This is a genomic window from Ruegeria sp. HKCCA5929 (assembly GCF_013034525.1).
Classification (GTDB): Bacteria; Pseudomonadota; Alphaproteobacteria; order Rhodobacterales; family Rhodobacteraceae; genus Ruegeria.
In genome coordinates, this window is record NZ_WQGE01000006.1 from 57,672 (window position 1) to 113,709 (window position 56,038).

The 56,038-nt window shown below is 56.9% G+C and carries 55 protein-coding genes and 1 tRNA gene (1 of these 56 running past the window's edge); 22 read left to right on the forward strand and 34 right to left on the reverse strand.

Annotated elements, in window-relative coordinates; translation table 11 throughout:
• Window positions 1-76 precede the first annotated feature (76 nt).
• Window positions 77-1,393, reverse strand: coding sequence for a sn-glycerol-3-phosphate ABC transporter substrate-binding protein UgpB (gene ugpB / locus GOV90_RS14905; protein ID WP_171093458.1), 1,317 nt, complete (start codon window positions 1,391-1,393; stop codon window positions 77-79).
• Between the two features lie 473 nt (window positions 1,394-1,866).
• On the opposite strand from ugpB, the gene GOV90_RS14910 reads away from it, so the two are divergent.
• The gene (locus tag GOV90_RS14910) at window positions 1,867-2,865 is read left to right on the forward strand and encodes a LacI family DNA-binding transcriptional regulator (RefSeq protein ID WP_171093460.1); all 999 of its coding nucleotides are present in this window, start codon (window positions 1,867-1,869) and stop codon (window positions 2,863-2,865) included.
• Here the strand turns inward: GOV90_RS14910 and GOV90_RS14915 are convergent, their stop codons facing one another.
• On the reverse strand, window positions 2,866-3,999 hold the full coding sequence (locus GOV90_RS14915) for a Gfo/Idh/MocA family protein (protein WP_171093462.1): 1,134 nt from the start codon (window positions 3,997-3,999) through the stop codon (window positions 2,866-2,868).
• 38 nt (window positions 4,000-4,037) lie between these two features.
• Window positions 4,038-5,141 (reverse strand): Gfo/Idh/MocA family protein, encoded by a 1,104-nt coding sequence (locus GOV90_RS14920; RefSeq protein ID WP_171093464.1) that lies wholly within the window; start codon window positions 5,139-5,141, stop codon window positions 4,038-4,040.
• Between the two features lie 112 nt (window positions 5,142-5,253).
• Between GOV90_RS14920 and iolC the strand changes: the two genes are divergently transcribed.
• From iolC to GOV90_RS14935, 3 genes are read left to right on the forward strand one after another with little or no spacing between them, the layout of a single operon-like run.
• Window positions 5,254-6,234, forward strand: coding sequence for a 5-dehydro-2-deoxygluconokinase (gene iolC / locus GOV90_RS14925; RefSeq protein ID WP_171093466.1), 981 nt, complete (start codon window positions 5,254-5,256; stop codon window positions 6,232-6,234).
• Window positions 6,235-6,243: 9 nt separating this feature from the next.
• Entirely contained in the window at window positions 6,244-7,080 is an 837-nt protein-coding gene (locus GOV90_RS14930) for a 5-deoxy-glucuronate isomerase (protein WP_171093468.1), read from the forward strand.
• Window positions 7,077-7,916, forward strand: a complete 840-nt coding sequence (locus GOV90_RS14935) for a class II fructose-bisphosphate aldolase (RefSeq protein ID WP_171093471.1) — start codon at window positions 7,077-7,079, stop codon at window positions 7,914-7,916. Before GOV90_RS14930 ends, GOV90_RS14935 begins: the two co-directional genes overlap by 4 nt.
• Before the next feature lie 15 nt (window positions 7,917-7,931).
• Here the strand turns inward: GOV90_RS14935 and GOV90_RS14940 are convergent, their stop codons facing one another.
• The 13 genes from GOV90_RS14940 to GOV90_RS15000 all read right to left on the reverse strand — a co-directional run bounded on the left by GOV90_RS14940 (window position 7,932) and on the right by GOV90_RS15000 (window position 19,847).
• Entirely contained in the window at window positions 7,932-8,711 is a 780-nt protein-coding gene (locus tag GOV90_RS14940) for a TIM barrel protein (protein ID WP_171093473.1), read from the reverse strand.
• A gap of 27 nt (window positions 8,712-8,738) precedes the next feature.
• Window positions 8,739-9,497 (reverse strand): SDR family NAD(P)-dependent oxidoreductase, encoded by a 759-nt coding sequence (locus GOV90_RS14945; RefSeq protein WP_171093475.1) that lies wholly within the window; start codon window positions 9,495-9,497, stop codon window positions 8,739-8,741.
• Window positions 9,494-10,300: a 5-deoxy-glucuronate isomerase gene (iolB, locus tag GOV90_RS14950; protein ID WP_171093477.1), complete on the reverse strand. Its 807-nt coding sequence runs from the start codon at window positions 10,298-10,300 to the stop codon at window positions 9,494-9,496. The genes GOV90_RS14945 and iolB overlap by 4 nt, the downstream gene beginning before the upstream one ends.
• A gap of 47 nt (window positions 10,301-10,347) precedes the next feature.
• The gene (locus GOV90_RS14955; protein WP_171093479.1) at window positions 10,348-11,529 is read right to left on the reverse strand and encodes a phytanoyl-CoA dioxygenase family protein; all 1,182 of its coding nucleotides are present in this window, start codon (window positions 11,527-11,529) and stop codon (window positions 10,348-10,350) included.
• Between the two features lie 48 nt (window positions 11,530-11,577).
• Window positions 11,578-12,477: a myo-inosose-2 dehydratase gene (gene iolE / locus GOV90_RS14960; protein WP_171093480.1), complete on the reverse strand. Its 900-nt coding sequence runs from the start codon at window positions 12,475-12,477 to the stop codon at window positions 11,578-11,580.
• Window positions 12,474-14,306 carry a 3D-(3,5/4)-trihydroxycyclohexane-1,2-dione acylhydrolase (decyclizing) gene (iolD, locus tag GOV90_RS14965; protein WP_171093482.1) on the reverse strand — a complete coding sequence of 611 codons (1,833 nt, stop codon included), beginning with the start codon at window positions 14,304-14,306 and terminating at the stop codon, window positions 12,474-12,476. The genes iolE and iolD overlap by 4 nt, the downstream gene beginning before the upstream one ends.
• 153 nt (window positions 14,307-14,459) lie before the next feature.
• Window positions 14,460-15,281, reverse strand: coding sequence for an ATP-binding cassette domain-containing protein (locus tag GOV90_RS14970; protein ID WP_171093484.1), 822 nt, complete (start codon window positions 15,279-15,281; stop codon window positions 14,460-14,462).
• Between the two features lies 1 nt (window position 15,282).
• A complete protein-coding gene (locus tag GOV90_RS14975) occupies window positions 15,283-16,389 on the reverse strand; it encodes an ABC transporter permease (protein WP_171093486.1) in 1,107 nt (368 codons plus the stop codon).
• 68 nt (window positions 16,390-16,457) lie between these two features.
• Window positions 16,458-17,378 (reverse strand): sugar ABC transporter substrate-binding protein, encoded by a 921-nt coding sequence (locus GOV90_RS14980; RefSeq protein ID WP_171093488.1) that lies wholly within the window; start codon window positions 17,376-17,378, stop codon window positions 16,458-16,460.
• Window positions 17,379-17,503: 125 nt separating this feature from the next.
• On the reverse strand, window positions 17,504-18,517 hold the full coding sequence (gene iolG, locus GOV90_RS14985; protein ID WP_171093490.1) for an inositol 2-dehydrogenase: 1,014 nt from the start codon (window positions 18,515-18,517) through the stop codon (window positions 17,504-17,506).
• 443 nt (window positions 18,518-18,960) lie between these two features.
• Window positions 18,961-19,037, reverse strand: a tRNA-Arg gene (locus GOV90_RS14990).
• Between the two features lie 21 nt (window positions 19,038-19,058).
• Complete coding sequence (locus GOV90_RS14995; protein ID WP_171093492.1) at window positions 19,059-19,535, reverse strand: GNAT family N-acetyltransferase; 477 nt, start codon at window positions 19,533-19,535, stop codon at window positions 19,059-19,061.
• Complete coding sequence (locus GOV90_RS15000) at window positions 19,536-19,847, reverse strand: ETC complex I subunit (RefSeq protein WP_171093494.1); 312 nt, start codon at window positions 19,845-19,847, stop codon at window positions 19,536-19,538.
• A 269-nt stretch (window positions 19,848-20,116) separates the two neighbouring features.
• On the opposite strand from GOV90_RS15000, the gene uvrB reads away from it, so the two are divergent.
• The 3 genes from uvrB (at window position 20,117) to GOV90_RS15015 (ending at window position 23,209) form a co-directional block, all read left to right on the forward strand.
• Window positions 20,117-22,303 (forward strand): excinuclease ABC subunit UvrB, encoded by a 2,187-nt coding sequence (gene uvrB / locus GOV90_RS15005; RefSeq protein WP_171093496.1) that lies wholly within the window; start codon window positions 20,117-20,119, stop codon window positions 22,301-22,303.
• A gap of 62 nt (window positions 22,304-22,365) precedes the next feature.
• Window positions 22,366-22,836: a Panacea domain-containing protein gene (locus GOV90_RS15010; RefSeq protein ID WP_171172867.1), complete on the forward strand. Its 471-nt coding sequence runs from the start codon at window positions 22,366-22,368 to the stop codon at window positions 22,834-22,836.
• Window positions 22,808-23,209, forward strand: coding sequence for a hypothetical protein (locus GOV90_RS15015; protein WP_171093499.1), 402 nt, complete (start codon window positions 22,808-22,810; stop codon window positions 23,207-23,209). The genes GOV90_RS15010 and GOV90_RS15015 overlap by 29 nt, the downstream gene beginning before the upstream one ends.
• 237 nt (window positions 23,210-23,446) lie before the next feature.
• On the opposite strand, the gene GOV90_RS15020 is transcribed toward GOV90_RS15015, so the two are convergent.
• Window positions 23,447-23,737 (reverse strand): hypothetical protein, encoded by a 291-nt coding sequence (locus GOV90_RS15020; RefSeq protein ID WP_171093500.1) that lies wholly within the window; start codon window positions 23,735-23,737, stop codon window positions 23,447-23,449.
• 221 nt (window positions 23,738-23,958) lie between these two features.
• Between GOV90_RS15020 and GOV90_RS15025 the strand changes: the two genes are divergently transcribed.
• Window positions 23,959-24,387: an excinuclease ABC subunit B gene (locus tag GOV90_RS15025; protein ID WP_171093502.1), complete on the forward strand. Its 429-nt coding sequence runs from the start codon at window positions 23,959-23,961 to the stop codon at window positions 24,385-24,387.
• Between the two features lie 18 nt (window positions 24,388-24,405).
• Here the strand turns inward: GOV90_RS15025 and GOV90_RS15030 are convergent, their stop codons facing one another.
• Entirely contained in the window at window positions 24,406-24,828 is a 423-nt protein-coding gene (locus GOV90_RS15030) for an excalibur calcium-binding domain-containing protein (RefSeq protein WP_253284749.1), read from the reverse strand.
• Between the two features lie 119 nt (window positions 24,829-24,947).
• Between GOV90_RS15030 and GOV90_RS15035 the strand changes: the two genes are divergently transcribed.
• Window positions 24,948-25,424, forward strand: a complete 477-nt coding sequence (locus GOV90_RS15035) for a pyridoxamine 5'-phosphate oxidase family protein (protein WP_171093504.1) — start codon at window positions 24,948-24,950, stop codon at window positions 25,422-25,424.
• 3 nt (window positions 25,425-25,427) lie between these two features.
• Here the strand turns inward: GOV90_RS15035 and GOV90_RS15040 are convergent, their stop codons facing one another.
• From GOV90_RS15040 to GOV90_RS15060, 5 genes are all read right to left on the reverse strand, one after another.
• Window positions 25,428-25,835, reverse strand: a complete 408-nt coding sequence (locus GOV90_RS15040; RefSeq protein ID WP_171093507.1) for a universal stress protein — start codon at window positions 25,833-25,835, stop codon at window positions 25,428-25,430.
• A gap of 73 nt (window positions 25,836-25,908) precedes the next feature.
• Window positions 25,909-26,226, reverse strand: coding sequence for an antibiotic biosynthesis monooxygenase (locus GOV90_RS15045; RefSeq protein ID WP_171093509.1), 318 nt, complete (start codon window positions 26,224-26,226; stop codon window positions 25,909-25,911).
• 143 nt (window positions 26,227-26,369) lie between these two features.
• The gene (locus GOV90_RS15050; RefSeq protein WP_171093511.1) at window positions 26,370-28,655 is read right to left on the reverse strand and encodes a glycosyl hydrolase family 28-related protein; all 2,286 of its coding nucleotides are present in this window, start codon (window positions 28,653-28,655) and stop codon (window positions 26,370-26,372) included.
• Window positions 28,656-28,793: 138 nt separating this feature from the next.
• Window positions 28,794-29,195: a DUF4864 domain-containing protein gene (locus GOV90_RS15055; RefSeq protein WP_171093513.1), complete on the reverse strand. Its 402-nt coding sequence runs from the start codon at window positions 29,193-29,195 to the stop codon at window positions 28,794-28,796.
• Between the two features lie 48 nt (window positions 29,196-29,243).
• Window positions 29,244-30,818, reverse strand: coding sequence for a lysine--tRNA ligase (locus GOV90_RS15060; protein WP_171093515.1), 1,575 nt, complete (start codon window positions 30,816-30,818; stop codon window positions 29,244-29,246).
• A 380-nt stretch (window positions 30,819-31,198) separates the two neighbouring features.
• Here GOV90_RS15060 and GOV90_RS15065 point away from each other — a divergent pair, with 380 nt between their 5' ends.
• The 3 genes from GOV90_RS15065 to GOV90_RS15075 all read left to right on the forward strand — a co-directional run bounded on the left by GOV90_RS15065 (window position 31,199) and on the right by GOV90_RS15075 (window position 32,832).
• Window positions 31,199-31,936 (forward strand): class I SAM-dependent methyltransferase, encoded by a 738-nt coding sequence (locus GOV90_RS15065; protein WP_171093517.1) that lies wholly within the window; start codon window positions 31,199-31,201, stop codon window positions 31,934-31,936.
• On the forward strand, window positions 31,933-32,307 hold the full coding sequence (locus GOV90_RS15070) for an EamA family transporter (RefSeq protein WP_171093518.1): 375 nt from the start codon (window positions 31,933-31,935) through the stop codon (window positions 32,305-32,307). Before GOV90_RS15065 ends, GOV90_RS15070 begins: the two co-directional genes overlap by 4 nt.
• A 102-nt stretch (window positions 32,308-32,409) precedes the next feature.
• Complete coding sequence (locus GOV90_RS15075) at window positions 32,410-32,832, forward strand: tellurite resistance TerB family protein (RefSeq protein ID WP_171093520.1); 423 nt, start codon at window positions 32,410-32,412, stop codon at window positions 32,830-32,832.
• Between the two features lie 26 nt (window positions 32,833-32,858).
• On the opposite strand, the gene dacB is transcribed toward GOV90_RS15075, so the two are convergent.
• From dacB to GOV90_RS15090, 3 genes are all read right to left on the reverse strand, one after another.
• Window positions 32,859-34,337 (reverse strand): D-alanyl-D-alanine carboxypeptidase/D-alanyl-D-alanine-endopeptidase, encoded by a 1,479-nt coding sequence (gene dacB, locus GOV90_RS15080; RefSeq protein ID WP_171093522.1) that lies wholly within the window; start codon window positions 34,335-34,337, stop codon window positions 32,859-32,861.
• A gap of 81 nt (window positions 34,338-34,418) precedes the next feature.
• Window positions 34,419-35,024 carry a nicotinate-nucleotide adenylyltransferase gene (locus GOV90_RS15085; protein WP_171093523.1) on the reverse strand — a complete coding sequence of 202 codons (606 nt, stop codon included), beginning with the start codon at window positions 35,022-35,024 and terminating at the stop codon, window positions 34,419-34,421.
• A 32-nt stretch (window positions 35,025-35,056) separates the two neighbouring features.
• Window positions 35,057-35,524 (reverse strand): MOSC domain-containing protein, encoded by a 468-nt coding sequence (locus GOV90_RS15090; RefSeq protein ID WP_171093525.1) that lies wholly within the window; start codon window positions 35,522-35,524, stop codon window positions 35,057-35,059.
• Between the two features lie 109 nt (window positions 35,525-35,633).
• Between GOV90_RS15090 and GOV90_RS15095 the strand changes: the two genes are divergently transcribed.
• On the forward strand, window positions 35,634-36,455 hold the full coding sequence (locus GOV90_RS15095) for a hypothetical protein (protein ID WP_171105515.1): 822 nt from the start codon (window positions 35,634-35,636) through the stop codon (window positions 36,453-36,455).
• A gap of 21 nt (window positions 36,456-36,476) precedes the next feature.
• Complete coding sequence (gene ettA, locus GOV90_RS15100) at window positions 36,477-38,144, forward strand: energy-dependent translational throttle protein EttA (RefSeq protein WP_010442471.1); 1,668 nt, start codon at window positions 36,477-36,479, stop codon at window positions 38,142-38,144.
• A gap of 898 nt (window positions 38,145-39,042) precedes the next feature.
• On the opposite strand, the gene GOV90_RS15105 is transcribed toward ettA, so the two are convergent.
• Complete coding sequence (locus GOV90_RS15105; RefSeq protein ID WP_171093534.1) at window positions 39,043-39,429, reverse strand: hypothetical protein; 387 nt, start codon at window positions 39,427-39,429, stop codon at window positions 39,043-39,045.
• A gap of 462 nt (window positions 39,430-39,891) precedes the next feature.
• Here GOV90_RS15105 and GOV90_RS15110 point away from each other — a divergent pair, with 462 nt between their 5' ends.
• Both GOV90_RS15110 and GOV90_RS15115 read left to right on the forward strand, forming a co-directional pair.
• Complete coding sequence (locus GOV90_RS15110) at window positions 39,892-40,098, forward strand: cold-shock protein (protein ID WP_171093536.1); 207 nt, start codon at window positions 39,892-39,894, stop codon at window positions 40,096-40,098.
• 163 nt (window positions 40,099-40,261) lie between these two features.
• Window positions 40,262-40,816 (forward strand): L,D-transpeptidase, encoded by a 555-nt coding sequence (locus tag GOV90_RS15115; RefSeq protein WP_171093538.1) that lies wholly within the window; start codon window positions 40,262-40,264, stop codon window positions 40,814-40,816.
• A 6-nt stretch (window positions 40,817-40,822) separates the two neighbouring features.
• On the opposite strand, the gene GOV90_RS15120 is transcribed toward GOV90_RS15115, so the two are convergent.
• Complete coding sequence (locus tag GOV90_RS15120; protein WP_371732500.1) at window positions 40,823-41,485, reverse strand: arylesterase; 663 nt, start codon at window positions 41,483-41,485, stop codon at window positions 40,823-40,825.
• Window positions 41,486-41,512: 27 nt separating this feature from the next.
• On the opposite strand from GOV90_RS15120, the gene GOV90_RS15125 reads away from it, so the two are divergent.
• Both GOV90_RS15125 and GOV90_RS15130 read left to right on the forward strand, forming a co-directional pair.
• Window positions 41,513-42,208 (forward strand): ABC transporter ATP-binding protein, encoded by a 696-nt coding sequence (locus GOV90_RS15125; RefSeq protein WP_171093540.1) that lies wholly within the window; start codon window positions 41,513-41,515, stop codon window positions 42,206-42,208.
• Entirely contained in the window at window positions 42,205-44,733 is a 2,529-nt protein-coding gene (locus GOV90_RS15130; RefSeq protein WP_171093541.1) for an ABC transporter permease, read from the forward strand. Before GOV90_RS15125 ends, GOV90_RS15130 begins: the two co-directional genes overlap by 4 nt.
• Window positions 44,734-44,735: 2 nt before the next feature.
• On the opposite strand, the gene GOV90_RS15135 is transcribed toward GOV90_RS15130, so the two are convergent.
• On the reverse strand, window positions 44,736-45,182 hold the full coding sequence (locus tag GOV90_RS15135; protein WP_171093544.1) for an Rrf2 family transcriptional regulator: 447 nt from the start codon (window positions 45,180-45,182) through the stop codon (window positions 44,736-44,738).
• 93 nt (window positions 45,183-45,275) lie between these two features.
• On the opposite strand from GOV90_RS15135, the gene GOV90_RS15140 reads away from it, so the two are divergent.
• Window positions 45,276-45,887, forward strand: coding sequence for a gamma-glutamylcyclotransferase family protein (locus tag GOV90_RS15140; RefSeq protein WP_171093546.1), 612 nt, complete (start codon window positions 45,276-45,278; stop codon window positions 45,885-45,887).
• A 26-nt stretch (window positions 45,888-45,913) separates the two neighbouring features.
• On the opposite strand, the gene gltX is transcribed toward GOV90_RS15140, so the two are convergent.
• Window positions 45,914-47,239: a glutamate--tRNA ligase gene (gene gltX / locus GOV90_RS15145; protein ID WP_171093548.1), complete on the reverse strand. Its 1,326-nt coding sequence runs from the start codon at window positions 47,237-47,239 to the stop codon at window positions 45,914-45,916.
• A 141-nt stretch (window positions 47,240-47,380) separates the two neighbouring features.
• On the opposite strand from gltX, the gene GOV90_RS15150 reads away from it, so the two are divergent.
• Window positions 47,381-48,313, forward strand: coding sequence for an MBL fold metallo-hydrolase (locus GOV90_RS15150; protein ID WP_171093550.1), 933 nt, complete (start codon window positions 47,381-47,383; stop codon window positions 48,311-48,313).
• 4 nt (window positions 48,314-48,317) lie between these two features.
• Here the strand turns inward: GOV90_RS15150 and GOV90_RS15155 are convergent, their stop codons facing one another.
• The 3 genes from GOV90_RS15155 to GOV90_RS15165 all read right to left on the reverse strand — a co-directional run bounded on the left by GOV90_RS15155 (window position 48,318) and on the right by GOV90_RS15165 (window position 51,985).
• A complete protein-coding gene (locus tag GOV90_RS15155; protein WP_171093552.1) occupies window positions 48,318-49,649 on the reverse strand; it encodes an FAD-binding oxidoreductase in 1,332 nt (443 codons plus the stop codon).
• A 138-nt stretch (window positions 49,650-49,787) separates the two neighbouring features.
• A complete protein-coding gene (locus GOV90_RS15160) occupies window positions 49,788-50,012 on the reverse strand; it encodes a hypothetical protein (RefSeq protein WP_171093553.1) in 225 nt (74 codons plus the stop codon).
• Window positions 50,013-50,326: 314 nt separating this feature from the next.
• Window positions 50,327-51,985, reverse strand: a complete 1,659-nt coding sequence (locus GOV90_RS15165) for an NAD+ synthase (RefSeq protein WP_171093555.1) — start codon at window positions 51,983-51,985, stop codon at window positions 50,327-50,329.
• Window positions 51,986-52,139: 154 nt separating this feature from the next.
• On the opposite strand from GOV90_RS15165, the gene GOV90_RS15170 reads away from it, so the two are divergent.
• Entirely contained in the window at window positions 52,140-53,621 is a 1,482-nt protein-coding gene (locus GOV90_RS15170) for an MORN repeat-containing protein (RefSeq protein ID WP_171093557.1), read from the forward strand.
• Between the two features lie 4 nt (window positions 53,622-53,625).
• Here GOV90_RS15170 and GOV90_RS15175 read toward each other — a convergent pair whose 3' ends face one another.
• Window positions 53,626-54,291, reverse strand: a complete 666-nt coding sequence (locus tag GOV90_RS15175; protein WP_171093559.1) for an SDR family NAD(P)-dependent oxidoreductase — start codon at window positions 54,289-54,291, stop codon at window positions 53,626-53,628.
• Window positions 54,292-54,582: 291 nt separating this feature from the next.
• Between GOV90_RS15175 and GOV90_RS15180 the strand changes: the two genes are divergently transcribed.
• Window positions 54,583-56,038, forward strand: partial view of a 2-isopropylmalate synthase gene (locus tag GOV90_RS15180; RefSeq protein WP_171093561.1) — the 5' portion only. 113 nt of this gene lie beyond the right edge of the window; the window shows 1,456 of its 1,569 coding nt (coding positions 1-1,456); the start codon lies at window positions 54,583-54,585; the stop codon falls past the right edge of the window.

Consider the following 56,038-nt stretch of genomic DNA (forward strand, 5'->3'; position numbering starts at 1 on the left):
GTCAGATCTCAGTAGTCAGTAGGATCGAGAACGCGGCCCCCTCAAACCAAAGGGGACCGCGCCATGAGGGGGTATTTTAGCTGTTTGCGTCCTGGAATTTGCGCAACAGGGCGTTACCACGTTCAACAGCGTCATCCATTGCGGTCTGAGCGTCTTTTTCACCCGACCAGACAGCTTCCAGCTCTTCGTTGATCACGTCACGGATCTGAACGAAGTTGCCAAAGCGCAGACCTTTCGAAGCCGGTGTGGGCTCGTTCAGGCTCAGCTGTTTGATGGCGGTATCGGTGCCCGGATCGGTCTCATAGAAACCCTGTTCCTTTGACAGCTCATACGCAGCTGTGGTGATGGGAACGTAACCCGTGGTCTGATGCCAATTGGCTTGCTGCTCAGGCTCTGACAGGAACTGGAAGAACTCGGCCGCGCACTTGTATTCGGGCTGTTCGTGTCCGTTCAGAACCCAAAGGGTCGCGCCACCGATGATCGAGTTTTGCGGGGCGTCAGCCAGAGCGGAATCCAACGGCAACATGGCTTGACCGAACTCGAAATCCTTGATGTCGTTCTTGAAGCCGCCATAATAAGCCGACGAGTTGATCCACAGCGCGGTTTCACCGTTCACGAACTGACCGCGGCTGTCACCCCGACGACCGCCATAGACGAACAGACCCTCTTTGCCCATGTCCGCGATACGTTGGATGTGGTTTACAACCGCGTCGTTGTTGAAGGTGAATTCGGTCGACAGGCCGGCAAAGCCATTTTCTTCTGAGCCAAAGTCAATGTTATGCCAAGCCGAATAGTTTTCGAGGTTCGACCACGACTGCCAGCCGAAAGAAAACGGCTTTTCAACACCGTTGGCCTTTAGTGCGCGCGCCACCTCTTCCACTTCATCCCATGTCGTCGGAACGGCAACACCCGCCGCGTCCAGAGCGGTCTTGTTGTACCACAGAACCGGGGTCGACGAGTTGAAAGGCAGCGACAGCAGGTTGCCGTCGGTGTCCGTGTAATATGAAATCACAGCCGGCAGATATTTCGACTGATCGAATTCGATGCCCGCGTCTTCCATCAGCTTGTAGACAGGATAGATCGCACCCTTGTCGCCTGCGGCCATCATGGTTGCAGTGCCAACTTCGAAAACCTGAACGATATGCGGCTGCTCGCCCGCGCGGAAGGCGGCGATGGCGGCGGTCATGTTCTCGGTGTAGTTGCCTTTGTAGGTCGAGTTGATCACACAGCTGTCCGACTGTGCGTTAAAATCATCGGCAAACTTGTCGGTGATTTCGCCCAACTGGCCGCCCATGGCGTGCCAGAACTGAACTTCTGCCTTATCGGCGGCAAAGGCGGTAGGCGCAGCGAAAATAGCAGCGGTCGCAGCAGCGTATTTCGTCGTTGTTTTCATTGGATCCTCCAGGCTGGGTCACAAAGCAATGTTGGGGCAGGTCGTGTCAAGATTGACGCCTGACCGCCCTGTAAAGCGATTCTGTAACGTTCACATGAAGTACCACAGTGTTCAAATGAACCAAAACGAAGATTTTCTTCTGACCTTGACGGAAAATACCAAGAGTTCTGTTTCAATTGAACACACAGCGCCCATTTCCGCGAAATAGACCTTTTTGATCACTGGGTGCTGAGCGCAGTTGCATTTGCGTCCGTTTCCAGTGTGTCTTAGGCCAAGGCAACTGAACCTAAAGGCAGAGTCTTGGCGTCCGAGCTGTTTCGGAACACATAATTCACATTTCGATGAAGATTTTACGACTGAAGATCTGTCTTATGATGTTTTGCAACCGGTTGCGGGAATTGGTCGATAATGCATAATGAACTTACAATGACAATCGCCTCAATGCCCCTTCCCTTTTGCCCTTGGAGCCACCCTTGAGCGTGACACTCAAAGACGTCGCTGCCCTTGCCGGTGTTTCGCGATCTGCTGTCTCTCGCACCTTCACCGAAGGCGCTTCGGTTTCGGCAAAAACACGCAGCAAAGTCGAAAAAGCGGCGCGCGAATTGGGTTACAGCCCCAACGCACTTGCTTCGTCTTTGACGACGGGGCGGACAAAGCTGATCGGCTTGATTTCGAACAACTTCCACAACCCCATTTTCCTTGAGGTCTTCGATCAATTCACACGCGCCTTGCAGGAACGCGGCCTGCGCCCATTGATCGTGAACCTAACGGATGAGACCGAGCCCGCCAATTCCGTCCGCATGTTGCGGCAATACTCGGTGGATGCTGCCATCGTGGCGTCGTCAACGCTGCCGCCGAGCTTTGCCAAAGCTTTTCACGACGCGGGCGTGCCCGTGGTGCATACATTTGGACGTTCGGCCACTTCACCCGAAGTGCATGTCGTCGGCATCGACAACGTGGAATGCGGGCGTATGGCCGCCCGTGAACTTTTGGCACGCGGGTACACACGCGTCGGCTATCTGGGCGGGCCCAAAGACGCGACCTCGGCCCTAGATCGACATCGCGGCTTTATGGAAGAGATGGCTGAGCACCCGGAGATTGAAGTAAACCATTGTTTTGCTGGGGCTTACTCTTTCGAGGCAGGGCGGGCCGAGATGCTGGGCCTTTTGACCAACAACCCGGCCCAGGCTTATTTCTGCGGTGACGACATCCTGTCGATTGGCGCACTCTCAGCGCTTAAAGATCACGGTTTGCAGCCGGGCAAAGATGTTGGAATCATTGGATTGAACGACATGGAAATGTCGCGCTGGGAAAGCATCGATCTGACGACGATTCACCAGCCGATCAAGCAGATCATTACCTCATCCGTCGATCTAGTTGTCGAGATGTTGAAAGAGCCCCAGCGCTATCCCGAGGCCCGTATTTTCCCTTGCCGGGTGATTGAGCGGGGCACGTTGCGGCCCCGCCCCTGATCAGCGGAACATCGGTGGACGGGCATCCTGCCACGCACCTTCCGCTTTGCCCGAAGCAACAGCCGCATGGACAGCGGCGATGGAGCGGACCCCATCAGCCGCCCCCGGCAGCCCATCCCGGCTTTCACCACGAATTGCATCGGCCAGATCGCAATAGATATTAGCTACGGCCAGCGGGAACCCTTCGGGGTGCGCGATTGCGACCCGAGACAAACGCTGAACCTCGTCATGAAGTCCGCCCTCGCCCTTTTCGATGATCTGGGTACGCCCACCCACCGGGGTATAGATTAATTGGTTGGGTTGCTCGGACGCCCAGCGCAGCCCACCGGTTTCCCCAAAGACCTGAATGTCAAAGCCATGTTGCCGCCCGATTGCCACCGATGACGTCCAGAGACGCCCGACTGTGCCGCCTTCCATCCGGAAGTTGATCATTGCATCGTCTTCCAGTTCACGGCTCGCGATGGTCGAAGCCATATCGGCGGAAAGGGTCTTAACCTCGTCATCGCAGATAAAGCTAGCCATATGCAGCGCGTGGATACCGCAATCTGCAAACTGCCCCGAGACACCTGCCATCGCAGGATCATAGCGCCAACGCACACGTGGGTTGTCCGCATCTGTGGCATCGCCATGATGACCGTGGCTGAAGTTCGTCACAACCAACCGCACCTTGCCGATGTCGCCTGCACGCACCATCGCACGCGCCTGACGCACCATTGGGTACGCGGAATAGCAGTAGTTCACCGCGCAGATCTTGCCCGAAGCTTCAGCAACGCGGACGATCTCTTCGCCCTCCTCAACCGTCATGGTCATCGGCTTTTCGCACAAGACGTTAAAGCCCGCCTCAAGATACGCCTTGGCTATCTCGAAATGGGTCGAGTTTGGCGTGGCGATGGTCACCAGATCAATTCGATCATCCCGGTCCTTCTCGCCCGCCAGCATCTCTTGCCAGTTGCCATATGCACGGTCGGCAGCAACACCCAGTCGTTGCGCGTATTCGCGGCCCGCTTCGGGCCGGTGGTCCAGCGCGCCAGCAGCAAACTCAAACAGTCCGTCAGCCTGCGCGCCCAAGCGATGGGCAGGCCCAATCTGGCTGCCTTCACCGCCTCCGATCATGCCCCATCTCAACTTAGCCATGGTCATCGTCTCTCTTTAGAATTTCATAGATTGAGCGATCAGAAATCGCTGATGTCTTTCCATTGTCGCTGGTCTGAGGACGCCAAGGCGGCGGCCAGCACGCGGTTGACCTCGTGCCCGACACGGAAGGTCGGCCAGATCGCTTCTCCGGTATGTATGGCCTGCAGAAAGTCCTTGGCCTCGATGATGATCTGGTCCTGATAGCCGGTGCCGTGACCCGGGCCCTGACAGAAGGGTTCATAATCCGGGTGCGCGGGACCTGTCAGGATCTTGGTGAACCCACGCGCGGCTTCGGGCCCTTCCCGCTTATACAGCCACAGCGCGTTCTGATCCTCCTGATCGAACCGGATTGCGCCCTTTGTGCCCGATATTTCATACGCATAGCCCATTTTACGACCCGTCGCGACGCGGCTGAAATACAGGTTGCCCATAACGCCGTTTTCGAACCGGCACATCATCTGGGCATGGTCGTCATTCGTGACTTCACCTCCGGGCCGAGTTTTATGCACGGTTTCCACATCGGCCATCACCTGAGCAATCGGTCCAACCAGGGCCATCGCTCCGTTCACCATATGCGGGGCCAAGTCGCCGATTGTGCCATTGGCCATGCCCGTTGTGCGCCACGTGGCGGGGGCCTGCGGATCAGCGTAAAAGTCCTCGGTGTGCTCACCCCGGAACCACGTGATGTCGCCGATCTCTCCATCGGCGATCAGTTGGCGGGCAAACTGGCTGGCGGGCGTGCGAATATAGTTGAACCCAACCATGTTCACAGCGCCTGCGGCTTCGGCCGCTGCAACCATGGCCTGACTGTCTTCCAGCGACGCACCCAGGGGCTTTTCACACAACACGGGCTTGCCCAGACCAAAAGCTGCTTCGGCAATCTGACGATGCGTGGATTGCGGTGAGGCGATCACAATGGCTTCGACCATGGGGTCTTTAACCAGCACACGCCAATCGTCAGTCGCGCGTTCAAAACCATAGGCCAGGCGGTAACGTTCAGCGCTTTCGGGGCTGGACGCACAAATGACTTCAAGCCGGGGCCTTAATGCGGTGTTGAAAACCGCGCCAACGGCCGACATGGCAACGGAATGAGCCTTGCCCATATAGCCGCCACCCACAATTCCAATTCCGATTTCAGGCATCTGCAACGGCTCCGAACATATCATTTGCAACCGGTTGCAAAATCAGTATCGTGTGAATCGATTCAGCGCAAGGTCCAAACTTTGCACACCCCACTTTGCCGGAGGACATGACTTGAGCGCTTTGATAGACGGTATCAAAGGAAACCGCTTCGCCGTTTTCGGGCGTGCTGGCATGGATATGTATGCGGACCCGATCGGTGTCAAAAGCGAGGACGCCGACACCTTCCATGCTGATCTGGGTGGTTCTTCAGCAAATATTTGCGCCGGGTTGGTCAAATTGGGCAGTCAGGCCTCTCTGATTACGTCAGTCTCAGACGATGCGGTCGGTCGTTTCTGCCTGAACCGCCTGCGCCACTATGGCGTAGACACCACCTATATCCGCGTTTTGGGCGGTGAATACCGTATGTCGCTGGCCGTCTACGAAAGCCGGATCGAAAACTTTCAGAATGTCATCTACCGCAACGGGGCCGTCGATTTTCAGGTCACCGAAGAGGACATGGACAAGGTTGACTATTCGTCCTTTTCGGCAGTCATCTCGGCAGGCACGGTCTTTGCATCCGAACCATCACGCAGCGCCACATTCCGTGCGTTCGAAAACGCCCGAGCTGTTGGCCTGCCAATCATATTCGATATCGACTACCGCCCCTACAGCTGGCCTTCGCCCGAGGTAGCCGCCGAAGTCTTGTCGCGGGCCGGTGAAGCCAGCGACCTGATCGTCGGCAATGACGAAGAGTTCGGGTTCATGGCTGGCGGTATCGACAAGGGCTTTGCCAAGGCCAAGCAGCTGGCAGAAAAACCCGGTCGGATCGTCATCTACAAAATGGGCGAAAAAGGTGCCGTTACGCTGCTGGACGGGCAAGAGATCGAAACCGGCATCTATCCGGTCACGGCCGTCAAACCCAATGGGGCAGGAGACAGTTTCATGGCGGGTCTGTTGGCCTCAATTGCTGCGGGCCATGACTTGAGGGATGCTGTCATGCGCGGCTCGGCCTGCGCATCGATCGTTGTATCCCAGCCAGGATGCGCGCCAGCCATGCCGATAACCTCGGAATTAGACGCGTTCCTCGCCTCACACTCCGGCCCGACCACATAGGAGACACCCATGCACATCGCGCCCTATGACAATCAGAACAAGCCCATCGTCGATGCCGATGACCCAACGGTTCCGCTGAACTATTTCAACATTGTTAAGCTGAAAAAGGGTGAGGCGTTCGAATATCAGGTTCCCGGCTATGAGACCTGCATCGTTCCAGCCACCGGCAGCGTCGATGTGGACGCCGAAGGCGTTGCCTTCCCGAAACTGGGTAACCGGGGCGAAGATGTCTGGGATGGCGAACCCGAAGGCGTCTATGTGCCTGTCGGCGCGAAAGTGCAGATGATCTGCGTGTCGGATGAGACCGAAGTGTTCATTGCCGGCGCCAAATACGACAAGGTGCTGGACCCGTTTGATGTGCGCCAGCACGACCTTGTTCAATACGGCAGCGACGACACCAAAACCCATCGAAAGATCAAACATATCCTCGGGCAAAAACAGCACGACAAAGTCGGCCGCCTGTTGGTGAGCGAGCTGTTTACAGTTGGTCAGGGCGGCTGGTCGGGCTTTCCCAGCCACAAGCACGACACCAACCGCCTGCCGGACGAAACGCGCCACGACGAGACCTATAATTTCCGTTTCAAACCCAACTGGGGTTCGGGGCTACAGATGTTGCAACGCGAAGATAACGAACCCGGCGACGCCTATCACATCGTTGATGGCTCAACGATCTGCATCGACAAGGGCTATCATCCGTGCTGCGTTCTGCCGGGCTATGAGATGTATTATTTCACCATCCTCGGCGGGCTGAGCCAACGCTCGCTGGTGCAGTATTTCCAACCCACACATGCCTATCAGATCGAAACGATCCCGGGCATCAAAGACATGATCGCGAAGTTCAAATGACCCTCGTCACACTGAAAGACGTCCTGCAACCTGCCTATGAACAGGGTTACGCCGTTGGCGGGCTGGTTACACTCGGTTGGGAAGACATGCGCGCGTATGTGGCCGCTGCTGAAGCCGAGAATGCGCCTGTGATTTTGCAGGCCGGACCCAGCTGTCGCGAACACACACCACTTCCCATTTTAGGCAAGATGTTCCGTTATCTGGCTGAAAATGCCTCAGTCCCGGTCGTGGCTCATCTGGATCACGGGTACACGTTCGAAGACTGCAAGATCGCGCTGGACAGCGGGTTTACCTCTTTGATGTTCGACGGGTCCCGCAAGCCATTGCAACAGAATATTGATGAGACCGCCGCAATTGCCGAAATGGCCCACGCAGCAGGGATTTCCTGCGAAGGCGAAATCGGCTTTGTCGGGTACTCGGGCGGTGAAGGTTCAAACGGCACCGATCCCGAAGAGGCCGCACAGTTCGCACGTGAAAGCGGGGTGGACGCGATGGCGATTTCGGTTGGCAATGTTCACTTGCAGCAAAACAAAGAAGGGGGCTTGGACGAGGCGCGCATCGCCGAGATTGATGCCTTGACCGAGGTGCCTTTGGTCATTCACGGCGGGTCAGGCGTGCCGGCAGAACAGCGCATGAAACTGGCGCGAGAGACCTCGATCTGCAAGTTCAACATCGGGACGGAACTGCGTATGGCGTTTGGTCACGCCATGCGAGACGCCGTCAATCGTGATCCTGAAAGGTTTGATCGGGTCACCATACTGAAGGAAACCCACGACCTGGTCGAGGCCGCTGCCCGCACCGTAATCCGTGCCTTTGGCGCGCCACCCCAACGATAACGTCCGCGAGCGCCTTTAAATCGTAAAAGCAACCCGGAAGGCCTCAAGCGCCGTTTCCGGGTTGTCTGCTGCGAAAGCCTCCAGACCGACAGGTCCATGATACCCCATGTCATCCAGCGCCCTTGCAACGGCGGCATAATTGATCTCACCGGTTCCGGGTTCACACCGGCCGGGATTGTCAGCAACCTGAACTTCTCCGATCCATGGCAGGCATTTCTTGCACCAACGGACCAGATCCCCTTCACCGATTTGCGTGTGATAAAGATCTAGATTGATGCGCAAACGTGGATGATTGACAGACGAAACCAGAGCCAGAACGTCTTCGGTCGACCCAAAGGGACAGCCGGGATGGTCCAGCAGGTTTAGGTTTTCCAGCGTGAAAACAACATCTTCCTGTTCTGCCAGTTCACAGATTCGATGCAGCGTGTCGCGCGCTGTCAGCCACATGTCACCGGTCACGACGTCATGTTGCCAGATGGGAATTCCACCATCGCCCAAACCAGTACCGTGTAGGTTCAGACGATCCACACCCAAGCGCTTACCAATCCGCGCTGTCTCGCGCGCAGATTGCAGCAGCATGTCAGCGCCTTCTTTGTCAGCAAGGCGCCCCTGAAGATACCCGTTCATGATCGTGTAGTTCGCGCCAACGCTTTCCAGCTTGCCCAGATCCCACGAAGGCCAGTTCCAAAGGCCCACACCAAACCCCATTTCGGTCAGCCGCGCGGCACGCCAGTCCATGGGTTTGTCTAGCCAAAGCATTTCAGCGCACGCCGCAAGCTGAAAGGGTTGAGGCATGTCAGCTCTCCAGATGTTTCGACGTTCTCAGATCGAACCACCTTCGACCATGAAGTTCCCGGCGCTGCACATTGCGGCGTCGTCCGAGGCTAAGAACAGCACCATTCGGGCGACATAAACCGGTTCAATCGGGTCCGGCAGGCATTGCCGGTCCACCTGCTTGGCCAGCGCTTCGGGCGTGACCCACAGGTCTTTCTGACGGTCGGTCATGATCCAGCCGGGCACGACCGCATTCACGCGAATGCGATGATCCCCCAACTCGCGCGCCATGGTACGGGTTAGGCCGTGGACTGCGGATTTAGCGGTGGCATAAGCGGGAAAACCCGCTCCGGCCTCCCACCATGAATTCGACCCGATATTGATGATCGAACCCGCACCCTTCGCGATCATGCCGGGAGCCACCGACTGAATGGCAAAAAACATGTGGCGAATATTGGTCGCCATACGCTCATCCCAATACTCTGGCGTCACATCGCGCCAGTCGTGGCGGTCATCATGGGCGGCATTGTTGACCAACACATCCGCTTCACCCAACTCTTCAACCAACTGCCCCATTGCGGCGTTCATCGCCTCAATGTCGCGCAAATCGCATTGGGCAAACGCGTGCTCGCCTTCCAAGTCCGACAGCAGCGCAAGCCCAGCCTCAGCATTGAGGTCTAGGAACCCGACCTTGGCCCCCTGATTGGCAAAGGCCCTTACAGTTTCCGCACCAATTCCTCCGGCCCCGCCTGTAATGAAAACCGTCTTGCCTGCAAGGCATGGGTAATTGGCGAAATCTTTGCTCATCCGTCACGCTCCATGATCCATTCGACCTCCGGGGCCGGTACAAATCGCCATTTCCGCAGTGGTCCCGCCATGACGTTCAGATAGTACATCTCAAACCCATAGGGTGCGCCGCAAGGGTGATGACCCCGCGGGACAGTCACAACATCGCCATCGGATACGGCCATCGTTTCATCCAGTTGACCGTCATCGGTGTAAACCCGCTGTATCCCGAACCCATTGGCAGGGTTGAGTCGATGGTAATATGTCTCTTCCAGATAGGTGATCCGGGGGAAGTCATCCTCGTCATGGCGATGACTGGGGTATGAAGACCAGTGCCCGTTTGGTGTGAAGACCTCTGTCACCAGAAGGCTATCGGCATAGTCCTCGTTCTCCATCGCGATGTTATTGATGTATCGCGTGTTCACACCCTTGCCGCGTTCGGTGAGTGTGATGCCGTCCGGCCCGATCCGGCGCGCTTGATGACCGCCTTTGCCCGGCGCCGAACACACGGCCATTACGCAATCGGTCTCGGCGACAGCTTCCCATTCGGTGCCGTTGGGCAGGTACAAGCAATGCGGCGGCGTCTTTTCGAACACGTTCATCCGGTCGCCCAACACGCCCCAATCCTGCCCGGCATCAGTGATTTTCGCCTTGCCTTCGACCATCACCAGAATGACTTCCCGGTCTCCTGTGACTTCAGCTGCCCGGTCCCCGGCCTTTAGGTGATAAAGCCCGAACCCTACATACCGCCATCCGGCGCTGGCCGGGGTGATGTCATGCACCTTGCCACGGGTGCCAAAGGGTTTCTTGAGCAGGTCTGCCATAGTTCTTCTCCGATTGGGGCGGGCTCAACGACCCGCCCGATTGGGCCTTATGCGGCCTGTCTGTTAAGCAAGGCTGACAAAGCATCGGCCAATTCCGACTCGCTCCATCCCTCTGACACAGCGCGGCGCAGGATATCGGCCTGGCTGTCCGGCGCATTGCCACCAACCGGCGGGTCGGTGTCGAGGTTGGTTGGAAAGGGATAGCCCTCGGCGGTTGCTCCGATCGTAGCTTCGATTTCCAAGGCACTCAGATCACCACGTTGTTTCAAGGCCGCAAGTGCAGGAAACACCGCTTGAGACATGGCGGCACGGTCGACGGCTTCCATCGCGCGCCCGAAAGCTGACGACACCTGAAGCAGATTGGCCATCCTGTGAATGCCGTTGCTGCTGTTTTCCCCCGCTGCGTGGAAAAGCGCGGGGTTGAAGAACACCGCATCGCCCTTGTTCAGTGGCAACTGGATGTAGGCCTGCTCGAAATGGTCCCTGTGCGCGGGGTCGTGGAAGGCGAGGTATCCGGGCGCGTAAAGCTGCGAAAATGGTAGCAGCTTGGTTGGCCCGCTTTCGACCGGCATATCGCAATGCGCCACTGCACCTTGCAGGGTTAGCGCAGCCGTCAGGTGATGGGCATGCGCCGGATACCGCGCTGCGCTGTCCGCATTCTGGAACCCAAGATGGTAATCCCGATGCGCTTGCTGTGCTTTGCCGCCCGGACGCACCTGATTGACCTGCGCGGTCATCTGGTAATTCGGCCCCAGCCACGCCTCACACGCCGCTGCAACTGCAGCATTGCCGAAATAGAGTGCGAACCCTTCCGGATCACGCAGGCACTGTTTTTGCAGCGCATTCCAGATCCGGTCATTGGCACCCGACGCAGCAAAGTGATCGCCCTCGCCGCCAGCGCCCTCGCGCTCTTCTTCGATGATCTCGCGGAAGACGTCGCTTGCCCGGTCGATCACCGAAGTATCTGCATAGGCACCTTTTAGAACGATCACGCCAGCAGATTTGCCCAGAACCCTTGCCCATTCTGCCAGAAGGGACTTTCGCTGATCGGCATCTGTCAACGCAGTGCGCAACACGTCCATGTCGTAGACAGGCACGTTCTTTTCCACCGCTACGGCATGAGGAACCGCATCGGCTGTCAAGTTTTGCGAGGTCAGCACCTTGAATTCATCCAGATCGCAGGATTCCCGGTCGAAATAGCCGACATACCCAAGTTCTTGATGCACCATGACATACTCCTCTCTCATGGCTTCGGTGTTGCCCCGTGGGGCGGTGATTTAAGTGCTGATCTCCAAACCTGCCTTGCCGCAAACTTCGACGATGTGGTCGTAGCCCATTTTGGAGTACTCGTAGGGCGGCGCTTTGGCAGGGTCCTGTTCTGCCTCGACCACGATCCAACCGTTGTAATCCATCGCTTTCAATGCATTTGCGACGGCCTGAAAATCGATGCAGCCATCGCCAGGCACGGTGAAGGCTCCTGCGATCACTGCATCCAGGAAGCTGCGGTTGTTCTCACGCGTGTCTTGCACAACATCAGGGCGGATGTCCTTGAAGTGAACGTGATGTACGCGATCACCCCAGCGGTTCAGCGTGGCCATCACATCGCCACCACCGAACAGCAAATGGCCGGTATCGAAACACAGCTTCAGTTCGGGGCCTGACCCCTCCATCAGCCAGTTCACCTCATCCTCGCTTTCGATGATCGTGCCCATGTGATGGTGATATGCCATCGGCATACCTTGATCAGCCTTCCACTTGGCCAACTCACTCAGCTTGGCGGCATAGGCCAGAACCTCGTCTTTGGACAATTTGGGGCGGGCATTGACCGGCGTGCCGATCTGCCCCTGAACGGTGTTGGAGCATTCGGCATAAACGATGCACGGGCTGTTCAGTGCAACAAACTGCTCTACTTGCTCACGAACAGCGGCAACCTCGGCGTCAAAGTCGTTGACCAAGGTTGCGCCCGAACACCAACCGCCACAAAGCGCGATGTCGTTTGCGTCCAGATAGGCGCGCAAGCCTTCGGTGTCGCCGGGCATCCGCTGGCCACGCTCGACGCCGGTATAGCCAATCTCGCGCGCTTCTTTCAGCGCCTGTTCCATCGTATAGGCCGCAGTCAAATCCGGCAGGTCGTCATTCTGCCACGCAATCGGAGAGATACCGATCTTCACGCTCATTTCGTGTTTCTTTCCTTGATGGCGACCTCATAGGCCGCGCGTTTTTCATTCACTTCAGGTCGGATGCTGACCTCGGGCACAGCCACTTCCCACCACGTTCCGCCATACTCGGTCGAGGGGTACGGGTCGGTGTCGATCACCACAACGTAAGGGCCTTTGACGTCGCTGCGTTTGGCCAGCGCGTCCTCAAGCTCGGAAATTGAGCTGACCTTGACCGAGGTCGCCCCCATCGCTGCCGCATGGGCCGCAAAGTCGATGGCAGAAGCCGTTTCGTGGACTGTGTGGTCGAGAAGGTTGTTAAATTCGGCCCCGCCCGTGCCCATCTGCAAGCGGTTGATGCAGCCGAAACCGCGGTTGTCGGTGACAACAACGGTGAAGGATATCCCCATCATCGCTGCCGTCGCCATTTCGGAGTTCGCCATCATGTAAGTGCCGTCACCGGTAAAGCAGATCACATCTCGTTCCGGCTGGGCCATCTTGATCCCCATGGCACCCGCAATCTCATAACCCATGCAGCTGAAACCGTATTCCATGTGATAGGCCCCTGGGCGCGGTGCTTTCCACAGCTTGTGCAGCTCGCCCGGCATCGTACCTGCGGCACACATCGCCACGGTGTTTTCATTGGCGGCCCGCTGCACCGCACCGATCACTTGCATATCCGTCGGCAGCGCATTGCTGTCTTTTGGCGCATCGGTCAGCGCATCAACCTTGCCAAACCAGTCGGTTTTCAGCACCGCAGGCAGATCTGGCGCGCGGTGGTCACCCAACGCTGCGGTGAGTTCTCCCAAACCAACGCGCGCGTCGGATTGCAGCGGCATTGCGCCGTGCTTTTCGGCGTCATAAGCTGCGGTGTTCAGACTGATCAGTTCACGCTCGGGGTTGGCGAACAAGCCCCAAGACCCGGTGGTGAAATCCTGAAATCGAGTACCAACGCCCAGCACAAGATCAGCCTCGGCGCAGATGTCGTTGGCGGGTTCGCCACCCGTGACACCAATGGGCCCCAGGTTCAGCGGATGATCCCATGCCAATGCGGATTTCCCCGCCTGTGTTTCGGCCACCGGGATGTTGTGCGCCTCGGCAAAACTTTGCAGCGCGGCGGTTGCGTCCGAATAATGCACGCCGCCACCCGCGACGATCACAGGGCGTTTGGCCGCCTTGATTGCCGCCACAGCCCGCGCCAGCTCACCCTCATCCGGGCGAATGCGACGCTGATACCAGACGCGAGGCTCAAAGAAGCTTTCGGGATAATCATATGCCTCGGCCTGTACATCCTGGCAAAAGGCCAAGGTGGCCGGACCGCAGTCCGCCGGGTCCGTCATAGTACGGAAGGCGCGCGGCAAAGCCGTCAGCAGGTGTTCCGGGCGCGTGATGCGGTCGAAATAGCGGCTGACCGGTCTGAAACAGTCATTTGCACTGATGGTTCCATCCGAAAACACTTCGGGTTGCTGCAAAACCGGATCAGGACCACGCGTTGCGAACACATCTCCGGGCAGTAGCAAAACCGGAAGGCGGTTCACATGGGCCAGAGCGGCAGCGGTAACCATATTGGTGGCCCCCGGCCCGATCGACGAGGTCACAGCCATCGCTCGCTTGCGGCCCAGTTGCTTGGCATAGGCAATCGCACAATGCGCCATGGTCTGTTCGTTATGGCCACGATAGGTGGGCAGGCTGTCTTTCACACCATGCAGCGCCTCACCCAAACCGGCAACGTTGCCATGGCCGAAAATGGCCCAGACACCTGCGATAAAGGGCTCTCCGGCCTCGTTCATCTGCGCCCCAAGATAACGCACCAGAGCCTGCGCCGCGGTCAGTCGGACTGTCTTGCTCATCATGATCCCTTTCAACTTGAAACCGCTGCCAGCGGCCCACAGGTTGCTTTTTTACGAAGATGTCAGGCTAATGCCTCAAGCCTGAATTGAGTGTGAGCTCAGGTGTCACCGCCCGTTCGGATGCCCTCGAAAGGGCATCCGGGTGTTCAAAGTTTAGACTGTACCGCCCAAAGACCCTTCCAGCTCGGCCATTTCCTGACCACCGGCCATCAGGTCCTGCAACTGTTCAGGGGTAATCTCACCACGGGTCGCCGTACCCAGCGTTTTGCCGCGATTAAGCACGGTAAACCGGTCACCCACTGCCAAAGCGTGGCGCACGTTATGGCTTATGAAGACCACACCAACCCCCTGGCTGCGCACCTTGTCGATGGTTGCCAGAACATTCGAGGTTTGACGCACCCCAAGGGCCGAGGTCGGTTCGTCCAAGATCAGAATCTTGGCACCAAAATACACGGCACGAGCAATGGCGACGGTCTGCCGCTCGCCACCTGACAAAGTGCCCACGGCCTGATCCGGCCCACGCAGGTTGATGCCCATTTTGCGCATCTCTTCCATGCAGACATCATTCGCCTGTTCGACATCGAACCGCTTCATCAGGCCTTTGCCCTTGGTCGGTTCGCGCCCCATGAAAAAGTTGCGCGTGACGCTCATCAGCGGGATCATCGCCAGATCCTGGAAAACGGTCGCAATGCCCGCCTCCATCGCATCCCGAGGCGTGTCGAAATGCAGCGGTTTGCCTTCGAAGAAGATCTCGCCCTTGGTGGGTTTGTGCACGCCCGACATGGTCTTGATGAAGGTCGATTTCCCTGCACCGTTGTCGCCAAGCAGGCAATGACATTCGCCCGGTTTGACGTCAAAGCTGACGCCTGCCAAAGCGATGATGTTGCCAAAGTGCTTTTCGATGTTCTTCATTTCCACGATGGGCGCCACATCAGTCGCCGCATCGCCGTGGTGGAACTTGGTATCTTCGGTCATATCAACGCTCCCCGGTTACGCGTTTACGGATCGCGTTGTTGAACAGAACCGCAATCAACAGCATCGCGCCAAGGAAAACCTGGAACCAGTCCTGATCGAAGTCCGTATAGGTCAGTCCGATGACAACCATACCGAAGATGATCGCGCCAAAGAACGCGCCAATGGCCGAGCCATAACCGCCGGTCAGCAGACAGCCGCCGATCACGGCTGCGATGATCGCCTCAAACTCTTTCTGGAACCCACGACGTGCGTCGGTCGAACCAGCGTCGATTACGGTAATGATGGCGACCAGTGCGGCACAGCAGGCGGTCAGCATGAACAGCGAAACTTTGACCCGGTTCACCGGCACACCAGAGTTTGACGCCGCCGTGCTGTCGCCGCCCGACGCGAAAATCCAGTTCCCTGCCGGGGTACGCAACAGCACGTAAGTTGCTGCAAGCGCCAGCACGATGAACCACAGGATTTCGACCGGAATTCCGGGCACTTTAGGCGCACCGCTTTTGAAGGTTTCGATCATGCCTTTCTCGGCCAGCCAGGTAAACAGGCCGCCGAAAGCCTCGCCTGAAAAGAACGGAGCCAGCCAGTCGTTCTCAACCACGTCACGAACGCCACGCAACTGGGTCGATCCTCCGGTGGCGGCCTTCAAGCCAACCAACGACAGACCGCGCAGAATGAATAGGAAAGCCAGCGTCACGATGAAGGACGGCAGACCTGATCGGATCACGATGTTTCCGTTTATCGCCCCGACAAATGCTGCGAAAACAAAAGTCATTGGGATCGCAACGATCAGTGGCAACTGCCAAGTGACCACACAGACGCCAAAGAACAGGCCCGCAAACGCCACCATCGAGCCGATGGACAGGTCAAACTCCCCTCCGATCATCAGAAGCGCGGCACCGATGGCCAGAATTCCCAACTGCGCGGCAGGTGTCATGAAATTCATGATCCCGGCCAGGGTAAACATCGAGTCGTCTGCTGTGATAGCAAAAAAGATTACCACCAGCACGACACCGGCCATCGCACCGAGTTCGGGCCGCTTCATGAGTTTGGTCATGAAAGGTTCTTTTTTGACCCTTTCGTCCCCGGCGACTTGAGCTGAGTCACTCATCGTTTCCTCCCATTTGGGTTGGAACGGCGCTGCTGCGCCGCCCCAGTTTATTCAGGTTCCGGTATGGATCAGCGAATGCCCTGCGAGGACAGTTCGATCACCTGAGCGGCCTTCTCCTGAGTCACCAGGTTGGGACCTGAAGGAACATTACCACCAGGCATCAGGCCGTATTTGGCGTGCAGGCCCATGAAGTTCACTGCAAGATACCCTTGCAGATACTGCTGCTGGTCGATGGCAAAGGCGGCGTCACCGTCCGCGATCGACTGCAGGAAGTTCGCCGACAGGTCGAAGGAGGCAACATTCACATCACGGCCCGAGGCTTTGACTGCGGCAACGGTCGGTTCACCGGCCGAGCTTGCACCCAGCGCCATCACGGTATCGACGGCTTCGTTTGCAGCCAGAGCCGCAGCAACTTTCGACTCGATTTCCGACGGGTCGTTCGAGGTCGGCAGCACTTCGACGTCACCGCCGAAACCTTCCGCGAAACCTGCACAGCGCAGATCCAGCGCAACGTTGCCGACTTCGTGGTTCACACAAATTGCTGTTTTGCCGCCCATCGATGCCAGCTCGGAACCTGCAGCTTTGCCCGCGTCAAACTCGTCCTGACCAACGTGCAGCAAAGCACCCAGATCTTTCGAAACGTCCGAACCCGAGTTGATCGAGATCACCGGGATACCGGCAGCTACGGCACGTTCAATTGACGGGCCAAGCGCATCCGCATCCGGGATCGAGACGATCAGGCCGTCGGGCTCCTGGTTCACGGCAGCATCGATCAACTGCGACATCGCCACCATGTCAAAAGTTTCTGGTGCGCGGTATTCGACGTTCACGCCGACATCCTTACCAGCCTGCTCGACGCCGTTTTTCACAACGTTCCAGAATGCGTCGTTGGCCTGGCCGTGCGATACGACCACGATTTCCTGTGCAAACGCAGGTGTCGCTAGGGCCAAAGCCCCTGCAGCTAGCGCGCCTTTCACAAATTTCTTCATTTCAGTTTCCTCCCATGATTTCAGTCTGATCTTAAGTCGGGGGACCAACCCCGATCATCCGGCTGTGCCGAATCTGATTGGCTGCGGCACAAAAACCGAGCTGACGTAAGTTTGAAGAATTTCGATCATTTTGCAACCGGTTTCAAAATTTCTTCCATCCGAACCGGTTGTCCGGATTGCATCGACAGAGTCGCGGCCTCGGCCATGGCAAGCGCGGCAACACCGTCTTTCAACGAAACAGGAACCTCTGAACCGTTCACAACAGCGTCGACAAACGCGGCCCATTCCACCTTGTAAGCGGGCATGTAACGTTCGAGAAAGAAATAGGTTGGCTTTGCCCCGACAACGCCCTCTGCTGTCGATTTGACCACCGTATTTTCCAGCATGTTCTGCGCTTGCAGCAATCCGCCTGAACCCAGCAACTCGACCCGCTGGTCATATCCATAGGCCGCACGGCGCGAGTTCTTGATAACAGCAATACGACCATCTGCATAAGTCATTGTCACCGCAGCGGTATCCACATCACCAGCCGCGCCAATCTCGGCATCTACAAGAGACGACCCGACGGCAGTAACGACAACCGGAACCTCGCCCATAAGATAGTTTGCCATGTCGAAATCGTGGATCATCATGTCCCGAAACAGCCCACCCGACACTTTGACATAGCTGACTGGAGGCGGTGCCGGGTCAAACGAGGTAATCGACAGCAGCTCTGCTTTGCCGATTTCACCCGCCTCTAAACCTGCTTTCAACGCCGAAAAATTGGGGTCGAACCGGCGGTTAAACCCAATCATCACAGGCTTACCCCGCCCGGACACAGCATTTAGACATTGCGCAGCACGTTCCAGGCTCAGATCAACAGGCTTTTCACACAATACGGCTTTGCCTGCGGCTGTGGCAGCTTCAATCAAGTCAGAATGCGTATCGGTTGGCGTTGCGATCAGAACAGCATCAATTTGGGTGTCTGCAATGATCTCGTCCGACCCACGCGCCTGCGCCCCGTATTCGCCGGCAAGGCTTTCTGCCGCTTCTGGCACTGCGTCTGAAACAGCACAGAGCTTGCTGTTTGGGTGGGCCGAAATGGCCTGCGCATGTACCCGTCCGATGCGTCCGGCGCCCAGCAAACCAACCTTCAACATGCAGCTCTCCCGAATCTAGTTGTTGGACGTAACAATGATTCTGTTTGCAACCGGTTGCAATATCTTTTTTCAACGGATCAGAAATCTTTGCGACGCCCCTTGCGAAGAGGTCTCCAAACAAGGTCTACCGTGGTCTTCCGATGATACACCACGCGCCGAATTCCGCGCATTTGCGCGTCTACGGGAATCCCCCAATTTCCGAACGCGGTGAATCAGGGTAGGTTTCAATTAAGGAACACACACACTACCACTCTGTGACCCCTTAAAAGGGGCTGGCATGACCCCCTCGTCCAGCCCCTTAAACTTTCCGATACCTGTGCTGATCAACCCGCCGCATGGTGGCTTCAAAAACATGCCCGCACCCAACGAAACAACGAGTCGTTTTGGCGACAGAGCAAAACGAGCCTGCGCGCTTCATTGGTTTCAAGTGTTTCGTATGAAGATGGCGATCCCTGAAGGACTCGAACCCTCAACCTGCTGATTAGAAGTCAGCTGCTCTATCCAGTTGAGCTAAGGGACCGCTGCGCCCTTCTTGCGGTTTTTATTGTCCGGGTTCAAGGGCCAAGCGCATGAAGGCGCTGTTTGGGTCGTCCTGATAGCCAAAGATCGGGCCGCAATAGGAATATCCCAATGTCTCATAGAGCTTGCGGGCGGCTTCATATTCGGAAAGATGGGCTGCTCCGGTCTCCAGAACCAGGGCCTCAATCCCCTCGGCACGTGCCAAGTCTGCCAAGTGCTGCATCATCAGCCGCGCCAAACCACGGCCCCGCGCCTGCGCCAGAATATGCACTGACTTCACCTCGGCGGTTCCGTCGGGCAGCATCTTCATCGCGCCACACCCTAAAGGTTGCTGACCCTCATAAATCGCCCAGAACCGAATCCCCGGCCCGGCCAGCGACTCGGCGTCCATTGTATGGTTGCTTTCGGCAGGACCTGCCGTTTCGCTATGAGCAAAATGCGCGTCCACCACGGCGCGAAGGGCGTCCGAGGTTGGATCGGTCCTGCGAATCTCAATCATTCAGTGGGTCCAGGGGCCGCGCCGGTCGGTGGCGAAATTCTCGCCATAGCCACGGGCACGCAGGTTCGGTTTGCGCTTGTGCGGCTCGCTGACCTGCACTTCGATACCGTTGTCCTTGGCGTAGTCCAAAGCCTCTTCCTTGGTGTCGAATTTCAGGCGCACCTGTGTCTGCGTGTCATTGGACGATGTCCAGCCCATCAGCGGATCGACCTCACGCGCTGAGGTCGGGGCGTATTCCAGAACCCATTTGCGGGTTTTGGCCATCCCCGAAGTCATCGCGTTTCGCGAAGGCTGGTAAATCCGTGCGCGCATGTCGCCTCTCCGTACTCACTTGGCTGAGCCGTTTATGCGTCAGAGAGCGTCCGGGGGCAAGATTGCAATTGTCGCGGCTGTTGCCCGCGACCTAATGTCAGAAATTGTCATTGGCCCGGGATAAATCAGAGACCTATCAAACGCTGGGACATCACAATGAATCACCAACCGCATGGCATCCGACTGTGGAGAGCGCAATGAATCCGGATCAGCCCTTGCAGACGGACAAAATAAGAACAAATGTAGGGGTCTGACTGCGGAGCCTGCCGATGCCTTACGCCCATTCCCACAAGACCCAACTGACCGCCGACGACGTGCGCGCCCGCCTGAAACTGGAAGGCGGCAAGCAGTTTGTAATGCACACCGAGTTCAACCCGGCAGGTGACCAACCAACGGCTATCAGGGAACTGGCTGGCGGCGTATTGGACGGCGAGCGCGATCAGGTTCTGCTAGGTGCGACGGGAACGGGTAAAACATTCACCATGGCCAAAGTGATCGAGGAAACCCAGCGCCCAGCCATCATCCTTGCACCGAACAAAACACTGGCGGCACAGCTTTACGGAGAGTTCAAAGGCTTCTTCCCCGAAAACTCAGTGGAATACTTCGTCTCGTATTACGACTACTACCAGCCCGAAGCCTATGTTCCGCGCAGCGACACGTATATCGAGAAAGAATCCCAGATCAACGAACAGATCGACCGGATGCGCCACTCGGCCACGCGGGCGCTGCTGGAACGTGACGATGTGATCATCGTGGCGTCAGTGTCTTGCATCTACGGTATCGGCTCGGTCGAAACCTACGGGGCGATGACGCAGGATCTGAAGGTCGGCAATGAATACGACCAGCGGCAAGTGATGGCCGATCTGGTCGCCCAGCAATACCGCCGCAACGATCAGGCGTTTCAGCGCGGTTCGTTCCGGGTGCGGGGCGATTCACTGGAAATTTGGCCCGCCCACCTTGAGGATCGCGCCTGGAAACTGTCGTTCTTTGGCGAGGAACTGGAACAGATCACCGAGTTCGACCCTTTGACCGGCGAACGCGCCGCGACGATGGAGCAGGTGCGCGTCTACGCGAACTCGCACTACGTGACGCCGAAACCCACGATGCAGCAGGCGATCATCGGGATCAAAAAGGAACTACGCATCCGGCTGGACCAACTGGTGGGCGAAGGCAAATTGTTAGAGGCTCAACGGCTGGAACAGCGCACCAATTTCGATTTGGAAATGCTCGAGGCTACTGGCGTCTGCAACGGGATCGAGAACTATTCGCGCTATCTGACCGGCCGCGCTCCGGGTGAACCGCCCCCGACCCTGTTCGAATTCATCCCCGACAACGCCATTGTCTTTGCCGACGAATCCCACGTCAGCGTTCCGCAGATCGGCGGCATGTACCGGGGCGACTATCGGCGTAAATTCACGCTGGCTGAACACGGGTTCCGCCTGCCGTCCTGCATGGACAACCGCCCCCTGAAGTTCGAGGAATGGGACGCCATGCGCCCGCAATCCGTCTTCGTCTCGGCCACCCCCGCCAAGTGGGAGATCGAACAAACCGGCGGCGTCTTCACCGAACAGGTCATCCGCCCCACCGGCCTGCTGGACCCCGAGGTCGAGATCCGCCCTGTCTCCATGCAGGTCGATGACCTGCTGGACGAGGTGCGTAAGGTCGCCGCCAACGGCTTCCGCACACTTGTCACCACGCTGACCAAACGCATGGCCGAGGATCTGACCGAATATTTGCACGAACAGGGCATCAAAGTCCGCTACATGCACTCGGATATCGACACGCTGGAACGCATCGAAATCCTGCGCGATCTGCGGTTGGGGGCGTTCGATGTGCTGGTCGGCATCAACCTGCTGCGCGAAGGGCTCGACATCCCCGAATGCGGGTTGGTCGCCATTCTGGACGCGGATAAAGAGGGCTTTTTGCGGTCCGAGACCTCTCTGGTACAAACCATCGGCCGCGCCGCGCGGAATGCCGATGGCCGGGTGATCATGTATGCTGACAAGATCACCGGTTCGATGGAGCGCGCGCTGAACGAAACCAACCGCCGCCGCGCCAAACAGCTTGCCTATAACGAGGAACACGGCATCACGCCCGAAACGGTGAAAAAGAATGTCGAGGACGTTCTGGCCGGTCTCTACGAAGGCGACGTCGACATGAACCGCGTCACCGCCACCATCGACAAACCGATGCACGGCGCGAATTTGGAAGCGCACCTGGACGGGTTGCGCGAGAAGATGCGCAAGGCCGCCGAAAACCTTGAATTCGAAGAGGCTGCCAATATCCGGGATGAGATCAAACGTCTGGAAGCGGTCGATCTGGCCGTCGCCGACGACCCCATGGCGCGGCAATGGGCGGTCGAGAAAGCCTCGGAAGACGCGGTGAAGTCGCGCGGACGGTCAACGGCTGGCAGGCCGGGGCAGCGGGGTGGGAATGTGAAGAGGCGGAAAAGATAATTTGCCTGTTATCTCTATCAAAATAGCTTGACAGAAATTATATAGAAGTCAGGAGGCAACTTATGACGTATGCATCAACAGCGATCGCTCGGCGAATTCTTGAGATCGCGAACGGCGAAGACCGTTCGCTGACTCCGCTTGAGCTTTTGAAGTTGACGTATTTGTCGCACGGCTGGCACTTGGCTTTTCTTGGGCAGCCTCTGATCTCCGAAGACGTACAGGCATGGCAATATGGGCCTGCATATCCTGAGCTATACCACGCGACCAAACAGTACAGAGCAAGCCCAGTTCAGGAAGTACCTGAAAGAGGTATTGAGATGTTTGGTCGTCAGAAAGTCGATCCGCAGACCGACAAGTTGCTGCGTTCAGTTTTCAACACATACAAGAAATTCAACGGTGTCCAACTTTCAGCGCTGACACACCAACCCGGCACTCCATGGGAGGAAGCATGGAGTAAGTCGCGTAATGCTGCAATTCCCGATGAAGTAATAAAAAGGCATTTTGATGAGCTCAGGGAAAAACGGGCAGCCTGAAGAAGAATTTGTAATTCCAAAACAAAATGCACCGGTTGCTTCCGACGATGATCAGGCGGAAAGCGAAGCTGCTGCGTTTGCGTTTGGTTTGGACATCAAGAGTGAAGAAACGCAAACAAAATTTAAGAAGTTGGCTCGGCAAGATGCTGTGGATGGGTTGGCATCTTGGATACTTAGGGCGTTCATGTTTAGTGCTGCAATCTTGGTAATTGCCTCTTTCTTTGTACTGTTTTTTCACTTTTTAGCCCCGGAGAGTTGGTTGTACTTGTCCCCAGAAAGAATTTCCCGACTGAAAGAACTTCTTCTTTCTGGGGGAGTTGGAGCTGCGCTTGCAGCTATTGGAAAGTCATCTATTTTGGACAAAAACGACTAGTCCCTCCTAGCAAGCGTAGGATGGGTGCTCGCACCCATCTTCTTCAGTGGCGAACATTGATGGGTGAAATCACTCATCCTACACCCTCGAGATCGAATGCCTGAACTTCAAACTCGCAACCCAGCGCTCGCTTTTCCACCTTTGAAATCCCAAACTGCGTGTCCAAACGGTTGTACTGACGAACCCGAACATCCTGCCCAACCAAAACAAAGGGCGGGTAACTCCCCGCCCTAGCCTTTACCCCTTATCCCAATGGGCAATCACGTCGTACCCAACCGGTGAGGGCGGGCCTTCCATGAACTCGGCGAAATGGCCCCACAGCTCGGCCACTTTGGGCGCGTTTGCGTTCGAGGTCTCTTCGCTTTCCACCACCGAGATCACATAGCCCGATCCGTCCTCGTTCATCACGTTGGTAAAGCAATGCATGCCGGGCATGCCCATGATCTCGGATTTCAATTCGTTCATTTTTGCCGTGGCGGCCTCGCGCGTTCCGGGCTTCATTTTGAATTGGGTAATACGTGCAAACATTGCTTTCCTCCCTCACGTGACAGAACTGTCATGTGGCGCAGCCAGAACAGCTACGCCGCGCGCATCCTAGCACAGGGGCTTGAAATCTCAGATTGATACGCAGGATTTTCGGCCATTTTCAACCACGCGCCTCACTGCGCGCAAGCCTCTGACACTTCAGGGTTGCAGCCCAGCGTCCCCGGGGCCTTGTCTTGCCCTGTTCAGCGGCTACATCCCCTCTCATGCGTGTAATCCTGACCTCTCTGATCTTTGCCACCCCGGCCTTCGCGTGGGAGGCGACGGTGGGCGATATCTGCACGCTGTCGCATGACACAGGTGCGGCGACAATTTTTCTGACCTATGACCCGTCCGCGCCGCTTTATACGCTGACGGTCACCCGGAAAGATCAGGTCTGGGCTCAGTCCCCGTGGTTTGCAATGCGGTTCGAAGGACGAAACCCCATCGAAATCGCCACCCCACGCCATGTCTTGTCCGACGGAGGGTCCGCGTTGACGGTGACAGATACCGGCTTTGGCAATGTGCTGGATGGGTTGGAGTACAACCAAGTCGCCTATGCATTCACGCAAGATGGGATTGCAGAGTTCCCCCTGATCGATGCAGCGCCGCAGGTGCGTATCTTTCGCACCTGTGCAGGCGCGCATTTGTCCTGAACGGGTTTTCTTTGCCCGCTATGGGCGCACGAATTTGGCGTTACCGACCGCACGTTGTTGCGGCTCTGGGCGGCTTTCAGATTGCGCGGCCTGCGGTACAGGCGTCTCGGCAAACCCACAGGCAACGCCGTCTCCGTCCGGGTCATTGCGCGTGTGATACCCCGGTTGACCTTCGCGGAACGGCCCGATCCCCATGGCCTGCGTCGCGTCACACCCTGCCAGCGCGATCAGGTGGATCACGGCCTCATCCCGATTATACTCGGACACCCGAATGAAAACGCCCACCGCGATCAGCACAGTCGTGAGAGGCAGCAATAGTACCATGATCAGTATGCGTACCGGAGACAGTGCCTGCCGACGCGTGGCCTCGGCCCGCTGGTGTCGGCGGGTTGATCTTGGGTTCAGGTCAGGCGCGTCCTGCATGGGTTTCTTGAACAGCATGCCTGGGTCTTACGATGGATATGTGGCAAAGCCGAGGCAATCGGATCGAAAGGTTGGCGGGCCGCCGATTTACACTCTAGTGTCACTGCGAAACCCTGATTGCGAGGTATCGCCAAACCGTGACCAGTCCCTACCAAACCCCGGACGAAACGGTCCGCGCGCAGGCCAGAGAGCTTTTGATGCAGGCGCAGTTTGCTGCACTGGCGGTTTTGCACCCTCAGACGGGTTTGCCAACACTGTCCCGTATCGCATTGGCCACGGACACAGATGGCTGCCCTGTCACGCTGATCTCGTCACTGGCCGAACACACCCAAGCCCTGAACGCCAACCCGAATTGTGCCCTTCTGGTCGGAGAGCCTGAAGAAAAGGGCGACCCGCTGACCCATCCCCGTCTGACACTTCACGCTGTTGCGCAGTGGGTAAACCGGGACATGCCAGAGTATGCCCTGCTGCGTGAGCGGTATCTGAGCCTGCGGCCTAAGGCAAAACTGTATATCGATTTCGCCGATTTCAGTTTTGTCAGGTTCACCATCCAGGATGGTTTGCAGAACGGCGGTTTTGGCAAAGCCTATCGCCTGACAGCAAGTGATTTCTGACGTTCAGCGCACCACATGCACAGCACACCCAGCATGTCGTACGACATGTGAAGCAGTTGAACCCAGCAGCAGATCCTGCATGCCCGGTCGATGCGACGCCATGATGATCAGGTCGGGAGAGTTGGCTTCGGCCCAATCCAGAATTGTGCGGCCAGAGTGTCCTTCGATCACCAATCCACGCGCATTTGGCAACTGCGCTGCCAATTCATCCAATTCCGTCTGAATCGCCTTGCGTGCTTCGGTCAGGTATTCGGGCGGCATATACGAAATCGCATAGTTCGGAATATGCTCGACCACATGCAGCAATGTCACCTGCGCGTCTGGTGTGGCCAACAGTTGAGCCAGTTTCAAAGGCCCGGAGGTGTCTCTTTCAGCATCGAATGAGATGGGGACAAGAATGTTGTGATACATAGCGTGAGCCTCCGTTTTGCAGGCTCACTTTGAAACAAATTAATACTGCAGGCTTTGATTCAGGTCAGGAATTTCAGAATGTCTCCGCCACGTCATACATGACCGGCTCAAAGCTTTTGCATAGTTCGTTGATCTTGCGGTTGCGGTCGCGCATCTCAGGCGTCCGCAACATGGCCAGAAAATCTTCGCGCCGTTCCCATTGCGAGTAGTTGGCGATTCGGGTTTGCGCGTCGTTCACATGCAGCCCTGCGGAAACAAAACCCGGCTGCTTGGAAATGAATTCGGCATAAGCGTCGGTCAAGGCTTCCAAAAGGTCCTGACAAGTACCCGGCGTCATTTCGAAGGTTGTGATAACTGTTTGAACACTGGCATCTTTGGCGATTTTCGGCATCGGGATTCTCCATTTGCTTTCCTCAGCCTAGCACACCCAACAAAAACGTCGCCTTTTTCCTGCCAGCCCCGCAACGTGATACGAGTTGTGTCAAGCCCGATACGAAGAATTGGCCGCTCCAATCAGAGCGGCCACTCCTGTGTTCATTGGTCCATCCGAATCAATGCAGTAACTTGGCCTTTAACCTGTTCAGGCCATCTCAGGGTCAGATCAGCACCCAGAGCCCCCTGCTCGGGCAAAACGTGAGGTGCTGCAAAAACCTGATTATTGAAAATACCTGTAAGCCCCCAGAGCACGGTAATACTGTCGCAACTACGCGCTTTGCCATTGAACGGCAGTTCTCCGTTCGACGAAACTGGCCAAAAACTTGCGACTGAGTTTTGCTGACGCCGGACCCTCAGAGGGTGCGCCGCCTTTTTTGTGACGCCGTGATAGGTGTTGTTCTGGAACGTCACATTCGTGTGTCTATTGTTATTCAAATCGGCAAAGGTCTTACTCACCCTTTCCGCCCGATCTATCGAACCACTAGTGGCCCGAAACTTGTTTCCAGTTACAACCAAACCATTCAGGAAATGCCCGGCCCCATATGGACGAATAATGATAAAGCTGAACCAGGACGGCGCCTGACTTGAATAGAAGATATTGTCCGTGATGCTCATTGCGCTGAACGAGAACCCGCTGGTGAAAGCGGGTGAGGCATCCCGTTCATTGGTCCATTCGATAAAACAATTGTCGACATAGTTTTCGGCAATAGTGGAACTGTTATACGTGCCGATCATGATCAACCCAGCGGTGCGTACGCCTTGCGGAATGCCATCACCTTGGAAAAAATGATTACCGAGAACCATGTTGTTGTCACCGCCCAGAACGGCAAAGTGTTTAAAGCGCACGGCCTGGTTGTGGCGCAGTTTCACGTCGTTCGAATTGGTGTTCAGCCCGATTGACGATCGATCCGTCACAGGCAAGGATTCTTCCGCCGACAGGAACTGACAATTGTCGATCAACATCCCCTTGCACCCTGTCGCAATCGAGGTGATCCCCCGGTCTTTCGGGCGGCTGACAAAACAATCTTTCAACTGGAATGTGCCGCCCGAAGTCGCCAGCCGAATGGCGCTGCATCTGCTGTTGCACTGAAACTCGATCTGCTCCATGCCGAATTTACGCAGTGTATTGAAGCCGCTGAAATCCAGAAGGTATTTGAACGCGTGGAACGTGAACGTCTGCGTGCCCGACGCATCATAGATTGGCGCGTTCAGGATGATCTCACCAGCACCAACGTTCTTTGACCGCACATAGATTTCGCGGCCCACACCACTGCCCTGCACCAACGAACCCACAGGAATATTCGCCACATTGGCCACATTGGTCAGTCGCGTTCGGTCCGAAGGATCATAGGTTGCCACCGATGTGAAGGTCTCGGTATCCCAGGCCGTGCTGCTCTTGACATCGAACTGACCGTTGCGGATCACGCGGCGGGTGGAAAAGCCTTGTTTGTTCGGAACCGCTGCGGCCATGTCAATCGGAGCCGTTACCGAGATTTTGCGACCGCCCAGGTCAAGCGATTCATGATCCGCGTTATTCAGCAACGCCTGAAACGCCTTTTTGAAAGCAAGCTCTTCATCACCGAAGGCCGCAATGTAACTTGGCAGATGGAAGTCTTTGGTCAGCAACAGCATCTTGTCATCCGGCATCGTAACGGTGCCTTCAAACTCCATCTCAGAGGTCATACTGGTGTTTTCCCCAAGATAGTAGTTTCCCTGCGGAACATAGACGCGACGCCCGCCAGCGGCCTGATCTGCGGCCTCAAACGCGGTGGAGTCGTCCGTAACACCATCACCGACCGCGCCATAATCCCGAACATCCACCAGACTGATCATTTCACGAAGGAAGACATTGGTGACGTCGGATATCTCAAGATCATCCACGCGCACCAGGGCACCGTTGGCCCCTTCGATGTCCAAGCCGAAATGGCCATACAACGCGGCAAGACCCCAAGGCAAATCCACCCCCGGACGTTGGCCGGTGCCAACTATCGCCGTAATTTCATGCACTGAACCATAACCCGATAGCTGAGTTGCCGGACCCTGCTCCACAACGCCTGCAACATGTGCATCCCCTGCACCCCCGGCCCAAGCGGCAATCCGCACCGAAGGCAATGGCCCGCTAATCGCTTTGACACGCGCTTTGATCTGCAGGTAACAACCGGGCAATATAGGCGTCTGCCCCATATAGCGCAGCTGCTGTGTTGTGTTCACTTTCAGAATCTCAAGACAGCCACCAAAATCCGCATCCGAAGGCGCAAAAACCCCTGTGCCGGACCCGCCATAGGTCGGCGAGCCCGGAGTCCCGTCCCCGGCAGACCAGACTGTCAGGCCATTCGCGAATTGAGGTGGCATGAACACGATGCCGTCAGTGATTGCCTTGTTCATTGAAATCCCTTTCTCAATCGCGTCGCGCAGGTCATGCGACGCGTCCAAACCCCGTGTTCAGGTCCACCCCGAACGCGAAAGTCTGGATACCGAAAGGGAATTAACTACGGCTCATCTCACCGTGACGGTGGTGTTGCCTCAAGCCGCAGGGTCAGCGTTACCCAACAATTGAACGCCATTTATTTTCCAACCACCTTCCAAAGGGATCATTTGGTAGTCCAAAATGTGAACGCGCCCATCGCCGTCGGTGATCATGACTTTCTGCCACAATGACCCGGCAATCTCGCGCAGTTCCAGAAAGCGTACATAAGCAGGTCGCCAAACCATGGGATACCCATTGCGGACCATTGCTCCAAAGTTGTCCGGATTTTGAAAGAGCCGCTGAATGTTGGGGCTGGCAAAAGTAAAGGCCGTTGCGAAATCATCAGCCTTGAAGGCTTGTATCTGCGCCGCGATGTTCGCTTCGATTTCAGAACTTTGGGCATACGCCCCCGACACCAGTCCGGCACTCAAGGAAAGAGCAAGCAATAATCGACGCATGGGGCCACCTCCTGCAGATAGGGTAGCCCCAGACCTGTTCAGGTCAAATCAGACCAGCTCTCCGGCCAGTGCTTTGTCGATCAGAGCAATTGTTTCCGGCACACCATACAGCGCGATGAACCCCCCGAAACGCGGACCTTGCGACGCGCCAAGAAGCACTTCGTAAAGGGCTGTGAACCAGCCGCGCATCGGGTCAAACCGCTCGCGCCCGATCGAATAGACCACCGACTGCAGCGCCTCATCCTCGGTGGGGCCATCATAGGCTTCAAGCGCAGCCTTCAGTGCCTCCAGTGCCTCGCGTTCCTGATCCGTCGGTGCGCGGTGCTTGCGCGTCGGTTTGACGAAGTCGTTGAAATAACGCACAGCGAACCCAGCCGCCTGATCCAGGTCAGGGTGGCTCTCGGCCGTTGCGTTGGGCGCATAGCGGCGAATAAAGCCCCATAGCGTTTCTTTGTCCTCCGCCCCCGATACGGATGCGAGATTCAGCAACATCGCAAAGGGCACGATCAGCGTCGATTCAGGAACGTCACCACCATGGATATGCCAGACCGGGTTGTTCAACTGCGCCTTCAGATCCTGCCCCGGATAGGCACGCAACTGCTGATGATACTCATCGTAAGCTTTCGGGATCACATCAAAATGCATCCGCTTGGCCGTTTTGGGCTTCTGATACATGAAATACGCCAAGCTCTCGGTTGGCGCATAGGTCAGCCATTCGTCAATCGACACGCCATTGCCGGACGACTTCGAGATTTTTTGACCGTTTTCATCCAGGAACAGCTCATAGCTGAAATGCTCGGGCGCACGGCCGCCAAGCGCACGGCAGATCGAGTCATAGATCTTTTCGTTCGTCGCGTGCTCTTTGCCGTACATCTCGAAATCGACACCCAGGGCTGCCCAGCGCGCGCCGAAGTCCGGCTTCCATTGCAGCTTCACATGGCCCCCGGTGACGGGAACGGTCCATTCCTTGCCTGTCTCATCGTCAAAGGTCACGGTGTATGTTTCAGCACAGACCTTTTTCATCGGCACATACATGACCCGCCCGCTTTCAGGGTGCAGCGGCAGGAAAATCGAATAGGTCTGCTGGCGCTCTTCCCGCAAACTCTTGAGCATGATCGTCATGATCTCATCATAGCGTTCAACCGCACGCTTGAGAATTTCGTCAAACTGCCCGGACTCATAGAATTCTTTGGCCGAGTAGAATTCGTACTCAAACCCAAATGTGTCTAGGAAACGCCGCAGCATGGCGTTGTTATGCGCGCCAAAGCTGTCATATTCACCAAACGGATCCGGCACCGAGGTCAAAGGGCGCTGTAAATGCTGCTCCAGAATCTCCGGGTTCGGCACATTGCTGGGCACCTTCCGCATCCCGTCCAAATCATCCGAGAAACAGATCAGCTTGGTCGGAATGTCAGAAAGCGCTTCGAACGCACGCTTTACCATTGTGGTCCGCGCAACCTCACCGAAGGTACCGATGTGCGGCAGACCCGAAGGGCCATAGCCGGTTTCAAACAACACATACCCCTTTTCAGGCGCACCTTTCTGATAGCGTTTGAGCAACCGGCGCGCCTCTTCAAAAGGCCAGGCCTTGGACGACATCGCGGTTTCACGCAGTTCAGACATTTCAATGTGCTCCATCGGGAAAGGTGCCTTGGTTGCCCCATGCAACCGGACCGGCCCCTCCTATTGTGCCAGTGCAGCATGAGTCAATAAAGCACTGGCCCGTTTCCTGCCATAACTGACCAGAAACCGGAGTTTCCCCATATTCAAAGGGCTAAAGTCTCATGCACTACTCCGAATAGTCGAACGCTGTCTTCAGTCGGTCCGTGACTCAGGTTTCACAGCTCAGCCTTACTGAAGCCACAATGCTGGGGCGATTGTACTCTCCGAAACAAAAAAGACACGGGCCGCACGCTCTGACTTGGCCCGCATATTTCACGGGCTTCTCGGGCCATGTATGACTAGGGCAAGATCAGGAAGCTTACCGGACCACAGGACAAAAGATGCGACGCGAAACGACCAATCTGATCCGCTTTGTGCTTGAAGACATCGTACCGCCAATCTTACGCGACAGCGCCGCCTTTCACTGGCTTGCTCGTCGGGTCTGGGGTGAACATATCACCCGGCTGGCGGCGTTCCGCGAACGTGCACCGTTTCTGACAGATGAAGAATACGAAACCCTGTATCGCGACCATCCGCGCGTCCATGACGGAACCGACAATTCCGAAGCCTGCATAGATCGGATTGCCAGAGACATCGTCGGCGACAGCATCTGCGATGTCGGTTGCGGCACTGGTGTTCTTTTACAGCGTATCCGTGCCCAGCGCCCAGACATAGCCGCCATGACCGGCGTGGATTTTGTGGTCGACGACGCGGAAGCTCTGGACAACATCACCTATGTCGCCGCGCGGATCGAAGATCTGCCCTTTGACGACAACAGCTTCGACACCGTTATCTGCACCCATGTGATTGAGCACCTGCTGGATTATCGCCAAGCGATTGCGGAACTGCGGCGGGTCGCGCGCAAGCGCGTCATCATTGTGGTCCCGCGTGAGAGGGAATACCGCTACAGCTTCAATCCGCACTTTAACTTCTTCCCCTACACCCACAGCTTTTTGCGCGCTGTACATCCCAGCCCAAGCGTATATGTCTGCGAAGATATCGGGCGCGACATCTATTACTGCGAAGACCGCCCTGTGGATCAAAGCAACGAAAAGCCCGTAAAGGACCAGGCGGCATGAGCGCCACCGCGCCAACGGTATTGATCTGGACGGGCTTGCTGTTGACGCCTGTCATGATTTCCGCCGGTCAGGTGTTGTTCAAGCTCGCAGGTGGGCGGATCGACGGACGCGACGCCACAGGCTTAGTGGGCGTAGTACACACCCTTTTTGACCCTTTTTTGCTTGTCGCACTTGCGATCTACGGATCCGCTACCATCCTTTGGATTTATGTGCTTAGACATGTGCCTTTGTCGCAAGCTTATCCGTTCATGGCGCTTAGTTTTGTGCTGGTTCCCCTCGCCTCGTGGCTGTTCTTCGGCGAAACGCTGGGGCTGCGCTATTGGATCGGGGCCGGGCTTTTGCTGAGCGGAATGGCAGTGATGAATACCTGACCGGTGCAACCTTCCGCACAAACGCGGCAAAACAAGATGTTGAACCTGCCCTGCCCCCCTTCTATCCTGCGCTTTTGAAGAACCCCAAGCAGGATGCACCGAATGACCGAGCAAGTTCCCCACCCGATGTCCCCACAGGATTGCCTTGTGGCGATCATGGTTGCGATTTCGGCATCTGACGAAACAATCCGAACCGCTGAACTGGTCAAGATCGAAGTGGCGGTGAACATGCTGCCGGTCTTCGCCGGGTATGATATCGACCGGATGCGCCACGTATCACAGATCGTGTTTGATCTGTTTGAACAGGAAGACGGGCTGGATGCTCTGTTTGGCCTAATCCGCGACAACCTTCCCGAACGGCTGAACGAAACGGCTTATGCGCTGGCCTGTGATGTTGCCGCCGCAGACGGATCGCTTGCCGAGACCGAGCTGCGTTTGCTGGAAGAAATCCGGTACGAGTTGAGTATCGACCGCCTACACGCAGCCGCAATTGAACGCGGTGCCCGCGCGCGTCACGCCGTCTGACAACAGGCGTCGTCGGGTTTCACGGCTTAACTGCCATATAGCGAGCCCCAGCGTTCAAGCAGTGCGCGTTGCAGCTTTCGCGACCTTCGGTTCCAGCTGCGCGCGCCATCCGGACGTTCACGCTGAGCACGTGGTATTTGTGCGCGTTTCGCCACGTCTGCCGTGAAGATAGCAAAGGCCAGGTCGACCCCGTCTGCCGTTGTCAGGAAGCCGCCCAGCCCGGAAACAAAGTTCAGTGTCCCGGTCTTGGCGTCAACCTTAACTGGATGGTTCTTGACGACCCGACCATTTCGATCGGTCAAGGCAAAAGGCTTCATCAAGGGGCGCAATATCCCTGCCTTCTGCGCGACCACCAAGGCCGAAACCAGATCTGCGGGCACAATGCGCGAAGCATCGCCAAGACCGGAATGATCGACCATCGCGATACCGTTTACACCAAAACTCTCCATGGCCCATCGGTTCATCTCGGCCGCCGACTCTGCCAAGTTCCCAGGAGAGACTCCCCGTGCCTTTGTCGCAGCCATTCCGACCATCTCAGCCGTCAGATTGGTCGAAAATTTCAACATCCCGCGTAGAATGCTCTCCAAGGGATCACTGCGATGCACCACAAGATCCACGCCCTGCGGGCTTTGTCGTGTTACTTGCACCCGCCCCAGCACAATCCCGTTTGATCGCGCCAATGTTCGAAACACATCGCCAGCGTAAAGCGCGGGTTTGCGCACCGGTAACCAGCGAGCCCCACCATTGCCCAGCGCACCCTTCGCCACGGTCCAGCGATCCTGCCGCGCGCTTGGTTGATAAGTATAAATTGGCAGGCTTCGGCTCTCGACCCGCATCGAGGCCACGTCGACCGCAGGAACATAACGCGCACTGCGTGCGTCCATGCTGACGTCATACCCTTTGCCCGCGCGCTTCCACTCAAAGTGTACCCGGTTGAAATTCAAAGAAATCCCGCTGATGGCAGGACTGTACCCCACATGATCCGGCTGTCCAGGGTCGATGCTGAACACAAATGGCAGTGCCCCGTCATAGACCTTGAACGCACCGCGCACCTCGGTAATGCCAGCCTCGCGCAGGTTGGCCGCCATCGTGGCCAGCGCATCTGTGTCCAGCAAAGGGTCTCCACCGCCCTCTAGGATTAAGTCACCATGCAGAATACCGTTTTCGATCCGACCATCTGCCACCAAACGGGTTTCAAACCGGTGATCCGCGCCCAGAACATCCAGCGCGTAAAGTGCGGTCAACGCTTTGCCGACACTGGCGGGGGGCAAGGCGGCCCCATCGCCAAACACCTCCAGCTGCGCGCCGGTCGCTACATCCGCAACCGCAAACACAACCTCGCCCTTCAATCCAGCGGCAGCCACCAGACGCTCGGCCCCGCTTAACGGCACCCCACGGATCTGCGGCCTGAGAGAAACCAGAGGTGCCTGCGCAAGACCTGCCGCCGGGATCAGAGACGCCCCCAATCCCCCCAGAAACACACGACGTGAAAATCGATCAGCCATAGCTGAATTAAAATCCTACAGAATAAAATCACACAACCTCTCGCTGAGATTATGCGCCCATTGGGGCTATTCCGGCAACACTTACGCGCGCCACTCTCCGCGCGTCCGGATTTCGGTCGAGCTGACATCAACCATCGGCACATTGACGAAACACCAGGCCGGGGCTTGCGCGCGACCGAGCAGATGCCGCGCCTGCCCGTCGATCCGGTATTTTGCATAAAGCCGTGCCGCCGGTGACATCCGGGCCGAGATCCGATCCCCCGGCCGCGCCACCACTCCAACAGGCACACTATCCATGATCAGCCGCCAGTCTTTCCATTTGTGGAACTGCGCCAGATTGTCAGCCCCCATCAACCAGACAAACCGAACCTGCGGATACAGCCGCCGAAGCGCTGCCAGAGTATCCGCCGTCGCCCGCGTACCCGTCAGCGCCTCGATATCTGTCACGTCAACCTTCGGGTGCTGCATCACGGCTTTAGCGGCTTGCAACCGCCGCGCCATCGGGGCTGGCCCATGCTCCTTCAACGGATTGCCCGGCGAGACCAGCCACCACACCCGATCCAGCCCAAACGCCTTCATCGCCTCTCGCGTTACATGCACATGGCCTTTGTGCGGAGGATCAAAAGACCCGCCGAACAGCCCAACAACCTGTCCGGGTCGTGCATATGGAATATGGTAACGCTCCATCCCTTGCTGATGTTCAGAACTGAGAGGGGTTGTCAATCAACAGGTTGCACCGCATCACCCAGCTTGACACGCCCCGGGCGGAGGACTTCGGCACACCACCCCCCGTGCCCGCGCACGGCAGAGTAACCGCCCTGACCCAGAGCCTCCTCCATCCGACTGCAAGGTGCACAGATCACGGTAAAGCGCAAAATGGCTTCTCCCACCTGCACCTCACGCCCTTTGAGCGCCGCCAGATTGATCCCCGACACCACCAGATTGCGCCGCAGAATGTCCGGCGCCAACGGCCCCTGCCCCAAATACGAGCCAATCGCCGCCAGATGCTCCTGCTGGATCAAAGTCACTGCCCGCTTGCCCGCACGGCCTCGGTCGCCGTCGAGCCCGTCAGTGGCGATCAATACCTCGTCCGCTATAGTCATCTCTGACCGCCTCTCAGACCGAAGGCCGATCCATTCGACACGCCCCGGCTGCGCCCAACCCGCAATGAGATCTTTCAAGGGCATCAATGGCTCCAAGATTTTCCTACCTCCCCTCATCTAGCAGTCTGGCCGTTCCCGAGGCAGCCGCTAATAGTAGCGCTGATTGATTTGTGAATTCTGTCGGAGGCTCATTGTGCAAGCGGACTTAAAAGTTCGATTTGGCGAACTAATCATCTCGAAAAAGGAACTACTTAGTTTGGGGCCACAACTTGCACGAGCGGTTGTATCCACATCGTTTGTAGCACAAGAGATTCGGGAGTTCGTACGTCTTGTTGATGGGGCGATCGTCGAATACGAAACCCAACACAATGTACAGCTTATGCAAACTGCACAACGCAGTACATTACTCAGAGCATTAGCTCTGAAAGTCGACAACTTCTTGAACATTTGGGAACACTTGCTTTCAAATCCCAATACTAAGGCAGCAGACACATTCGGAATACTTGAGGATTTACATTCCAAATACTCACAATCCTTTTCGGATCTTCGGGAACATCCGGGTCAGGAAATCGCAAAACATGTTCGCGATAGAATGACTGCGCACACTGACTTAGTTGCTACTCAAAAATCTATTGAATTGTTTCAAGACGATTGGAGCGTCAGTATCCTCTATAATGCCGCCCCGGGAAATTCATTCTTCGCTCTGGGCGAAGATGTCGTTTTTGGCGCTGGTTTGATGCATCAACATGGTCGCAAGGGGAGCGAAAAACAGGAAGAACAATGTGCTTTTTCTCAACACGAAGCAACTGAGCGTTTAAAAGTTTGGAATGACTACGTGATTGATGCTGCCAGTGTATGCCTTAGCTATCACATTGAGCTGATACACGCTTTCCCAGAAAAGTGTCTGAACAAACGAGGCGCACCTTGGATTGACTTGGCCATCCCCGCAAAACGTCATAGTACGCTTGAAGACTTCCGACTTCCTGTCTACAGCCGTAACCCAGATATTGAATGACTCACCGGAAGAGGACGCGACATGGCCGCCTATCAATATGTCTACCACATGCAGGGTGTCTCCAAGACCTATCCCGGTGGCAAGAAGTGCTTTGAAAACATCCACCTGAGCTTTCTGCCCGGCGTGAAAATCGGTGTCGTCGGCGTCAACGGCGCGGGTAAATCGACACTGATGAAGATCATGGCCGGTCTCGACACCGATTTCACTGGTGAGGCATGGGCCGCAGAAGGCGCCAAGGTCGGCTATCTGCCGCAGGAACCGCAGTTGGATGAATCGCTGACCGTCCGCGAAAACGTCATGCTAGGCGTGGCCGCGAAAAAGGCCAAGGTCGACCGTTTCAACGAAATCGCCATGGAGATCGCCGAGAATTACTCGGACGAGCTGATGGAGGAAATGACCACCCTGCAGGACGCGATCGACGCGGAAAACCTCTGGGATCTCGACAGCCAGATCGACGTCTCGATGGAGGCGCTGCGCTGCCCGCCGGACGATGCCAACATCGCCAACCTCTCGGGTGGTGAGAAACGCCGCGTGGCGCTCTGCAAGCTGCTGCTCGAAGCGCCCGACATGCTGCTCTTGGACGAACCGACCAACCACCTGGACGCCGAGACCATCGCCTGGCTACAACAGCACCTGATCGACTACAAGGGCACCATCCTGATCGTCACTCACGACCGTTATTTCCTGGATGACATCACCGGCTGGATTCTGGAACTCGACCGTGGCCGCGGCATCCCGTACGAGGGCAACTATTCCGCATGGCTGGAACAAAAAGCCAAACGGCTGGAGCAAGAAGCCCGCGAGGACAAGTCCAAGCAGAAGACCCTGCAGCGTGAATTGGAGTGGATGCGTCAGGGTCAAAAGGCCCGTCAGGCCAAATCCAAGGCCCGGATTAACGCCTATAACGAACTGGCCGAGCAGTCCGAACGCGAAAAGCTGACCCGCGCTCAGATCGTCATCCCCAACGGCCAGCGCCTTGGCGGCAAAGTGATTGAGGTCGAGGGCCTTTCGAAACACATGGGCGACAAGCAACTGATCGAAGGGCTGGACTTCGCCCTGCCCCCTGGCGGCATTGTCGGCGTCATCGGCCCCAACGGTGCGGGTAAATCGACGCTCTTCAAGATGCTGACCGGTCAGGAACAGCCCGACAGCGGCACCATCACGCTGGGCGACACGGTCGAGCTGTCTTATGTCGACCAGTCCCGCGATGACCTGAAAGACAACGACACCGTGTGGGAGGCGATCACCGGCGGAGCCGAGATCATCCAGCTGGGCGACGCGCAGGTCAATTCCCGCGCCTATTGCTCGTCGTTTAACTTCAAGGGTGGCGACCAGCAGAAAAAGGTCTCTCTGCTGTCAGGCGGTGAACGCAACCGCGTCCATATGGCCCGCCTGCTGAAAGAGGGCGGCAATGTCCTGCTGCTCGACGAACCGACCAACGATCTGGACGTAGAAACCCTGCGCGCGCTAGAAGACGCACTGGTCGATTTCGCCGGCTGCGCCGTTGTGATTTCGCACGACCGCTTCTTCCTCGACCGGATTTGTACGCATATTCTGGCGTTCGAGGGGGATGCTCACGTGGAGTGGTTTGAGGGCAACTTCGAGGACTACGAAGAGGACAAAAAGCGTCGTCTGGGACCGGACGCGCTGGAGCCCAAGCGGTTGAAGCATAAGAAGTTTGCGCGGTGAAAACTTGGAAAGCTCAACGAACATTTTGGACGAGGTCGACTTTTATCGCGCAGCTCTCAATTGGGTGACCCGCAGAGATGAATACGAGTGCCCAAAAAATCAAAAGTTACCTCTGCTAAACTCATTCGCTCGGTTCCGTAGCTTTTGCATAGAATACAGCGTACCACAAAATCGCACTGAGGATTTCAAGAACATCTCGGAATTGTACGACTACTTAGGAGGCAAGATTGACGGGAGCCTACCTGTCGACCAGCATGCACACGATTGGAAAGAAAAGGGTATTTTTAGGAATCAGCAAGTTAGTCTGGCAAGCAAAATCTTGCACTTTCGGTTACCTCAGGAAGTAATGCCTTGGGATACTTATGCGAGAAATGGGCTTTCGCTTCTTGACGATGGTTCAAAGAGCTTCAAAAAGTATGCTGACTTTGAACTCAGACTTGATAACTTTCGGAATGAAATTGACTATCCAAAAGTTGCACGAGAATTTCTATGTCGGTTCAAAATTCCAACACGCGACATCTTAGGGTTTCAAAACCGTGTTCTTGATTGCGCATTGATGCGCATTGGAGGGAGATGGGAAAAACAAGCGTAGGGCACCATCGCTTCTCTATCCTTCAAGCCCAAACACTTCAAATCACGGGTGAAATCACCCATCCTACGGCTCGCTGTTTTGAAGCCAGCAAGTAGGCTGGGCTTCCACCCGGCACTCCACGCAATACAAGAGATTTTTTCAGAACCCGCCAATGACACGCACCAAATCCCTTCAATCGATACGGGCCAAATTGGGAAAGCCGGGCTGAAACCCGTCCTACGGACTTGGGTTATTCGATCCCACCGCGAAGCAACCAAACTCCGGCGTCCCAGTCAAAACTCTAATGGATGATCGCAGATGCAGCCCTCAAACTGACCGGTTTCTGCGAAGTTTGCCCAGACCAAACAGCCCGGCCAAAGCGCCGACCAGCAGCAACCAACTGGCTGGTATCGGAACAGCCGAAAGGTTCGCCTGCGCCAAGGTGCCTTCCGACATGCCACCCTCTTGATCTGTACGTTCCCCCAACAATTCCAGCTCCTCAAGATGCAGATCGTCGTCATAGGGTTCAGACATCAGGGGCAAACGGGGGTTTTCCCATTCCAACTCTTCTAGATGTCTTTCGCTGTCAAAGTCCGAGAGAAGCTCGGACACAACTTCATCATCCACATTCACGCTTTCCGCCCCATCCAAGGTGGTCAATGCTTCTGATGCTCCGGCCCAGAACAGAACCGCCAATGTGCAAATAACTCTCATAAACGCCCCCACAGCACCGTAATTAATTGTAGCATTTCAGCGTCATTTTTCAAATATCTCAATAATTGAATTAAAATGAGGACTTATGAGATCAAAGGCTACCGTCCTAACAAGACAACTCTGGTCCTGTGCCTCAAAGGGCCGCAAGCAAAGCTGCGATTCTCAATTGTCTCGTTATGCATTTATTCGGAAACGGGGATAACCACCGGTCGTATGAGCCGGGCACGGCAAGTCCAACCCTTTGATCAAAAACCCCTTGAAACACCGCAATAGGCTCTGGGGCCAAGGTTCAATCCAGGCGATCATCCCTTGCCACATGGCCACCTCAATGCCATATGAAAGGAGCTTACGTTTTTCTATTTCGACCCACTGTCTCCTTTTACGGCGCTCAGTCTATCGATCCAGACAACGACGCCAGGCTGCCGCATCCACGTGGGCAGCACCAAACAGGAGACAACGGATATGCCCGCAGGCACCGTAAAATGGTTCAACACCACCAAAGGCTACGGCTTTATCGCACCCGAAGATGGCGGCAAAGACATCTTCGTTCACATCTCGGCTGTCGAGCGTTCGGGCCTGACCGGTCTGGCCGACAACCAGAAGGTCACGTATGAGCTGCGCGCTGGTCGTGACGGTCGTGAAAGCGCCGACAACATCCAGCTGGCCTAAGCCAGTCTAAGGGTAAGGCATGGCCTTACCCTTTCCCTCCTGCTCGCCTGCGTGGCGGCCGGAACACATCACGACCACGTGATGTTTGCCCCAGAATTGACCAAATATCATATCATACTGAAACTGTTCTTAAGTTTCATTGGTCATTCGATGAGGGTTTTCGATGTTTACACGCCGTGTTTTTCTGGCCGGAACAGCTGCCAGCCTGTTGCCGGGAATCACCAGCGCCAAGAAAGCGGTCGAGTATGATCCGACGCCGCAATTCGTGCGCATCAAAAAGCAATTCGTGCCTGGGCAGCTTCTGGTCGCCCCCCGGTCGTTCTATCTCTACTACGTGACCGAACCACGCAAAGCGATCCGCTATGGTTGTGGTGTTGGAAAGGCGGGGCTGGAATTTACTGGATCGGCGACCATCGATGTGAAAAAGGAATGGCCCACCTGGCGTCCGACCGATGAAATGATCGAACGGGACCCGGTGGCCTACGCAAAATTCAAAGACAATGACTATGTCCAACCCGGTGGCGGAGATAACCCGCTGGGCGCGCGGGCGCTGTATCTATTCCAGAACGGCGTCGACACGTATTTCCGCATCCATGGCACAACGCAGCCGCAAACCATTGGTCATGCAGTGTCAAACGGCTGCGTCCGGATGCTGAACGAACATGTCATTGACCTATACAATCGCGTCCCAATCGGAACAGTGGTCACGGTCGTCTGATCAAAGTCAGGGGGCCGCTGCCTGCCCGACAAGCTCCAGAACGGACGGGCCCAGCGCATCCACGATCCGGGCGACCCCGTCGGCATTTGGATGAATGCCGTCGGCCTGCATGAACTGCGACACCGCGCCGGGATCGCCCTCGGCTGTCAGCCCTTCAAAGAAACTGCTGACAAACAACGCTCCAAAGTCCTGGGCCAATTCGGGATACATGGCGTCAAAAGCCTGCTTGTACTCGGCCCCATAGTTGCCGGGGGCCTGCATACCGATGAGCAGAACGGCGACATCACCTGCCCGTGCAACCTCAAGGATTTTGCTCAAATTGGCCCTCGATACGGCAGGATCGATCCCGCGCAGCAGGTCATTTCCCCCCAAGGCAACGATCATTCCATCCACGTCCGGTGTCAGGGTCCATTCCACCCGCGCGGCCCCACCCGCCGTTGTGTCGCCCGACACACCGGCGTTGATCACCTGCACATCCGCTCCTTGGCCCTCAAGCCAACGGTCAAGCTGAGGCACAAACCCGTCTTCTTCCACCAGCCCATAGCCTTGAGTCAGCGAATCCCCCAAGGCGGCAATCACCACTTGCTCGGCTGTGGCCGTGAAACCGCAGAAGATAAACAGACCTGTCATCAAAGCCTTGCGCAATGTGGTGATCGCTCCATATCCCAAAAGACCGCTCCTTAATCGGGTAAACCTATGACATCTGCTGTTCTCACTCTCCAAAATGCTGCTTTGTCACTGGATGGCAATGCCGGACGGGTCGATATTCTGCATGACATCACGTTGTCTGTGACCAAGGGTGAGACACTGGGCCTGATTGGGCCGTCCGGCTCGGGCAAATCTTCACTGCTGATGTTGATGGGTGGGTTGGAACAAGCGACCAGTGGGCAGATCACCGCGCTGGATCAGGACCTAACCAGCATGGACGAAGATGCACTGGCCCGCTTTCGACGCAACAACATGGGCGTGGTGTTTCAGAATTTCCACCTGATCCCGACCATGACTGCGCTTGAGAACGTGGCAACACCGCTGGAACTGGCAGGCCAAAAGGACGCGTTCGACCGTGCCGAGGCTGAGCTGGAAGCTGTTGGCCTGTCGCATCGGCGCGATCATTACCCGGCGCAATTGTCGGGCGGTGAACAGCAAAGGGTGGCACTTGCCCGTGCCTCAGCGCCGCGCCCCAAGATTTTGTTGGCGGACGAACCGACCGGGAATTTGGACGAAACAAACGGCTCCGCGATTGTCGATCTGCTGTTCGGACTGCGCCAGAAATACGAGGCCACCCTCGTTCTTGTCACCCACAGCCGTTCTCTGGCGGAACGCTGTGATCGTGTCGTCCGTTTACGCGATGGACGGATTGCAGAAGAAACCCTGCAGGAGGCCGCCGAATGAGCCTGCGACTGGCGGGGCGGCTCGCCCGTCGCGAGCTACGCGGCGGCTTGCAGGGATTTCGGATCTTTCTGGCCTGTCTGGCTCTCGGCGTCGCTGCCATCGCAGCCGTCGGGTCGGTACGGCAAGCCATTCAAACCGGATTGGCGCAGGAAGGTGCTTCGCTTTTGGGCGGCGACGCCCAGCTTGAATTCACCTATCGCTTTGCCGACGAGGCAGAGCGTGCCTGGATGCAGCAAGCATCCGAACAGGTGTCCGAAATCGTCGATTTCCGCTCGATGGCTGTTGTACCCCGTGACGACGGACCGGAGCGCGCACTTACCCAGGTCAAGTCCGTCGACACTGCGTACCCCTTGATTGGTTCGGTCAAACTGGATCCTGACATCACGCTGGATGATGCCCTAAACGGGACATCCGGCTTGCCCGGAGCAATTATGGAGCCCGTGCTGATCGACCGGCTTGGGCTGACTGTCGGTGATCGCTTCAAGCTTGGGACACAGGAATTTATCCTGACAGCCGCATTGGTGAACGAACCCGACAGCGCGGCAGATGGGTTTGGCCTTGGACCGCGCACATTGGTTCGAACCGAGGCGCTACAGACCTCCGGGTTGTTGGAACCCGGTACTTTGTTTTCGACCAAATACCGATTGAACCTGCCAGACACGATTGTTCTTCCCGAAATCGCCGCCGAAGCTGACAAAGCCTTCGACGGCACGGGAATGCGATGGAGCGATGCGCGCAACGGTGCCCCCGGTATTTCCGAGTTTGTCAGCCGCCTCAGCGCCTTTCTGGTTCTTGTAGGCCTCTCGGGCCTTGCCGTAGGTGGTATCGGAGTTTCTGCCGCCGTGCGCGCGTACCTGAGCCAAAAAACGGAAACCGTCGCGACCCTGCGCACTTTGGGGGCTGATCGCGCGACGATTTTTCAAACCTACATGCTTCAGATCGGCGTGCTGTCTGTGATCGGAATTGCGCTCGGCCTGGCGCTGGGTGGGCTGGCTCCGCTGCTTCTGGCGCCTCTGTTGGAAAGCCAGTTACCGGTTCCGGCAGTATTCTCGCTCTATCCGCAACCACTGATCGAGGCCGCAATCTATGGGCTGCTCACCGCATTTCTGTTCACGCTTTGGCCATTGGCCAGAACCGAAGACGTGCGGGCCGCAACCCTGTTTCGCGATGCGCTGAGCACGGCTCGAGCGATCCCTCGCCCGACCTTTGTCATCGCCACAGGAATTGGACTTGTATTGCTTGTCACCGTTGCCGCCTGGTTCAGCGGATCCACCCGATTGACCCTTTGGACAAGCGGCGGGCTTGTGGGCGCGTTGGTTTTGCTGACCCTCTCAGCCTATACCATTCGCAAACTGGCACGGGCCGGAGCGCCTCTGGCACGCGGCCGCCCCGCCCTGCGATGGGCTTTGTCCGCCATTTCAGACCCGCGTGAGGGCGCAGGCTCGGTTGTTCTGTCGCTCGGTCTGGGCTTGTCCGTTCTGGCCGCCGTTGGACAGATCGACGGAACGCTGCGCAACGCGATCTCTGGCAATTTACCGGACGTTGCGCCCTCATATTTCTTCGTCGACATCCAGAAGGACCAGATGCCCGGCTTTACCGATCGCCTGACTTCGGACCCTGCCGTCAGCCGCATCGAAAGCGCGCCAATGCTGCGCGGGATCATCACGCAGATCAACGGCCGCCCTGCCCGTGACGTGGCTGGTGATCATTGGGTGCTCGAAGGCGACCGTGGTGTTACCTACTCCGCTCAGCCCCCGGCAAACGCAAACGTAACCGACGGGGAGTGGTGGGCCGAGGATTATTCGGGCACGCCACAAGTCAGCTTTGCCGCAGAAGAAGCAGCCGAAATGGGCCTGCAACTTGGCGACCAACTGACCGTCAATATCCTTGGTCGCGACATTACGGCAGAACTGACTTCGCTGCGCGAGGTGGATTTCTCAACCGCAGGTATGGGATTCATCATGTCGATGAACCCCTCTGCCCTGTCCGGTGCACCGCATAGTTTCATCGCCACTGTCTATGCTGAAGAGCACGCCGAGGCCGCCATCCTCCGGGATCTCGCAGGCCAGTTCCCCAACATCACCGCCATTCGGGTCCGCGATGCCATCGACCGCGTTTCGGGCCTGCTGGCCGGTATCGCCGCCGCCACATCTTACGGCGCGGGCGTGTCTTTGCTGACCGGATTTCTGGTCCTGATCGGAGCCGCAGCAGCGGGCGAACCTGCCCGCAGATACGAAGCGGCAATCCTGAAAACCCTCGGAGCCAATCGGGGCCGCATCCTGCGCAGTTTTGGCCTGCGCTCTGTCTTACTGGGGGCCGCCGCGGGCTGTGTTGCCTTGCTGGTCGGCATTCTGGGCGGCTGGGCCGTTGCCACCTATATATTCGAGACGGATTTTGCGGTCATCTGGTCTTCGGCCCTCGGCATTGTTCTGGCCGGGATCGGTGTCACACTCTGCGCAGGTCTTGCCTTCGCGCTGCGCCCGCTTTCGGCCCGACCAGCCCGTATCCTGCGCGCCAGCGACTGAACTCAGCGCACACAGGCCACGGGCTGCAGAAGCTTCAGCAAAGGATCGTTGTCACAGACCAAGGCATCCAGCGAAACTTCATCGAGAGAGGCGTAAAACACCTCGGCCGCGTCTTGCAGCGCCAGCCGCAACCGGCAGGCATCCGTCAAGGGGCAGGTATTGTCCGCATCCGCAAAACACTCGGCAATGGGCAAGGCCCCTTCGACATGCCGGAAAACGGCACCGATCCGAATTTCTTCGGCCGGGCGCGCCAGGGACATGCCGCCATTGCGACCCCGTTGCGTGCTCAGATAGTTCAACTGGCTCAGTTGATTGATCACTTGTGCCAGATGGTTTTCCGAGATGTTGCACACTTCGGCAATTTCCGCCTTCGTGACCAACCTGTCCGGGTGCGCTGCGCAGTACATCAACAGGCGCACAGCGATATTCGTCCGTTTGGTAATCCGCATGAGGGCCTCCCTGAATTCTAGATGCAGCCTTATTGCATGTCCGGGAAAAAAGCGGTTTGACATACATCAATCGATCAAAAGGACGCCTTATCCATGCCTGACCCCTATTTCTTTGGCTATGGCAGCCTTGTGAACCTCGCGACCCATGATTTTCCCGACCCGCGCCCCGCGAAGCTGAAAGGCTGGAAACGGGCGTGGCGCCATACCGATCTGCGTCCGGTCGCGTTCCTGACCGCAATTCCCGACCCCGAGTCCGAGATCGAAGGCATGATCGCCCATGTGCCTAAAAACGACTGGGCCGCACTGGATCAGCGGGAATGGGCCTATGACCGGGTTCCGGCAACAAATTCGATTTCACACCCCCTGACGCATGATGTCGAAATCGCGGTTTATGCGGTGCCCCATGACCGGCACACCGCGCCCAGCAATCACCATCCCTTGCTGCTCAGTTATATCGACGTTGTAGTGCAGGGATACCTGAGGGCGTTTGGACAAGATGGTGCGGACCGGTTCTTTGCCACAACCGACGGCTGGGACGCGCCTGTTGTGAATGACCGGGCCGAGCCGAAATATCCCCGACACCAACAGCTCAAACCTGACGAGGCAGCATTTGTAGATGACCGCCTGGAGCGCGCATCAGTGAAGATCATCCAGCCGCACCAACAAAAAGAGGCAGACGATTTGCCTGCCTCTTTCAAATTCTAAACTTACATCGTTTCCGTACGGGGCGTTCAGTCCCGTGCGCGGATCACTTGCAGCAAGGGCAGCAGCGCCGCCATCTCTGGGCCCCGTTCCATCCCGGTCAGGGCTTTGCGCAGCGGCATGAACAAGCCTTTGCCCTTGCGGCCTGTCGCCTCTTTCACCGCTTTGGTCCAAGTACCCCAGGTCTCGCCATCAAACGGGCCATCGGGCAACAAAGCGATCGCCTCGGCAATAAACTCGCTGTCTTCATCGGCGATTAAAGGCTCGGCCCCATCGCGGCACAGTTCCCACCAGCCTTTCAAATCGGCCAGAGTTGTGATGTTTTCGCGCGCCATGGCCCAGAAGGGTTCCGCCAAATCAGCCGGAACACCAGCATCCGCAACGGCGTCCGCCACATCAGCCAACGGCAGCGACTGCAGGTGTTTGGCCGTCAGCGGGAACAGGTCTTGTACATCGAACTTGGTCGGAGCTGCACCAAAACGGTTAATGTCGAACCCTTCGATCAATTCCGCCATGTCCGAGCGCAACTCAACCGGGTCAGATGACCCCAAACGCGCCATCAGGCTTAACAAGGCCATCGGCTGCACGCCCTGTTCGCGCAGGTCGCGCAACGCCAGCGTGCCCAAACGTTTCGAGAGAGCCTCACCTTGCGGGCCGGTCAGCAGCGAGTGGTGGGCAAAACGGGGGCACTGTCCGCCCAGCGCTTCGATGATCTGAATCTGCGTTGCAGTGTTGGTCACGTGGTCTGAGCCGCGTACAACGTCGGTTACACCCATTTCGGTATCGTCCACAACGGACGCAATTGTATAAAGCACCTGACCGTCACCGCGGATCAATACGGGGTCAGACACCGAAGCAGCATCAATCGAGATGTCGCCCAAAATGCCGTCATTCCATTCGATGCGCTCATGATCCAGCTTGAAGCGCCATACACCGTTGCCACGTTCGGCGCGCAGGGCGTCTTTCTCGGCATCTGACAGGTTCAGCGCGGCCCGGTCATAGACCGGTGGCTTGCCCATGTTCAGTTGCTTCTTGCGTTTCAGGTCCAACTCGGTCGGCGTCTCGAATGCCTCATAGAACCGACCCATTTCACGCAGCTTATCGGCGGCTTCGGCATATCGGTCCAGACGGTCCGACTGACGCTCGACCTTGTCCCAATGCAGACCCAGCCACTCCAGATCCTGCTTGATGGCATCGACATATTCTTCTTTCGAGCGCTCGGGGTCAGTATCGTCAATACGCAGGATGAATGTACCGCCAGCCTTGCGGGCGATCAGATAGTTCATCAGGGCGGTGCGCAGGTTGCCCACATGGATGTAACCGGTGGGCGACGGGGCGAAACGGGTGGTTGTCATGGATGTCTCCTGTTGGCGCGGCTCTTGTCACAGGATCGGCTATTTGTCCAGTCGGCAGACCTGTTCACAGCAACGTCAGGTGGCAAGTTCACGGACAGGACCTATCTAAAGAATTGCTGGCACAGACAGGGAGACCCCAAAATGACTATCAAACTGACCCGCCGGGCTGCACTTGGTGCGGCAGCGGCTTTACCTTTTGCCTCTGCCGCTACGCCAATTCTGGCTGCGGGAACTGAAACCAAAGCGAAATCAACCATCGCCAGATCGTTTGCTCTGGGTGATTTCACTGTCACCACATTGTTGGACGGCAGCGTCCCCCGTGATGACGCCAAAGCGCTGTTTGGCCAGGACGTGTCAGATGAAGATTTCGCAAAGGTATCCGCCGAAAACTTCATCTCACCCGACGTGGCGCAGTTCTTCTTCACCCCGACGCTGGTCAATACAGGATCCGAACTTGTTCTGTTTGACACTGGTTTGGGACAAGGCGGTATTCAGACAGCTTTGGCCGATGCGGGCGTCACGCCCGAGCAGATCGACGTGGTTGTTATCACTCATATGCACCCCGACCACATTGGCGGCATGACCACAAATGACGCGCCTACCTTCCCGAATGCACGCTATGTCACGGCATCGTCCGAATACGATTTCTGGTCCGGGATGGAAGCCGGAAACCGTGTCGGCGACATGGTCGCGGCCAAGGTCACACCATTGGCCGAAAAGATGACCTTTGTCGAGGACGGGGGTGAAGTGTCATCTGGCATCACAGCCATCGCTGCTTATGGACATACGCCGGGTCACACGGTTTTCCATCTGGAAAGCAACGGTCAGCGGCTGGTTCTGACGGCCGATCTGGCCAACCACTATGTCTGGTCTTTTGCGCACCCGGAATGGGGCTTTAGCTTTGACGCCGACAAAGAGGCTGCGACCGCATCGCGGCGCAACGTTCTGGGCATGCTGGCCGCAGACAAGGTGCCGATGATCGGCTATCACATGCCGTTTCCAGCTGCTGGCTTTGTTGAAACCCGTGGCGAAGGCTTCCGCTTTGTTCCGGTCAGCTATCAGATGATGGGCTAAGCCGTTAGTACCCCGGATCCGGTCGCACTTTCGAACCGTCGGTAAACCGCGACAGGCGAAACGCGGCCGGATCCACGCAAGGCGTCGTTTCAGCGACAAGATCGGCGATCAATCGCCCGGCACCTGGACCAATGCCAAATCCATGGCCTGAGAATCCGGTGCCAATGAAAAGACCCGGCAACTCATCCACACCTGAGATCACCGGAATGGCGTCAGGCGTAACGTCGATCATTCCGGCCCAACTTTGCACAACTTCGCTGTTAACCAGCGCCGGGAACCCCTTACAGGCGCGGCCCCAAGCGTGCCGCAACGTTTTCTGCGATGGCTCAGGGTCCAAAATTCGGCACTGCTCGAACGGCGTCACATCGGTGGGCAGCCAGCGCCGATCGTGTCGCGCTTCGATCGTCCAGCGTTTGGACAAGCGAAAACGCAGAGATTTCCACTCTTGCGCAAAGGCAGGAAGGAACTGCCTCGCAAGCCGGAAACTGTCGGGCACGATGTCCACTGTGTTTTCGTGGCCAGACGCAATGGTATAGCCGCCGTCAGCGCGCTTGCGGATGGCAAAATCGTCGGACCACAACGCGGGTCCAGGACCATCGTGCACGGGGGATGTGCGAAGGACCGTGTTCAAAACCTTGAGTTGCGGCAGTGCGACACCTGCGTTGCCTGCAAACAACCGCGACCAGGCCCCACCAGCCAGGACAACCCGGTCGCAGGCCACCTTTCCACGCTCTGTAAAGACACCCGCGACACGCCCCTCACGAGTATCCAAACTACGTACGGCGCATTGCGTCATGATCACTGCACCCCGGTTTCGTGCAGCCTCTGCAATGGCCGGAGCAGCCCATTGCGGCTCGGCCCGACCGTCCTGCGGCATGTAAAGCGCTGTTGTCAAACCTGTTTGGTGCCCCTGCAGCAAATCGGAAAGCTCTCCGCCGGACACTATCCTGGCCCCGGTCTGCAATCCCTCAACATGGCGCATCCACTTTTGCAGGTTGGCTGCGTCTCTTGCGCCAGAGGCCCCAAAAAGGATGCCGGATTGGGTATAGCCTGTTTCGCGCCCCAAACGCTCGTCCAGCGTTTGCCAGATGCGCAACGCCTCTTGCATAAGGGGAATTTCCCTTGGGTCTCGCATACCCAGACGCACCCAACCCCAATTGCGCGAACTCTGCTCTGCTGCAATCTGACCCTTTTCACACAAAAGAACAGAAGCGCCGCGTTCAGCCAACTCTAATGCTGTTGAAACGCCAATGATGCCACCGCCAATGACGACAACATCCACACGTTTGGGCAGGGCCAGATCAGATTCGACGGGGGTTGGTTTCGGTGCGGTCATCAACAGGTCTTACATCAGTCGCTTGGACCAGTATGGAGACCTGCCTACCGTGGATAAGCAATGTGAATTCCGAGCGCTCTTGCAGTATTTTCGACACCTGTGGCCCAGGTGCCGAAATCAGTGTCAGCAAAAAGCGTATTAAGCCGCGCCGGACAACTCTGCCCATTTCTGGCGCAGGATCGCAGACAGCCCGCTTTGCTTGCGCGCGGCCTGTGCAGTCACGTCTTTCTGAGGCAGCAATCTTGGAAACTCTGTGCGGAAATGGGCGGCGGCTTGCTCGTCCAATTCCCGCTGCTCGTCCAGCATATCGGCTATTGCTGCATCCAACTTTTCTTCATTCAGCTCCTGAGGCGGAGATTCCATCGTCCGCATTCGCATAGGAGCATGAAGCGAATTGTCATATTCCTTGTACATTTTACCACCACACCGTTCACTCAGACATCCAACCCGGGATGCGTCGCTCGTACCGCGAACCAATTTTACGCGTACAGATTAAATTGCGTCGCACCCGCCCCACATCGGGCAACTTCTAAGCAAAAATGTGGCAGAAAAATGTCACCGGAACAAGTCTGAGGCAGCTTTAAGTGCCTCAAATCGCACCCGATTTCCCACGATTTAAGAACAATCGACACACTTATGCACGACTGTTTCCGCGCAATCTAACCTTGCCGTGAAACTCAGGTCCGATCGCGCCAACGATTCACAATTGGATAGCGCCGATCCAGCCAGAACGCCCGCTTGCTGAGGCGCGTACCGGGTGCGGACTGGAACCGCTTGTATTCACTGATGTAAATCAGATGTTCGACCCGCCGGGCCTCGGCTTCGTCATACCCGGCAGCGACGCAGTCGGCGATTGAGCCATCCTGATCGACCAAAATCTCAAGGATACCGTCCAAAACCGGGTAGTCGGGCAAGCTGTCGCTGTCTTTCTGATCTTCCCGCAACTCGGCACTTGGCGGTTTGTCGATAACCGAAGGGCGGATCACCTCGCCGACTGGACCCATCATCCAGTCGCGATGATTGGCGTTGCGCCAACGGCAGGTTTCAAACACCCGGGTTTTGTACAGGTCCTTGATCGGATTATAGCCGCCGTTCATGTCGCCATAGATCGTGGCATAGCCCACCGCGACCTCGGACTTGTTGCCGGTGGTCAACAGCATTTCACCAAACTTGTTCGAGATCGCCATCAGCAGCAGCCCCCGCAGACGGGACTGAATGTTTTCCTCGGTCAGCCCTTCGTCCAGCCCCGCAAACAACGGCGCCAGAGTATTCGTGACTGCGGTACGGCCTTCGGAAATCGGCACAAAATCATAGTGCACGCCCAATGCCTTGGCGACGGCCTCGGCATCATCCAGCGAAGCCTGGCTGGTATATTCCGACGGCAACATCACGCAGCGCACGTTTTCGGCCCCGATGGCATCGACCGCGATGGCCGCAACCAACGCGGAATCGACCCCGCCAGAAAGACCAAGAAGCGCCTTCTTGAAACCCGTCTTGCCCATATAGTCGCGCAAAGACTGTACCATCGCGCGATAATCCTGCTCCCAAACATCAGGCTGAAGAACGATTTCGGCAGGCGCGATCAGCCAGCCATCGTCACCACGCTCAAGATCCACGTGTGAGACAGTTTCGTCAAAAACAGGCATCCGAAAGGCCAGCTCTCCACCCGGATTCAGGCCAAAGCTGGCTCCGTCAAAGACCTGATCGTCCTGCCCACCCACCATATTCAGGTAAATCAGTGGCAAACCCGTTTCGACAACACGCGCCACCATATGGTTCAGGCGCACGTCATACTTTTCGCGGAAATAGGGCGATCCGTTGGGGATCAGTAGAAACTCGGCCCCGGTTTCTTCAAGGGTTTCTGCCACGTCCGGGTGCCATCCATCCTCGCAGATCGGGCTGCCAATTCGGAAGTTCCCAACCGAATACGGCCCACCCAGCGGACCGGCATCGTACAGGCGCACTTCGTCAAAAACGGTTTCGTTCGGCAAATGATGTTTCAAGACCTTGCTGGTGATCCGCCCGTTTTTGAGGATCAGGTAGGCGTTGAACAACTTGTCCTCTTCCGCCCAAGGCGCGCCAATGGCAATCGCTGGTCCGTCTGCGCATGTTTTGGCCAAAACCTCAACCGCCGCCATGGCCGCACGGTGGAACACTGGCTTCTGGATCAGATCCTGCGTGTTGTACCCGGTGGTGAACATCTCGGGGAAGGCTACCAGATCAGCACCGGCTGCTTTGCCTTGCTCCCAAGCGGTAACCGCCTTGGCTGCATTGCCTTCAATGTCGCCCACAGTGGGGTTCAGTTGCGCCAGAGTGATACGGAAACGGTCGGCCATGCTGCCCTCTTGCCTCGTCAGTCCTATTGCCATTTAGCAGATCACCGCGCGAGTAAAAGGCCAATGCGGCAAAAGCCGTTGCCCTGCCCTCGACGGTATCTTAGTTTTGCCTCCAAAGATGCAACCAGCGATGACCCGGCAGGCAGGACCGAAAATGAACGTGATCCGATATTCGATTTTGGCAGCGGGGCTCAGTCTGTCCGCAGTGACGGCGTTTGCGCAGGACGGAACGGTCATCATCAAAGATGACGAGGTTGGCGGCGTCTATGAAGGCACCTATGAAAACGGTTTGCGCCACGGGACCGGAACCTACCGGCTGCCCAATGGGTTTGAATACACGGGCGAGTGGGTTGAAGGCGAGATTCAGGGCCAGGGCGTGACCCGCTATCCTGACGGGTCAATCTATGAAGGCAGTTTTTCCAAGGGCCAGCCCGAAGGGCGCGGCAAGATCGTCTATGCCAATGGCAGCAGCTATGACGGGGAATGGTCCAACGGGTCGATCAACGGCACAGGTGTTGCCGAATTCGCCAATGGCACGCGTTATGAAGGCGAGTTCAGGAATGCCCAGCGGCACGGCAAAGGCGTTCTGACTTTTCCCGACGGATACATCTATGATGGCGACTGGGTTGATGGACAGCGGCAAGGTAAGGCCAAGATTACCTATGCGGATGGCAGTGTGTATGGAGGCGACGTCAGCGCAGGATTACGCGACGGCACGGGCAAGCAAACCATGCCCGACGGTATGATCTATTCCGGTGAATGGGCGCAGGATCAGATCACCGGCACCGGTCGTCTGACCTATGCCAATGGCGATGTCTATGAGGGTGAACTGGTAGAAGGGCGCCGTCAGGGCAAAGGCAAAGTGACCCATGCGCAAGGCGACGTGTACGAGGGCGACTTTGTCGATGATCGCCGCCAGGGCAAGGGCACGTTCACCGGCACGGACGGCTTTGTGTATACCGGCGACTGGAACCAGGGACAGATCGAAGGTCTGGGAGAGCTGACTTATCCCGATGGCTCGGTTTATGTCGGCGATTTTGTTGCCGATCTGGCCGAGGGGACGGGCCGCATCACCTATCCTGATGGGTCAACCTATGAAGGTGATTGGATCGCTGGCGTGATCGAGGGTCAGGGCACAGCCACGTATGCCAACGGAATGATCTACAAAGGCCAGTTCAAGAACGCGCAAAGCCATGGCAAGGGCGTCGTGACGCGCGCGGACGGCTCGGTCTATGACGGCGACTGGGTTGATGGCGTTCGCCAAGGCAAGGGCAAAGCGACCTATTCCGACGGGACCGTCTATACTGGCGATTTTCTGAACGGAAAACGGCATGGCGCTGGGGAAATCGTGACCCCCGCTGGGTTCAAATACGTGGGCGACTGGACCGAAGGCAAGATCGAAGGCGTGGGCGTTGCTACCTATTCGAACGGCGATGTGTACGAAGGCAACTTTGTCGACAATAAACGGCAGGGCAGCGGAACGATGCGCTATGCCAACGGGCAGGAAGAAACCGGTATTTGGGAAAACGGAGTCTTGCCGGGCCGGGCCTCTGACCAGCAAAGCGAGTCAGACACCCCGGATCCACAGCCTGCGCCAGACGATCAGGCCGAAACGCCAGAAGCCTCCGACGGGTAAACCCTCACCACGGAACGGGTTGCCCGGCCCAATCAAAGAAACCGCCGGTGTCCGCTGGTGTAAGTCCATTGATCACGGATACCAGGTTTTGGGCGGCATCCTCAGGCTCGACGGCTGGATGACGGTTCAAGTATTTCTGTGTGAACGCAGTTTTCACGGTTCCCGGATGCAAGGCGACACAAATCGCCTGTTTATGCGTCCGCGACAGTTCGATGGCCGAGGTATGGACAACTTGATTGACCGCAGCCTTGGCGGCCCGGTAGCTGATCCAGCCCCCCATCCGATTGTCCCCGATGGATCCCACACGCGCTGAAAGAACCGCAAAAACCGACCGCCTCTTGCGGGGCAAAAGCCTGCGCGCTCGGCTCAGCACCAAAGCCGGACCTACCGCGTTGAGCGCAAACTGATCCATCATCGCCTTGGCTGAAACCGCGCGAATTGTCTTTTCCGGTGCAGCCCCCTCGATCTCCAACGCCCCGGACGCGACGAGAATCAAGTCAAACGGATCAGGCAACCCGTCCAGCAACAGCAATGCCCGGTCGGGATCAGTCAGATCAAACTCGTCCAATGACCGCGACAAGCCCGTTACCGAGACACCCTGCCTTTCCAAGGTGTTACAAACTGCAGCGCCAATTCCGCCCGAGGCTCCGATGATCAATGCTGTTTTCATCTGCATCCAGCTAGCTGCGCAGAGGTCACAATCAAGTTGGTTTGGAATTAGAAAGCCAGCGCGGTACCCCTTTGTCGCAAATTGGTCTTTTCATTCCCGGCGGGCTCTGTATAACCTCAATCCCATGATCAACCATGCAGATATCCTTTGTGCCGACACCGCCCTGCGCGGTGCATCTCTGCGTGGCCTACTGATCCTAATCCGCCTCTGAGCGTGCCATCCGGCGCGCCCGCTCAGAGGAGGACGCCAGCGCGCCAAGAAGGCTTTAGGACAGACAAGAAAGAGATTCCCATGACCAACGTGACCGACCAAGACCGCGTCTTGATCTTCGATACCACTTTGCGCGACGGCGAGCAGAGCCCCGGCGCGACCATGACCCATGACGAAAAGCTGGAGATTGCCGAGCTGCTGGACGAGATGGGCGTCGACATCATCGAAGCCGGTTTCCCAATCGCATCCGAGGGCGACTTCAAGGCCGTTTCCGAGATCGCGCAACGTTCTAAAAACAGCCGCATCTGCGGTCTGGCCCGGGCAAACTTCGCCGACATTGACCGCTGCTGGGAGGCCGTGAAACACGCCGAACAAAACCGGATCCACACGTTTATCGGCACCTCTCCACTGCACCGCGCCATTCCGAACCTGACCATGGATGAAATGGCCGACAAGATCCACGAAACGGTTAGCCATGCGCGTAATCTGTGCGAGAACGTACAGTGGTCGCCTATGGATGCGACGCGGACCGAGTGGGATTATCTGTGCCGCGTAATCGAGATTGCGATCAAAGCCGGGGCAACCACGATCAACATCCCTGACACCGTGGGATACACCGCACCGGTCGAAAGCGCTGACCTGATCAAACGCCTGATCGAAACGGTTCCGGGCGCGGATGAGGTGATCTTCGCCACCCACTGCCACAACGACCTTGGCATGGCGACCGCGAACTCGCTGGCGGCCGTTGCGGGTGGGGCGCGCCAGATTGAATGTACCATCAACGGGTTGGGCGAACGTGCAGGCAACACAGCGCTGGAAGAAGTTGTCATGGCGCTGCGCACCCGCAATGACATCATGCCTTGGCGCACCGGCATCGACACCACCAAGATCATGCACATCTCACGCAGGGTGGCGACAGTGTCGGGGTTCAACGTGCAGTTCAACAAGGCCATCGTTGGCAAGAACGCCTTTGCCCATGAAAGCGGCATCCATCAGGACGGGATGCTCAAGAACCGCGAAAACTTCGAAATCATGCGCCCAGAGGATATTGGCCTGTCCGGTACTTCTCTGCCGTTGGGTAAACACTCGGGCCGCGCGGCCCTGCGCGACAAGCTTGAGACTTTGGGTTTTGAGGTCGGTGACAACCAGTTGCGCGACATTTTCGTGCGGTTCAAGGATCTGGCCGACCGCAAGAAAGAGGTTTTCGACGACGACCTCATCGCCTTGATGACCATGGATGAGCACGATGACTACCTGCAGCTTGTCTCGATGAAAGTGACCTGCGGCACAGGTGGTCAGGCAGAATCCACGGTCGAGTTGGAAATGGACGGCAAAGACGTTATCGCCACTGAACATGGTGACGGACCAGTGGACGCGACCTTTAAAGCGATCCGGGCAATCTATCCCAACACAGCCCGCCTTCAATTGTATCAGGTTCACGCTGTCACCGAAGGCACCGATGCACAGGCCACCGTTTCAGTTCGCCTGAGCGAGGACGGTATGATTGCAACCGGTCAATCTGCGAACACGGATACGG

Excerpts from the sequence above, each read along its gene's own strand:
- ugpB (WP_171093458.1), bottom strand. The coding sequence starts at position 1,393 with ATGAAAACAACGACGAAATACGCTGCTGCGACCGCTGCTATTTTCGCT.
- GOV90_RS14915 (WP_171093462.1), bottom strand. The coding sequence starts at position 3,999 with ATGGCTAAGTTGAGATGGGGCATGATCGGAGGCGGTGAAGGCAGCCAG.
- GOV90_RS14920 (WP_171093464.1), bottom strand. The coding sequence starts at position 5,141 with ATGCCTGAAATCGGAATTGGAATTGTGGGTGGCGGCTATATGGGCAAG.
- GOV90_RS14930 (WP_171093468.1), top strand. The coding sequence starts at position 6,244 with ATGCACATCGCGCCCTATGACAATCAGAACAAGCCCATCGTCGATGCC.
- GOV90_RS14935 (WP_171093471.1), top strand. The coding sequence starts at position 7,077 with ATGACCCTCGTCACACTGAAAGACGTCCTGCAACCTGCCTATGAACAG.
- GOV90_RS14940 (WP_171093473.1), bottom strand. The coding sequence starts at position 8,711 with ATGCCTCAACCCTTTCAGCTTGCGGCGTGCGCTGAAATGCTTTGGCTA.
- GOV90_RS14945 (WP_171093475.1), bottom strand. The coding sequence starts at position 9,497 with ATGAGCAAAGATTTCGCCAATTACCCATGCCTTGCAGGCAAGACGGTT.
- iolB (WP_171093477.1), bottom strand. The coding sequence starts at position 10,300 with ATGGCAGACCTGCTCAAGAAACCCTTTGGCACCCGTGGCAAGGTGCAT.
- GOV90_RS14955 (WP_171093479.1), bottom strand. The coding sequence starts at position 11,529 with ATGGTGCATCAAGAACTTGGGTATGTCGGCTATTTCGACCGGGAATCC.
- iolE (WP_171093480.1), bottom strand. The coding sequence starts at position 12,477 with ATGAGCGTGAAGATCGGTATCTCTCCGATTGCGTGGCAGAATGACGAC.
- iolD (WP_171093482.1), bottom strand. The coding sequence starts at position 14,306 with ATGAGCAAGACAGTCCGACTGACCGCGGCGCAGGCTCTGGTGCGTTAT.
- GOV90_RS14970 (WP_171093484.1), bottom strand. The coding sequence starts at position 15,281 with ATGACCGAAGATACCAAGTTCCACCACGGCGATGCGGCGACTGATGTG.
- GOV90_RS14975 (WP_171093486.1), bottom strand. The coding sequence starts at position 16,389 with ATGAGTGACTCAGCTCAAGTCGCCGGGGACGAAAGGGTCAAAAAAGAA.
- GOV90_RS14980 (WP_171093488.1), bottom strand. The coding sequence starts at position 17,378 with ATGAAGAAATTTGTGAAAGGCGCGCTAGCTGCAGGGGCTTTGGCCCTA.
- iolG (WP_171093490.1), bottom strand. The coding sequence starts at position 18,517 with ATGTTGAAGGTTGGTTTGCTGGGCGCCGGACGCATCGGACGGGTACAT.
- GOV90_RS14995 (WP_171093492.1), bottom strand. The coding sequence starts at position 19,535 with ATGATTGAGATTCGCAGGACCGATCCAACCTCGGACGCCCTTCGCGCC.
- GOV90_RS15000 (WP_171093494.1), bottom strand. The coding sequence starts at position 19,847 with ATGCGCGCACGGATTTACCAGCCTTCGCGAAACGCGATGACTTCGGGG.
- uvrB (WP_171093496.1), top strand. The coding sequence starts at position 20,117 with ATGCCTTACGCCCATTCCCACAAGACCCAACTGACCGCCGACGACGTG.
- GOV90_RS15010 (WP_171172867.1), top strand. The coding sequence starts at position 22,366 with ATGACGTATGCATCAACAGCGATCGCTCGGCGAATTCTTGAGATCGCG.
- GOV90_RS15015 (WP_171093499.1), top strand. The coding sequence starts at position 22,808 with ATGAGCTCAGGGAAAAACGGGCAGCCTGAAGAAGAATTTGTAATTCCA.
- GOV90_RS15020 (WP_171093500.1), bottom strand. The coding sequence starts at position 23,737 with ATGTTTGCACGTATTACCCAATTCAAAATGAAGCCCGGAACGCGCGAG.
- GOV90_RS15025 (WP_171093502.1), top strand. The coding sequence starts at position 23,959 with ATGCGTGTAATCCTGACCTCTCTGATCTTTGCCACCCCGGCCTTCGCG.
- GOV90_RS15030 (WP_253284749.1), bottom strand. The coding sequence starts at position 24,828 with ATGCTGTTCAAGAAACCCATGCAGGACGCGCCTGACCTGAACCCAAGA.
- GOV90_RS15040 (WP_171093507.1), bottom strand. The coding sequence starts at position 25,835 with ATGTATCACAACATTCTTGTCCCCATCTCATTCGATGCTGAAAGAGAC.
- GOV90_RS15045 (WP_171093509.1), bottom strand. The coding sequence starts at position 26,226 with ATGCCGAAAATCGCCAAAGATGCCAGTGTTCAAACAGTTATCACAACC.
- GOV90_RS15050 (WP_171093511.1), bottom strand. The coding sequence starts at position 28,655 with ATGAACAAGGCAATCACTGACGGCATCGTGTTCATGCCACCTCAATTC.
- GOV90_RS15055 (WP_171093513.1), bottom strand. The coding sequence starts at position 29,195 with ATGCGTCGATTATTGCTTGCTCTTTCCTTGAGTGCCGGACTGGTGTCG.
- GOV90_RS15060 (WP_171093515.1), bottom strand. The coding sequence starts at position 30,818 with ATGTCTGAACTGCGTGAAACCGCGATGTCGTCCAAGGCCTGGCCTTTT.
- GOV90_RS15065 (WP_171093517.1), top strand. The coding sequence starts at position 31,199 with ATGCGACGCGAAACGACCAATCTGATCCGCTTTGTGCTTGAAGACATC.
- GOV90_RS15070 (WP_171093518.1), top strand. The coding sequence starts at position 31,933 with ATGAGCGCCACCGCGCCAACGGTATTGATCTGGACGGGCTTGCTGTTG.
- GOV90_RS15075 (WP_171093520.1), top strand. The coding sequence starts at position 32,410 with ATGACCGAGCAAGTTCCCCACCCGATGTCCCCACAGGATTGCCTTGTG.
- dacB (WP_171093522.1), bottom strand. The coding sequence starts at position 34,337 with ATGGCTGATCGATTTTCACGTCGTGTGTTTCTGGGGGGATTGGGGGCG.
- GOV90_RS15085 (WP_171093523.1), bottom strand. The coding sequence starts at position 35,024 with ATGGAGCGTTACCATATTCCATATGCACGACCCGGACAGGTTGTTGGG.
- GOV90_RS15090 (WP_171093525.1), bottom strand. The coding sequence starts at position 35,524 with ATGCCCTTGAAAGATCTCATTGCGGGTTGGGCGCAGCCGGGGCGTGTC.
- ettA (WP_010442471.1), top strand. The coding sequence starts at position 36,477 with ATGGCCGCCTATCAATATGTCTACCACATGCAGGGTGTCTCCAAGACC.
- GOV90_RS15105 (WP_171093534.1), bottom strand. The coding sequence starts at position 39,429 with ATGAGAGTTATTTGCACATTGGCGGTTCTGTTCTGGGCCGGAGCATCA.
- GOV90_RS15110 (WP_171093536.1), top strand. The coding sequence starts at position 39,892 with ATGCCCGCAGGCACCGTAAAATGGTTCAACACCACCAAAGGCTACGGC.
- GOV90_RS15115 (WP_171093538.1), top strand. The coding sequence starts at position 40,262 with ATGTTTACACGCCGTGTTTTTCTGGCCGGAACAGCTGCCAGCCTGTTG.
- GOV90_RS15125 (WP_171093540.1), top strand. The coding sequence starts at position 41,513 with ATGACATCTGCTGTTCTCACTCTCCAAAATGCTGCTTTGTCACTGGAT.
- GOV90_RS15130 (WP_171093541.1), top strand. The coding sequence starts at position 42,205 with ATGAGCCTGCGACTGGCGGGGCGGCTCGCCCGTCGCGAGCTACGCGGC.
- GOV90_RS15135 (WP_171093544.1), bottom strand. The coding sequence starts at position 45,182 with ATGCGGATTACCAAACGGACGAATATCGCTGTGCGCCTGTTGATGTAC.
- GOV90_RS15140 (WP_171093546.1), top strand. The coding sequence starts at position 45,276 with ATGCCTGACCCCTATTTCTTTGGCTATGGCAGCCTTGTGAACCTCGCG.
- gltX (WP_171093548.1), bottom strand. The coding sequence starts at position 47,239 with ATGACAACCACCCGTTTCGCCCCGTCGCCCACCGGTTACATCCATGTG.
- GOV90_RS15150 (WP_171093550.1), top strand. The coding sequence starts at position 47,381 with ATGACTATCAAACTGACCCGCCGGGCTGCACTTGGTGCGGCAGCGGCT.
- GOV90_RS15155 (WP_171093552.1), bottom strand. The coding sequence starts at position 49,649 with ATGACCGCACCGAAACCAACCCCCGTCGAATCTGATCTGGCCCTGCCC.
- GOV90_RS15160 (WP_171093553.1), bottom strand. The coding sequence starts at position 50,012 with ATGGAATCTCCGCCTCAGGAGCTGAATGAAGAAAAGTTGGATGCAGCA.
- GOV90_RS15165 (WP_171093555.1), bottom strand. The coding sequence starts at position 51,985 with ATGGCCGACCGTTTCCGTATCACTCTGGCGCAACTGAACCCCACTGTG.
- GOV90_RS15170 (WP_171093557.1), top strand. The coding sequence starts at position 52,140 with ATGAACGTGATCCGATATTCGATTTTGGCAGCGGGGCTCAGTCTGTCC.
- GOV90_RS15175 (WP_171093559.1), bottom strand. The coding sequence starts at position 54,291 with ATGAAAACAGCATTGATCATCGGAGCCTCGGGCGGAATTGGCGCTGCA.